Source organism: Kitasatospora sp. NPDC023385, from assembly GCF_055664045.1.
Genome location: NZ_JBVOOL010000005.1, coordinates 1 through 57,671, shown reverse-complemented (window position 1 = coordinate 57,671; position 57,671 = coordinate 1). Strand labels below are relative to the sequence as shown.

Genomic DNA, 57,671 nt, shown 5'->3' with positions numbered 1-57,671 from the left:
CTGTCGGTGGCGGTGTCCCGGAAGGCCCGGACGGTGTTGGCGACCGGGTCGACGACGGTGGCGGCGGCGCGCTCGACCGGGCCGAGGACGCCTGCGGCCGCGTGCCGGGCGGGGCCGAGCGGGGAGTCCTCACCGCCCTTGATGTCCACGGTGATGAGCGCGAAGGCGACGGCCACCAGCAGGATGAGCAGCAGCCGGCTCTCTCGTGTGTCCCTCACGGTGCTGGTGCTGCCCCTTCGTACCTGGCGGCCGCCCCGGGGCTGTGGGGCCCGGGCGGCCGCCCGTTCGGTGTCGGATGTCGTTCGTGGTGCTAACGGCGCGGCTGCGCGTCGAGTACCTGCTGGAGCGCCTCGAACTCCTCGACGCACTTGCCGGAGCCGAGCGCCACGGAGTCGAGCGGGTTCTCGGCGATGTGGATCGGCATGCCGGTCTCGCGGCGCAGCCGCTCGTCCAGGCCGCGCAGCAGGGCGCCGCCGCCGGTGAGCACGATGCCCCGGTCCATGACGTCGCCGGCCAGCTCGGGCGGGCACTGGTCGAGGGTGGTCTTGACCGCGTCGATGATCGCGTTGACCGGCTCGTCGATGGCCTCGCGGACCTCGGCGGCGGAGATCACCACGGTCTTGGGCAGGCCGCTGACCAGGTCACGGCCGCGGATCTCGGCGTGCTCGTCCTTCTCGCCCTCCAGGCCGAAGGCACTGCCGATGCTCATCTTGATCTGTTCGGCGCTGCGCTCGCCGAGGAGCAGCGAGTACTCCTTCTTGATGTGCTGGACGATCGCGTTGTCCAGTTCGTCGCCGGCCACCCGGATGGACTGGGCTGTGACGATGCCGCCGAGGGAGATCACCGCGACCTCGGTGGTGCCGCCGCCGATGTCGACCACCATGTTGCCGGTGGCCTCGTGGACGGGCAGGCCGGCGCCGATGGCGGCGGCCATCGGCTCCTCGATGATGTGCACCTGGCGGGCGCCGGCCTGCGAGGAGGCTTCGATGACGGCGCGGCGCTCGACGCCGGTGATGCCGGAGGGCACGCAGACGACGACGCGCGGGCGGGCGAGGTAGCGGCGGCGGTGGATCTTGAGGATGAAGTACCGCAGCATCCGCTCGGTGATCTCGAAGTCGGCGATCACGCCGTCCTTGAGCGGGCGGATGGCGACGATGTTGCCCGGGGTGCGGCCGATCATCTTCTTGGCCTCGGCGCCGACGGCGAGGATGCCGCCGGTGTTGGTGTTCACCGCGACCACGGACGGCTCGTTCAGGACGATGCCCTTGCCCCTGACGTACACCAGCGTGTTGGCAGTTCCGAGGTCGATCGCCAAGTCGCGGCCGATGAACGACAGGTTGCTCGCCATGGAGTGTGGGTGCCTTCCCGGGCTCGGAGTTCATGAGGGGTGGACGACTGCGTGCGCCCACGCTTGGGCGGAGACCAGCTGAGCTGCCTTACCGGGCCCTTGAGTCGCGTCCATCGTAGTCACGCGGCGCGGTACGGACGTCGACGTGGGGCATACCGTCCATTGTCCGGAGCGTGATCGCTTCTCCGAGGATTGGGACGCCGTGTCGGCGACCCCAGTTCCCTATTTCCCGATAAGAATGCCCCGGCCGGGCCAATGGTCCCGGCCGGGGCAGGCCCTCGGTCCTGCGGGTGTGCCACCCGGCTCGGTTCAGGCGTGCGCCGGGAAGAAGATCTTGATCTCGCGCTCGGCGGACTCCGGGGAGTCGGAGGCGTGGACCAGGTTCTCGCGGGTGATCGTCGCGTAGTCGCCGCGGATCGTGCCGGCCCCGGCCTCCAGCGGGTTGGTGGCGCCGGCCAGCATCCGGATGCCGCGCACGACCTCCTCGCCCTCGACGATCAGCGCGATCGACGGGCCGGAGGTCATGAACTCCAGCAGCGGCTCGTAGAACGGGCGGCCGACGTGCTCCGCGTAGTGCTGCTCCAGCGTCGCCCGGTCGAAGGTGCGCAGCTCGATGGCGGCCAAGCGCCAGCCGGCCTTGCGCTCGAAGCGGCTGATGATCTCGCCGGCCAGGCCGCGGCGGACGGCGTCGGGCTTGAGCAGGACGAGAGTGCGCTGGGACACGGTGCGTCTCCTGGAGATTCGGTTCGGCAGACAGTCGGGTCGACGAGTGGGCCGACACGCCAGAGGCTACCTTGCGTACACGGCGTGTCGGTCCGGGCCCTAGACCTGCACCGCTGCGGCCGCTTCGGCGGCGCGGGCGGCCTTGAAGGCGTCCACCTTGCGGCCGTAGTGCACCGAGCACCACCACAGGCCGGCGAAGACCACGCCGAGGCCGAACATGGTGGGCAGGACGAAGCCGGCGGCGATCAGGCCGAGCTGCAGCGCCCAGCCGACGGGCACCGCGCCGGGCCGGTCGATCATGCCGCAGAGCGCGATGCACAAAACCATCGCGATGCCGCTGACCGTCCAGATCTCCGTGGTGGAGACGTCCGAGAGCCGCATCGCGACCAGCGCCGCGAACATGACCAGCAATGCCTCGCCGATCAGCGTCGAGGAGCAGAGCGTCCTCATGTCACTTCCTCCTGAGCAGCAGGCGGGCCTCGCCCACCGTGATGACCGAACCGGTGACCAGCACCCCGACGCCGCCGAGGTCGCCCTCCTGCTCGGCGAGGGTGACGGCGGCGGTGATGGCGTCGTCGAGCCGGGGCTCGACCTGGACGCGGTCCTCGCCGAAGATCTCGACGGCCAGGGCGGCGAGCTCGTCGGCGTCCATCGCGCGGTGGGTGGAGTTCTGGGTGATGACGACCTCGGCCAGGATCGGCTCGAAGGCCTCCAGCACGCCGGCCACGTCCTTGTCCCCGGAGGTCCCGATCACGCCGACGAGCCGGGTGAAGCCGAAGGACTCGGTGAGGGCGGCGACGGTGGCGCGGGCGCCGTCCGGGTTGTGCGCGGCGTCCAGGACGATCGTGGGGCTGCGGCGGACGATCTCCAGGCGCCCCGGCGAGGAGACGCCGGAGAAGGCCTGGCGGACCTTGTCCGTGTCGAGCTGCCCGCCACGGGCGCCGCCGACGCCGAAGAAGGCCTCGACGGCGGCCAGGGCGAGCGCCGCGTTGTGGGCCTGGTGCTCGCCGTGCAGCGGGATGAAGACGTCGTCGTACTCCTCGCCGCCGAGCCCGCGCATCGTCACCAGCTGGCCACCGACGGCGAGTTCGCGGCGGATCACACCGAACTCCATGCCCTCGCGGGCGACCGTGGCGTCCACCTCGACGGCGCGGCGCAGGATGGTCTGGGCGGCGTCCAGCTGCTGCTGGGCGACGACGGCGACGGCGCCCGACTTGATGATCCCGGACTTCTCGACGGCGATCTCGCCAGTCGTCCCGCCGAGCTTGTCGGTGTGGTCCAGGCCGATCGGGGTGATCACGGCGACGGGGGCGTCGATGACGTTGGTGGCGTCCCAGGAGCCGCCCATGCCGACCTCGATCACGGCGACGTCCACCGGGGCGTCGGCGAAGGCGGCGTAGGCCATGCCGGTCAGCACCTCGAAGAAGGACATCGGCACGGGCTGCGCCGCGTCGACCATCTGCACGTAGGGCTCGATGTCGCGGTAGACCTCGACGAAGCGCTCGGGGGCGATCGGGGCGCCGTCCAGGCTGATCCGCTCGGTGACGGACTCCACGTGCGGGCTGGTGTAGCGGCCGGTGCGCAGCTCGAAGGTGTTGAGCAGCTGCTCGATCATCCGGGCGGTGGAGGTCTTGCCGTTGGTGCCGGTGATGTGGATGGAGGGGAAGGACCGCTGGGGCTGGCCCAGGATGTCCATCAGTGCCTCGATCCGGTCGAGCGAGGGCTCCAGCTTGTTCTCCGGCCAGCGCTTGGAGAGTTCCAGCTCGACGTCGCACAGGGCGTCGCCGGTGCCGTCGTCGGCGGGGCGGATGGTGTACGGGTTCGGGTCGGCCTTGTCGCTCACGACCCCAGTCTACGGAGCGGGGGCGGCACGTCCTCACAGGGTGAGGCCGGGCGTGGGGCCGGGGGCAGGAACGGACGCTTTGCCCGTGATTCTCCGTCTATACACCAGATTGAGGTTTTTGGCATCAATCTAGCGATCTCGCGCCGCGAAGGAGCGTTGATTTGCAACCACAAAGAGCAATCAACCTTGGATTGCAAGGCGATCGGCTACCCACGGCAGCCGGGGCTCAGGCCCCGGCCCGGGCCTCCGGCACGTGCGCGGCGCCGCCGTGCCGACGGCGCAACTCTGCGGTGATCTCGGCCAGTTCGCCTTCGGGCAGCAGCGGCAGCATCATCGCGACGCCCTGCAGCAGACCGCCCAGCAGGAAGGTGGTGTCGGCCGTCGAGGCGACCAGGCCCCGGACCTCGGCCACCTCGCCGGCCGCCACCGCCTCGATCAGCCGGGCGGCGTCGGCGGACTCCTCGTCCACCGCGACCGCGCCGCTGTCGGCCGGGGCGCGCCGGGCCATCGACCGCAGCACCCGGTCGCCGACCGCCGGGGCGTACGCCTTGCGGACGGCCTCGGCGGCGATCCAGGCGAGCAGGGTGGTCACCTCGCGTTCGGCGTGCTCGGCGCACAGCAGGTCCAGCTCGTGGTCGAACGCGAGCTGGTTGCCGTGCCGGAAGGCGAGCAGCAGCGTCGCCGCCCTGGCCTTCGCGTCCTCGACCGCCTCGGCAGGCAGTTCGTCGGCCAACTCCTCGGTCACCACCACGCGATGCCCTCCCGTCCGTCGTCCAGCCGGAGCGCTCAGCAGAAACGCTCAGCGGAAACGCCCATTCGGAAACTCCGTGCACACCGTACACAGCGGATCTGGAAACTTCTGCGAACGCGCGCGGGCAAGACCGGAATCAATTCGCTCGGAATAAGACCTCACCCGGTCCAGGATGAATATTCGCCGGAAGGGAGCAATGTTGCTGGGCTATTCGGTGCAACACCGGACCGGCCGGGAAAAAGCCCAGGGGCCGCACTCCACGGAAACGGAGTGCGGCCCCTGGCCGGTGCTGCCGGGCTCAGCCCTGCGGCAGCCCCGCGAGCTGCGCGGTGATCCGGGCGATGTCGGCCTCGGCGGCCTCCTGGCGGCCCTTGATCTTGGCGACCACCTCGTCCGGCGCCTTGGCCAGGAAGGCCTCGTTGCCGAGCTTGGCGGTGGTCTGGACCTTCTCCTTCTCGGCGGCCGCGAGGTCCTTGGCGAGGCGCTTGCGCTCCGCCGCGACGTCGATGGTGCCGGAGAGGTCCAGCGAGACGGTGGCGCCGGCGACCGGCAGCGAGGCCGTGGCCGCGAATCCCTCCTCGGGGACGGTCAGCCGCAGCAGCGAGCGGATCGCGTCCTCGTGGACGGACAGCACGGTGCCGGCCAGCTCCAGCCGGGCCGGGACGCGCTGGCCCGACTTGAGGCCCTGGGCGGTGGCGAACCGGCGGACCTCGGTGACCACCTGCTGGAGCGTGGCGATCTCCGCCTCCGCCTCGGCGTCGCGGTACCCGCTGTCCTGCGGCCACTCGGCGATGACCAGCGACTCGGCACCGGTCAGCGTGGTCCACAGGGTCTCGGTGACGAACGGCACGATCGGGTGCAGCAGGCGCAGCGTGACGTCCAGGACCTCGCCGAGCACCCGGCGCGCGGCGTCGGCCTGCGGGCCGCCCTTGGCCAGGGTGGTCTTGGAGAGCTCGACGTACCAGTCGAAGACCTCGTCCCACGCGAAGTGGAAGAGGGCCTCGGACAGCTTCGAGAACTGGTAGTCCTCGTACAGGCCGTCGACCTCGGCCACCGTGGTGTTGAGCCGCGACAGGATCCAGCGGTCGGCCGCGGTCAGCTCCTCCGGCGCGGGCAGCGGGCCCTCGACGGTGGCGCCGTTCATCAGGGCGAAGCGGGTGGCGTTCCAGATCTTGTTGGCGAAGTTGCGGGCCGCCTGGACCCAGTCCTCGCCGATCGGCACGTCGACGCCGGGGTTGGCGCCGCGCGCCAGCGTGAAGCGCAGCGCGTCGGAGCCGTACTTGTCCATCCAGTCCAGCGGGTTGACCACGTTGCCGAAGGACTTCGACATCTTCTTGCCGTTCTGGTCACGGACCATCCCGTGCAGCGCGATGGTGTGGAACGGCGGGGTGCCGTCCATCGCGTAGAGGCCGAACATCATCATCCGGGCGACCCAGAAGAACAGGATGTCGTAGCCGGTGACCAGGACGGAGTTCGGGTAGAACTTCGCGAGGCTCTCGGTCTGCTCCGGCCAGCCGAGCGTGGAGAACGGCCACAGGCCGGAGGAGAACCAGGTGTCCAGGACGTCGGTGTCCTGGTGCCAGCCCTCGCCGGCGGGCGGCTGCTCGTCGGGGCCGACGCAGACGATCTCGCCGTTCGGGCCGTACCAGACCGGGATGCGGTGGCCCCACCACAGCTGGCGCGAGATGCACCAGTCGTGCAGGTTGTCGACCCAGTCGAAGTACCGCTTCTCCATCTCCTGCGGGTGGATCTTGACCTTGCCGTCGCGGACCGCGTCACCGGCGGCCTTGGCGAGCGGGCCGACCTTGACCCACCACTGCATGGACAGCCGCGGCTCGATGGTGGTCTTGCAGCGCGAGCAGTGGCCCACCGAGTGGACGTACGGGCGCTTCTCGGCGACGATCCGGCCCTCGGCGCGCAGCGCGGCGACGATCGCCGAGCGGGCCTCCAGGCGGTCCAGGCCGAGGAAGGGGCCGTGCACGGTGATGACGGCGTGCTCGTCCATGACGGCGATGTTCGGCAGGCCGTGCCGCTGGCCGATCTCGAAGTCGTTCGGGTCGTGCGCGGGCGTCACCTTGACGGCGCCGGTGCCGAACTCCGGGTCGACGTGGGCGTCGGCGACGACGGGGATCCGACGGTCGGTCAGCGGCAGCTCGATCTCGGTGCCGACCAGGTGCTTGTAGCGCTCGTCCTCGGGGTGGACGGCGACCGCGGTGTCACCCAGCATCGTCTCGGCGCGCGTGGTGGCGACGACGATGGAGTCCTCGCCCTCGCCGTAGCGGATCGAGACCAGCTCTCCGTCGTCGTCCTGGTACTCCACCTCGATGTCCGAGATGGCGGTCAGGCAGCGCGGGCACCAGTTGATGATGCGCTCGGCGCGGTAGATCAGCTCGTCGTCGTAGAGCTTCTTGAAGATGGTCTGGACGGCCTGGGACAGGCCCTCGTCCATGGTGAAGCGCTCGCGGGACCAGTCGACGCCGTCGCCCAGGCGCCGCATCTGGCCGGAGATCTGGCCGCCGGACTCCGCCTTCCACTTCCAGACGCGCTCGACGAAGGCCTCGCGGCCCAGGTCGTGGCGGGACTTGCCCTCCTTGGCGAGCTCGCGCTCGACCACGTTCTGGGTGGCGATGCCGGCGTGGTCCATGCCGGGCTGCCACAGCGCCTCGTAGCCCTGCATGCGCTTGCGGCGGACCAGGGCGTCGATCAGCGTGTGCTCGAAGGCGTGGCCCAGGTGCAGGCTACCGGTGACGTTCGGCGGGGGGATGACGACGGTGAACGGCGGCTTGTCGCTCTTCGCGTCCGCCGTGAAGTACCCCCGCTCCACCCAGCGCTCGTACAGCTCGCCCTCTACGTCCGCGGGGGTGTAGGTCGTCGGGAGGGTTGCTGCTTCGTCCCCGGTGGTGCTCACGGGGCGCTGGTTCGTCGAGTCGGTCACGACGCACAGTTTACGTAACGGGGGGCGTGGGTTACGAACCGCTTTCGGTCCGCGGACGCGCCACGCCCGGACGGGCCCCGAGCGGGCACCGTGCGATAGCGTGCCCGGGCACTCGCCCGCTCGACCGGGCGAGCACGGAACGACTCCACACCATGACAGGCCGCGGGTGCGGCGGGGGAGCACAGACGCAGATGTACGGCCAGGGACAGCAGTATCCGCAGGGACAGCCGCAGCCTTACGGGGGCCAGCCGCAGTACGGCCAGCCGCCGCAGCAGCCCTACGGCGCCCCGCAGCCCCAGTACGGCTACCCGCCCCAGCAGCCCTACGGCGCGCCCCAGCAGCCGTACGGCGTGCCGCCGCAGGCTCCGTACGGGCAGCCGGGCTACCCGGTCGCGCCGCCGCCGAAGGGCCGGGGCGGCCTGGTCGTCGGCCTGGTGGTCGGTGCGCTGGTGCTGGGCGGCGGCGGTTTCGCCGCGTGGAAATTCCTCGGCGGCAGCGACGCGGGCGGCCAGTACAAGCTGAGCGCCCCGCAGACGCTGGCGGACGGCTACGTGCAGAAGTCGGCGAAGGAGGAGGCCGCCGACATGAGCAAGCCCGACGTCGCGAAGGTCGGCAAGGACCTGCACGCGGTGGTGGCCAGCTACAGCAAGGGCACCGACGTCAAGAACGTCGACTCGCTCTCGGTGATCGGGATCTACGGCGACATCAACGACCCGGACCAGATCATCACGGACTCGAAGAAGGACGGCAACGGGCTGACCTGGACCACGCCGATGACCGACTACCCCGCGAAGGACAGCCACGCCTCCTCGGGCAAGCTCAGCTGCGGCGTGGCCACCATCGTCGTGGGCAAGGCCGGTCCGACGGTCTGCGTGTGGTCGGACAAGTCCACCTACGGCCGGGTCACCTTCACCAAGCTCAGCCTGGGCGGCACCGACAGCGGCCAGGGCCTCACCCCGGACCAGGCCGCGGAGAAGACCCGGGCGATCCGCGACGCCATGAAGGTCGCCAAGTAGCACCGCGCCGAGCGGCGCCGCGCCGGTACGCGAAGGGGCCCCGCACCGGATCCGGTGCGGGGCCCCTTCATGTGCCGGGCGTCGGGTCAGGCGCTCTTGTCCCGCCGCTCGCGCTTGATCATGTCGCGCGGGACGAGGGTGGGGATGGCGTGCTTGGAGACCACGTCCCCGGTGACCACCACGCGGGCGACGTCCTGGCGCGAGGGTACCTCGTACATCACGGACATCAGCACCTCCTCCATGATGGCCCGCAGCCCGCGCGCGCCGGTGCCGCGCAGGATCGCCTGGTCGGCGATCGCCTCCAGTGCGTCGCGGGAGAACTCCAGCTCCACACCGTCGAGTTCGAACAGCTTGCGGTACTGCTTGACCAGCGCGTTCCGCGGCTCGGTGAGAATCTGCAGCAGCGCCTCGCGGTCCAGGTTGTGCACGCTGGTGATCACCGGCAGACGGCCGATGAACTCGGGGATCATGCCGAACTTCACCAGGTCCTCGGGCATCACCTGGCGGAAGTGGTCGCTGGCGTCCGACTCCCGCTTGGAGCGGATGTTGGCGCCGAAGCCGATGCCCTTGGCACCCGCGCGGCCCTCGATGATCCGCTCCAGGCCGGCGAACGCGCCGCCGACGATGAACAGCACGTTGGTGGTGTCGATCTGGATGAACTCCTGGTGCGGGTGCTTGCGCCCGCCCTGCGGCGGCACCGAGGCCGTGGTGCCCTCCAGGATCTTCAGCAGGGCCTGCTGCACGCCCTCGCCGGAGACGTCCCGGGTGATCGACGGGTTCTCGCTCTTGCGCGCGACCTTGTCGATCTCGTCGATGTAGATGATCCCGGTCTCGGCCTTCTTGACGTCGTAGTCGGCCGCCTGGATCAGCTTGAGCAGGATGTTCTCGACGTCCTCGCCGACGTAGCCGGCCTCGGTCAGCGCGGTGGCGTCCGCGATCGCGAACGGCACGTTGAGCATCCGGGCGAGGGTCTGCGCCAGCAGCGTCTTTCCGGAGCCGGTGGGGCCCAGCAGCAGGATGTTGGACTTGGCCAGCTCGATGGCGTCCTCGCGGCCGTTGCCGCCGCTGCGGCCCGCCTCGCCGGCCTGGACCCGCTTGTAGTGGTTGTAGACCGCCACCGACAGCGACTTCTTGGCGAGGTCCTGGCCGACCACGTACTGGTCCAGGAACTCGTAGATCTCACGCGGCTTCGGGAGCTCCTCGAATCGCACCTCGGAGGTCTCGGCGAGCTCCTCCTCGATGATCTCGTTGCACAGGTCGATGCACTCGTCGCAGATGTACACGCCTGGGCCGGCGATCAGCTTCTTCACCTGCTTCTGCGACTTGCCGCAGAACGAGCACTTGAGCAGGTCGCCACCGTCTCCGATGCGTGCCACGAGGTGCTTCCCCTTCGCCAGGGGCCCCGCAGGGGTTCCGGGGCCTGGTGCTGTGGACCGTCAACGCCGACGGCGCTCGGTCTCGCTATCCGACGGTACTCTGCCGGGCCCGTGATTCCGTCCTCTTCGCCGGGTCTGCCCTACGCCCTGGGCGAATTGATACCGAACAGATGCCGTGCACGGGCCCGCCGATGGGCCGGGGCGGGACGCGCACCAGGGGTGCGCGCCCCGCCCCGACGGGCCTCCCGGACCGGACCGCGGCCGGCCGGGAGGGGAGCCGGCCTCAGGAGGTCAGCGAGGTCTTGCGGGTGGAGATGATCTGGTCGATCAGGCCGTACTCGGCGGCCTCCTCGGCGGTGAGGATCTTGTCGCGCTCGATGTCCTCGCGCACCTGCTCCGCCGACTTGTTGGAGTGCTTGGAGAGCATCTCCTCCAGCTGCTCGCGCATCCGGAAGATCTCCTTGGCCTGGATCTCCAGGTCGGACACCTGGCCGCGGCCGGTCTCGGTGTACGGCTGGTGGATCAGGATCCGGGCGTTCGGCAGCGCCATCCGCTTGCCGGGGGTGCCGGCGGCGAGCAGCACGGCCGCGGCGGAGGCCGCCTGGCCCATGCAGACGGTGGTGATGTCCGGCTTGACGTACTGCATCGTGTCGTAGATGGCCGTCAGGGCCGTGAACGAGCCGCCGGGCGAGTTGATGTACATCTGGATCTCACGGTCCGGGTCCATCGACTCCAGGCACAGCAGCTGCGCCATGATGTCGTTCGCCGAGACGTCGTCGACCTGCGAGCCGAGGAAGATGATGCGCTCCTCGAACAGCTTGGCGTACGGGTCGTACTCGCGGATGCCCTGCGTGGTGCGCTCGACGAAGCGCGGGACGATGTAGCGGCCCTCGGCGCGCATGTCCTCGACGCGGGCCTGGGCGGCCGACAGGCTGGGGATGTTCATGGGGGTTCTTGTCCTCCGGGGCGTTGGGGCTGTGGTCTCGCGGGCCGGGCCGAGGCTCAGGCAGCGCCAGTGCCGCCGCCGCCGGGGACGTCCGCGGCGCTGTGCATGATCGCGTCGATGAGGCCGTACTCCAGGGCCTCCTCCGGGGTGAACCAGCGGTCGCGGTCGGAGTCCGCGGTGATCTGCTCGAAGGACTGGCCGCTGTGGTGGGCGATCAGCTCGGACATCCGCTTCTTGGTACGGAGCAGCTGCTCCGCCTGGATGCGGATGTCGGTGGCGGAACCGCCGAGGCCCGCGGAGGGCTGGTGCATCAGGATGGTCGAGTTCGGCAGCGAGAAGCGCTTGCCGGGGGCGCCCGCGGTCAGCAGGAACTGACCCATCGAGGCGGCCATGCCCATCGCGATCGTGACGACGTCGTTCTTGATGTACTGCATGGTGTCGTAGATCGCCATGCCGGCCGAGATCGAGCCGCCCGGGGAGTTGATGTAGAGGAAGATGTCCTTGTCGGGGTCCGCGGCCAGCAGCAGCAGCTGAGCGGTGATCTTGTTCGCGATGTCGTCGTCGACCTGCTGGCCGAGGAAGATGATCCGCTCGTTGAGCAGCCGGTTGTAGACCTGGTCGCCAAGGCCGCCGAGCACGTCACCAGCGGCGGCGTGCGGCGCCATCGGGCCAGGCATCTGCATCTGCGGGAACGTCACTTAGCCACCTGCTCAGTCGATTTGGATGGTCGCTCCGCGACCGTCACGGTGTCGCACAGCTTCCGGGTATCACGGTGTGATTGTCGCTGTCCATGGACCCTAACGCGCAGGCCGGGCCGCAGAATCCCTCACGGAGAACTGTTCGCTGTGAGCGCAGGGTCGCGGCGGTCCTCGGACGGGAAGACAGCGGGCCCGGACACCATGACGGCGTCCGGGCCCGCTGCGTGCCTCAAGGGGCTGCCGTGGCTCAGGCCTCGGTCTTCTCCTCGGCGGCGGCCTCGACGGTCTCGGCCGACTCGTCGGCCTCGTCGTCGTCGAAGTTGATCTCGTTGCCCTCGGAGTCGACGACCTTGGCGGCCTCGACCACCGTGGCCAGCGCCTTGCCGCGGGCGACCTCGCCGACCAGCAGCGGCACCTGGCCACCCTGGACGACCTGCTGCGCGAACTGGTCCGGGGTGAGACCCGAGCCGGCGGCGCGGCGGATGAGGTGCTCGGTCAGCTCCTCCTGGTTAACACCCAGCTCCTCGTCGGCGACGATCTGGTCCAGGACGAACTGGGTCTTGATGCCCTTCTTCGCCTGCTCCTCGATCTCCGCCTCCCACTCCTCGCGGGACTTGTCCTGGGTGCCCAGGTAGGTGTCGAGGTCCATGCCCATCGGCTGGAGCTGGTGGTGCTCCACGTTGTGCTTGCGGGTCTCGATCTCGTCCTTGAGGAGCTTCTCGGGGTACTCGATCTCGACCAGCGCGAGCAGCGCGTCCAGCACCTTCTCCTGGGCCTGGGTGGCCTGGTCGTACTCCTTCATGCGCTCCAGGCGCTTGCGGGAGTCGGCGCGCAGGTCCTCCAGGGTGTCGAACTCGCTGGCCAGCTGGGCGAACTCGTCGTCCAGCTCGGGCAGCTCCTTCTCCTGGACGGCCGTCACGGTGACGGTGACCTCGGAGGTCTTGCCCGCCTGGGTGCCGCCCTTCAGCTCGGTCTCGAAGGTCTTCACCTCGCCGGCGGACAGGCCGACGACGGCCTCGTCGATGCCGTCGATCAGACGGCCCGAGCCGATCTCGTAGCTCACGCCGGTGGCGGTGCCGTCGTCCGGCACCTCACCGTCGACCTTGGCGACGAGGTCGACGACCACGATGTCGCCGGTGGCCGCGGCACGCTCGACGTCCTTGACGGACGAGAAGCGCTCGCGCAGCTGCTCCAGCGACTTCTCGATGTCCTCCTCGGAGACGACGATCGGGTCGACCGTCACCTCGATGGAGGAGAACTCCGGCAGGGTGATCTCCGGACGGATGTCCACCTCGGCGGTGAACTTCAGGTCACCGCCATCGGCGATCGTCTCGACACCCTCGATGTTGGTGATGTCGGGCTGGCCGAGGACCTCGATCTTGCCCTCGTCGACGGCCTGCGTGTAGAAGCGCGGCAGGGCGTCGTTGACGGCCTCCTCCAGCACGGCGCCACGGCCGAAACGCTGGTCGATGACGCGAGCCGGGATCTTGCCCTTGCGGAAGCCCGGAACCGTGACCTGCTGGTTGATCTTCTTGTACGCCGCGTCGAGGCTGGGCTTGAGCTCCTCGAAGGGCACCTCGACGGTGAGTCGAACCCGGGTGGGGTTCAGAGTCTCGACGGCGCTCTTCACGGTTAGGTCTCCTAGGGGCTTGCGGTCAGGTTGTCTCCGCCCGTCCCCGCCGTCCGGCCGGAGCCGTACGGGTGGGTCGGACGAGACGGGCGATGGGCGGTCGGAGCTGCATCTCCCGTGGGGTGGACGGTGAGCTTGACTCCTCGCCCTCGTGCGGTTGACCTGGGTTGACGCCGCAGGGACTACCGCCAGCGCCCCATCCTACCGGTACCACGAAAGGCGGACGCCAGGCGCCACCGTACCGCCCGAACAGAACAGGGCCCCGCCACGGTTGGCGAGACCCTGCCGCACTGTCGGGGTGGCCGGATTCGAACCGACGGCCTTCCGCTCCCAAAGCGGACGCGCTACCAAACTGCGCCACACCCCGTGGTGCCGAGAGGAAGCGTACACGGCGGGCCTGTTCGGCTCGCCGACTTGTCACCGTGCGGGCGCGGAAGGGGGGTGCGGAAAATGCGGTGTGCGCGGGGGCCCTCGGACCAGGTACGCTGTTCCCCGAACTTCCGGCCGGTGACGGTCGGTGGGTCGCGCGGGCGTAGCTCAATGGTAGAGCCCTAGTCTTCCAAACTAGTCACGCGAGTTCGATTCTCGTCGCCCGCTCTTCGTCCGGCCCCGGTGCGCTCTCCGCACCGGGGCCGGTTGCGTTTCCGGGCGCCCCGGCGCCTCGTCCCGCGCTCCCGGCCGCCCGTGCCCCGGCCGGCTCAGAGGCCGAGGCGGGCGGCCCGGGCGGCGGCGCGGTCGAGCAGCAGGTGGATGTCACCCTCGCGGGTGGCCGGGCGGTCGTTGAACTCGTCCGGGGAGCGCACCGGGCGGCCGGTGGCGTGCAGCACCTCCATCAGCTGCACCCGGGCCGTGCGGACGGTGGGCGGGGTGCCGTAGCCGTACGCGAGCACGGCGGCCTGGGCGCCGAGCAGGCAGACCCGGCCGGCCTCGTCCCACATCGCGCCCTGGAGCCAGCCGTGGGTGCCGATGTAGCGGGAGGCGAGCCTGAGGTGGTCGGCGGCGGTGACCGGGACGGCGCGGGCGGGGCGGCGCAGCGTCCGGTCGAGCAGGGTGGCCCGGGGCGCCGGGTGGCCGGCGTGCCAGGGCTGCGGGGTGCTGCCGTACGGGCAGGTGTACGGGGCGGGGGTGCGGGCGGGGGCGGGCAGCGTGGCGAGGTAGGCCTCGATCTCGGCGACCAGGCCGGAGCCGTCCGGGTGGATCAGGAGCGGACGGGCGAGGCGTGGACGGTTGGGGGTCGGTCCGGGCGGGGGCGGCGGGGCGGCGGTGCGGGGCATGCGGGTTCTCCGGGCGGGCGGTCGGCGACTTCCGCTGCCCAAAGTGGGGCATTTAGGACATTTCCGCGACCGGAGGGCCGGGGCGCCCGGACGGTTTCCCGGTTGGGTGCCGGGCCGATAGCCTCGGCGGCGTTCGAGCGCAGTTCGAGCGCGACCTCACCCGCCGCGCTTCCGAGGTGGAGGAGTCCCGGTGCATCCGCAGGAGCGACTGGCGGTCATACAGCGCTGCGTGGTCCGGGAGATGGCGCGACTGGGCCAGGTGTTCCGCCCGGACGGCGAGATCGTGCGCGGCCCCGGCACCACGGCGGTGGCGGTCCGCGAGCACCCCGGGGGCGAGGGCGCCGGCCACGTGGACCTCGGCTTCGTGCTCCGACTCGGCCGGGCGGACGCGCCGGTGGTGTGGGACTGCGCGGCCGGCCTCGGCAAGACCGAGGAGGAGAAGCTCGCCAACGCGGTCAAGATGTGGGCGACCACCACGGCCTCGGTGCTGGTCGAGCTGGCGGAGGGCTACGGGGTGCACGCCGACCACGCGGACCTGCCCGAACTCCCGGGCTGGCACGCGGTCCAGGGGCCGGCCGCGGTGTTCGGCTTCGGCAACGAGCACCTGGCCGGGTGGCTCGCCGAGAACCGGCTGCTGCGGGCGCTGGCGCCGGCCCTGCGGCCGGAGTTGACCGGGCCGGGGCCCGTCGGGGTGAAGCTCTTCCTGGGCGGGAAGGCGGGGGACGACGTCGCCGAGGTCCGGGTGGGCGGCGAGGTGTCGGCGGCGGCGTCCGCGGCGCTGCGCGCGCTGGACTGGCCGCGGGGCGAACGGCTGTGCTGGGCGCGGCTGTTCGTCCTGCTCACGACGGACGCGGCGGCGCCGGAGCAGGCCGCACCGACGGGCGCCGCGGCACCCGCACCGATGCGGTTCCAGGCCCCGGCGGCGGCGCGCCCCCGGGGTCTGTTCGCCCGCTGGCGGGAGGCCAGACGGGCCGGCCGGTGACCTGCCGCCCGCCCGCCCCGAGCCGAAGGGCGGGCGATGCGCCCGGATCAGCCGCCGGTGATGCTGGAGATGCTGTGCGCGAGGTTCGACAGCAGGGAGTTGATCGAGGTCGCGACCGTGGTCTCGTGCAGCATGAAGCCGAAGAGGGCGGCGACGATCGCGTGGGGGATCTTCAACTGCTTGTTGCGGATGAAGATGATGCACAGGATCGCGAACAGGACCAGCGCGGAGACGGAGAGTGCCACCCGGACTCACTTCCTCGTTTTCATAGCGGGGTGCCGCCGCCCGGCGACACCAGCGAAAGCCGGACCCCGGCCTGTCCGACGGTCCCGAGGCGGAACCGCGGACCGTCCGACACACCGCCGGCGAGGGAGCCCACGGTCGACCGCTGCCTGTCGTGCCGCACGCGACGCCCCCCTATCCCCCGAATCCTGAACAGTCCCGCCCGGACTCAGTGTGGTCGACCGTGCCGATTGCGTAAAGGTCTGACCGTCGGCCCAGCCCCGATATCCCGCGATGCGAGACGAGTTTCCGCCGACCGGGACGATAGCCGAGCCGTCCTGACGAATCGTCGGCGGGGCCGGGCTGAGCGGCCCGGAAGCGGCCGGGGGCGGCGAACGGAACCCACTGGTCCGGTCAGCCGACGGGCCGTCCGATTTGGCCGAAGATCAGCTGCCCGGCTTGACAGCGACTGCCCGCGGCATGTGCCGGACGGGCGCCGCCGGGCGACGCGCCGTCAGCGGGGCCCGGGCGGCCCGGCACCGGCACTCGCGCCCGGTCCCGCTCGGTACCGGTCAGTCGCGCCAGAGCAGCAGGAGCGCGCGGTCGTCGTTGATGTCCCGGGCCACCGTCTCGATCAGCGCGGCCGCGGCGCCCGCTCCCGCACCCGCTCCGCCACCGGGTACCAGCCGGTCCGCCTCCCCCATCAGCCGGTCCATGCCCTCGCCGAGGTCCCGGCCCGGCGCCTCGACCATGCCGTCGGTGCACAGCATCAGGACGTCTCCCCGGTTCAGCCGGCCGCGCACGCCCTCGAACTTGGCGCCGTCGTAGATCCCCAGCAGCGGGCCCTCGGCCTCCTTGACCTCCCAGCGGCCGGCGCCGCCCAGGCGCTGCATGCCCGGCAGGTGCCCGGCCGACAGCAGCTCGTAGTCGCCGGTGTCGAGGTCCAGCACCAGGTGGACGGCGGTGGCGAAGCCCTCCTCCCAGCACTGGCGCAGCAGGTAGCCGTTGGCGGCGGGCAGGAAGTCGTGCGCGGGCAGCGAGCCGACCAGGCCGCCGAAGGCGCCCGAGAGCAGCAGCGCGCGGGAGCCGGCGTCCATGCCCTTGCCGGAGACGTCCGCGAGGACCACTTCCAGCAGCCGCCGGCCGGGGCCGGTGCGGGCGGCGACCACGAAGTCCCCGGAGAAGGACTGCCCGCCGGCCGGGCGCAGGGCCATGTCCGCGTGCCAGCCGGCCGGCAGCTCGGGCACCCGGCTCTGCACCCGCAGCCGCTCGCGCAGGTCGAACAGCATGGTGGAGCCGCCCCACCAGGGCACCCCGACCCGGGCCCGGAACTGGGCCAGCAGCAGGCCGCCCACCCCGGCGGCGCCGACCACCAGGGCCGCGCCCGGGGTCACTCCGTAGAGGTAGGCCGCGGGGTTGTCGCTGGCGACCCGCTGGCCGGTGTGGATCACGGACTCGGCGGAGAGGCCGAGCGCGGCGAGCGCGTAGAGCACCACCAGGCTGCCGGGGCGCAGCAGCAGCGCGCCGGCCAGGATCGGCAGGACCAGGGAGGTCGGCGGGGCCCAGTCGGGGAGCCAGATGTTGAACAGGATCAGCAGCGGGACGAGCAGGGCGAGCGCGCAGAGCACCGGCCAGTCGGCGGCGCCGCCGCGGAAGTAGTCGACACCGGCCGTGCGCAGCCTTCGGCGGACCCGGCGGAGCCTCCTGCGCAACCGGGCCGTCACGGGCTCGGACGCCGGGGCGGCGCCGGGCCTCGTCGCAGTCGTCTGGGGCGGTGCGCCCGGCGGTCTGCCAGCCATGGAGCCCGACCCTATCCACGGGTACGGCCCGGCGTCGACGGCCCCGGCGCGGGCGGCGGCGCCGGGGCGCGGGGCGCTCGGCGGGTTTCGGCCGATCGGGGCGGTCGTGGGCGGGGCGTCAGGAGGCTTACGCCGGTTGGGTGTACGAAACACGGGGGTCGTGTGTGCGCCCCCCGCGCGCGGCCGTCCGCGCGCCGGGCGCCTGTGTCCGATCCCACAGGCCGGCCCGGCCCGGCGGCTACCCCGCGGCTACCCGGCGGGGGCCCGGGACGGCGGCGGCCGGCCGCACGCGAGCGTGCGACCGGCCGTGAGGAGGGTGGGGGGCGGGATCAGCCCTGGGGGTGGTGGGCCGGGATCGGCGGGAGCTCGCCGGTGGTCTCGTACTCGCTCAGCATCTCGATCCGGCGGGTGTGCCGCGGCTCGCCGCTGTACGGGGTGCGGAGGAAGGCCTCGACGAACGAGGTGGCCTCCTCCGTCGTGTGCATCCGGCCGCCGATGGAGATCACGTTGGCGTCGTTGTGCTGGCGGCCGAGCTCGGCGGTCTGCACGCTCCAGGCCAGCGCGGCCCGGACGCCCTTGACCTTGTTGGCGGCGATCGCCTCGCCGTTGCCCGAGCCGCCGATCACGATGCCCAGCGCCTCCGGGTCGGCGGCGGTGCGCTCGGCGGCGCGCAGGCAGAACGGCGGGTAGTCGTCCTCGGCGTCGTAGATGTGCGGCCCGCAGTCGACCGGCTCGTGGCCGGCCCCTTCGAGCCACTCCACGAGGTGGTTCTTCAGTTCGTATCCGGCATGGTCGGAGCCCAGGTACACGCGCATGCCATGAGTGTGGCACGCGGGTGCACCCGGGCCCGACAACGGGGGCGTCAGCGCCGGCCGACGAGCTTCCAGGCCAGCGGCAGCGCGCCGGCGGCGAAGGCGGCCTTGAGGGCGTCGCCGACCAGGTAGGGGTAGAGGCCGAGCTCGGCGGCGCGGGCGAGCGGCACGTGCAGCGAGAGGGCCAGGTACGGCACGCCGACGGCGTAGATGGCGAGGCTGCCGAGGACCATCGTGACGGCGGTGTTCACCGGGGTGCGGTCGGCGCCGCGCCGGGCCAGCGCGCCGGTCAGGGCGGCGGCGAAGACGAAGCCGAGCACGTAGCCGAAGGAGGGTATCGCCCAGCCGGAGGTGCCCTCGGCGAACCAGGGCAGGCCCGCCGCGCCGGCCAGCAGGTAGAGGGCGAGCGAGGCGACGCCGCGGCGGGCGCCGAGCGCGGTGCCGACCAGCAGGGCGGCGAAGGTCTGGCCGGTGACCGGCACCGGCGAGCCGGGGACGTTCACCGACAGCTGGGCGGCCACCCCGGTCAGCGCGGCGCCGCCGGCCATCAGGGCCAGGTCGCGGGCCTGGGCGCCGAGGCGGGTGGACGCGGCGGGCAGCAGGTCGGCGAGGACGGCGCGACGCGGTATCGGGGTGGTGGCGGTGGCCATCGGGGGCTCCTCCGTGCGGGTCCGGGTGAGTGAACACCTGTGAACCTACGCGGTGATCCACTGCGCCACCTGCGCGGTTTCGGACAAAGCGCCACCCTCGGCCGTTGTCGGAACCGACCGGGAACGACAGTGCGTCATGCAGTTGTCACTCATGGTCGCGCCCCGGTCCGGCATGTGGTCCCGGGCCGGACATTGTTGGCATGGCCGGAGGCCGCCCCGGATATTGGACAACTCATGCCGCATACCGCACAGTCTGGAACCACCCCTATGGCCCCCACCTCCGCGTCCACCGCGCCCGGGACCACCGACGCCGGCACCCGGCCGGCCGACGGCCCGGCCCCGGGCGGCCAGCAACTCGCCCACGGGCTGAAGCAGCGCCACCTGTCGATGATCGCCCTCGGCGGCGTGATCGGCGCCGGCCTCTTCGTCGGCTCGGGTGCGGGCATCGCGGCCGCCGGGCCGGCGATCATCCTGGCCTTCGCGTTCTCCGGCCTGCTGGTCATGCTGATCATGCGGATGCTCGGCGAGATGTCCGCGGCCCGCCCCGCCTCCGGCTCGTTCTCGGTGCACGCCGAGAAGGAGATCGGCCCGTGGGCCGGGATCACCGCCGGGTGGATGTACTGGGTGATGCTCTGCTGCGGCGTCGCCGCCGAGGCCACCGCGGCCGGGAAGATCGTCAACGGCTGGATACCGGGCGTCTCCTCGTGGGTCTGGGTCGCCCTGTTCATGGTCTTCTTCTGCGCCAGCAACCTGACCGCGGTGAAGAACTTCGGCGAGTTCGAGTTCTGGTTCGCCACCATCAAGGTCGCGGCGATCATCGCCTTCCTGGTCCTCGGCGGCCTGGGCATCGCCGGGGTGATCGGCCCCGGCTCCCCCGGCACCGGCAACCTCACCGGCCAGGGCGGCTTCCTGCCCACCGGCGTCAACGGACTGATCGTCGGCCTGCTCGCCTCGGTCTTCGCGTACGGCGGTCTGGAGACCGTGACCATCGCCGCCGCCGAGTCCGACGACCCCAAGAAGAACGTCGCCAACGCCGTGCGCACCGCGGTGTGGCGGATCGCCATCTTCTACATCGGCTCGATGGCCCTGGTCGTCACCCTGGTCTCCTGGAAGGACCCGGCGGTCGTCGCCGACGGCCCGTACGTCACCGTGCTGAGCCACCTCGGGGTGCCCGCCGCCGGGGCGATCATGCAGGTCGTGGTGCTGGTCGCACTGCTGTCCGCGATGAACGCCAACATCTACGGCGCCTCGCGGATGGCGTACTCGCTGGTCGGCCGCGGTCAGGGCCCCAAGGCGCTGGCCAAGGTCAGCGGCGGGGTGCCGCGCCGGGCCGTGCTGGCCTCCTGCCTGTTCGGCTTCGGCGCCGTGCTGGCCGCCAAGTTCTGGCCGGACACCGTGTTCACCTGGCTGATGAACACCACCGGCGTCGCGATCCTGGTGGTCTGGCTGTTCATCTGCGCCGTCCAGCTGCGGATGCGCCGCCGGCTGGAGCGCGAGGCGCCCGAGCTGCTCACCGTCAGGATGTGGGGCTACCCCTACCTGACCTGGCTCGCGATGGCCGCCGTGGCCGGCATCCTCGCGCTGATGACCACCACCGACGGCAACCGGCAGCAGCTGTACGCGGCCGGGGTGCTGGTCGCGCTGCTGGTGGCCGCCGGGCTGTTCAAGCAGCGCCGGGACGCCGCCGCCCGCTGAGCCCCCGAACGCGGCAGGGCCCCGGTACCGAGCGGTACCGGGGCCCTGCCGCGTGTCCGGGGCCGTGTGTCCGGGGCCGTGTGTCCGGGGGCCGCGGGGTCCGGGGCCGCGGGTCCAGGGCTGTGGGGCCCGGCTACTCGAAGGACGGGCCGGCCGTCCGGGTGCGCTTGATCTCGTAGAAGCCCGGGGTGGAGGCCACCAGCAGGGTGCCGTCCCAGAGCCGGGCCGCGGCCTCGCCCTTGGGGGCGGGGGTGACCACCGGGCCGAAGAAGGCCACCCGGTCGCCGTCCGCGCCCTCGACCGCGATCACCGGCGTGCCGACGTCCTCGCCGACCAGCGTGATGCCCTCCTTGTGCGAGGCGCGCAGGGCCTCGTCGTAGACGTCGGTGTCGGCCGCGTCGGCCAGCTCGGCGGGCAGGCCCGCGGCCACCAGGGCGGCCGTGACGGTCTCCCGGTTCTGCGGCAGGCCCTGGTTGTGGAAGCGCAGGCCCAGCTCGGTGTACAGCCGGCCGAGCACCTCCTCGCCGTGCTGCTCGGCGGCGGCTATGCACACCCGCACCGCGCCCCAGGCGTTGTCCAGCAGCGCGCGGTAGTTCTCCGGCAGGTCCCGGTGCTCGTTCAGCACCGACAGGCTCATCACGTGCCAGCGCACGTCGACCGGGCGCAGCTGCTGGACCTCGATCAGCCAGCGGGAGGTCATCCACGCCCACGGGCAGGCCGGGTCGAACCAGAAGTCGGCGGTCTTGCGCTCAGCGGCAGTCGTCACTGCTGTCGTCCTTCGTGAGGTGATCCGGGCAGGAGGGAATTCCGCCCCGCGAGCCCCAACACCCGCCCGGCGCCGCTGATTCCGCCCCGGACGCGACGGCCGGTGCAAGGTACCGACGGCGCGGAGCGTGAAAGGATGGCCGCGCGTGCGCGGCCACCACCGCACACCGAGACCCGCACCACCCAGACGCGCACCACCGTGCGAGCCGGACAAAGGAGTACCGCCGTGCCGGGCAAGAACCTCAGCCGCGACGAGGCCCAGCAGCGGGCCACCATCCTGGCCGTGGACGGCTACCGGGTCCGGCTGGACGTGACCTCGGCCCCGGACCCGGCCTCCGCCACCTTCCGCTCCACCACCACGATCGCCTTCCGCTGCTCCCAGCCCGGCGCGGGCACCTTCCTCGACCTGCTCGCCCCCGCCGTCCGCTCGGTCACCCTCAACGGCCGCGCCCTCGACCCGGCCACCGCCTACGACGGCGCCCGGGTGCACGTCGACGGCCTGGCCGCCGAGAACGTGCTCACCGTCGAGGCCGACTGCGCCTACAGCCGCACCGGCGAGGGCCTGCACCGCTTCGTCGACCCGGTGGACGGCGAGACCTACCTGTACACCCACTTCGAACCGGCCGACGCCCGCCGGGTGTTCGCGAACTTCGAACAGCCCGACCTGAAGGCCCCGTTCACCTTCACCGTGACCGCCCCGGCCGCCTGGGACGTGTGGTCCAACGCCCCGCACGAGACGGTGGCCGCCCAAGGCGGCGCCCGCACCTGGGAGTTCGCGCCGACCAAGCCGATCTCCACCTACCTCACCGCGGTCGTCGCCGGCCCGTACCACGTCGCCCGCGACCACTACAGCCGCGAACTCGCCGACGGCACCACCCTGGAGATCCCGCTCTCCGCGATGTGCCGCAAGTCCCTCGCCCCGTACTTCGACGCGGACGAGATCCTCGGCGTCACCAAGCTCGGACTCGACTTCTTCCACGAGGAGTTCGCCTACCCGTACCCCTTCGGCAAGTACGACCAGGCCTTCGTGCCCGAGTACAACATCGGTGCGATGGAGAACCCCGGCTGCGTCACCTTCCGCGAGGAGTTCGTCTTCCGGTCGAAGGTCACCGACGCCGCCTACGAGGGCCGGGCCAACGTCATCCTGCACGAGATGGCCCACATGTGGTTCGGCGACCTGGTCACCATGCGCTGGTGGGACGACCTGTGGCTGAAGGAGTCCTTCGCCGACTTCATGGGCTCCTACGGCCTGATCGGCGCCCGCACCCGCTACTCCTCCGCCTGGGTCACCTTCGCCAACCAGCGCAAGGCGTGGGCCTACCGGCAGGACCAGTTCCCGACCACGCACCCGATCACCGCGGACATCCGGGACCTGGAGGACGCCAAGCTCAACTTCGACGGCATCACCTACGCCAAGGGTGCCTCCGTCCTCAAGCAGCTGGTGGCGTACGCCGGTTCGGAGTCCTTCTTCGAGGGCGCCCGCCGCTACTTCCAGCGCCACGCCTTCGGCAACACCGAGCTCACCGACCTCCTGGACATCCTGGAGGAGACCAGCGGCCGCGACCTCAAGGCCTGGGCCGCCGCCTGGCTGCAGACCGCCGGGGTCAACGCGCTCACCCCGCAGGTCACCACCGACGCCGAGGGCCGGATCACCGAACTGGCCGTCCTCCAGGACGGCACCGCGAACGGCGGCACGGACGGTTCCGCGGCTCCGTCGCGCGTCCTGCGCCCGCACCGCATCGCCGTCGGCCTGTACGACCGGGACGGCGACGGCGCGCTGGTGCGCACCGGGCGGATCGAGCTCGACGTCACCGGCGCCCGCACCGTGGTCCCCGAGGCGGTCGGCCGCCCCCGCCCGGCGCTGGTGCTGCTCAACGACGACGACCTGACCTACTGCAAGATCCGGTTCGACGAGGAGTCGCTGGAGACCCTGCGCACCGGCCTCGGCGACATCCACGGTGAGCTGTCCCGCGCCCTCGCCTGGTCCGCCGTCTGGAACCTCACCCGCGACGGCCTGATGCCGGCCCGCGACTACGTCGCCCTGGTGCTGCGCTTCGCCGGCCAGGAAGGCAACATCGGCGTGCTGCAGTCGCTGCACGCCCAGTCCAAGACCGCCGTCGACCTGTACGCCGATCCGGCCTGGCGCGCCGAGGGCGGCCGGCTGCTCGCCGACGGCGCCCTGCGCGAGCTGCGCGACGCCGTCCCCGGCAGCGACCACCAGCTGGCCTGGGCCCGCTTCCTCGCCCAGACGGCGGGCGGCGCCGAGCACCTCGGCCTGGTCCGCGGCCTGCTGGCCGGCAGCGCCCGGATCGACGGCCTGGACGTCGACCAGGAGCTGCGCTGGTCGCTGTGGCTGGCGCTGGCCGCCGCCGGCCAGGCCGGTGACGAGGAACTGGCCGCGGAGCTGGCCGCCGACAACACCGCGAGCGGCAAGCGCCAGTACACCCAGTGCCTGGCCGCCCGGCCCACCCCGGAGGCCAAGGCCGCCGCCTGGTCGGCCGTCGTCGACTCGGACGAGCTGCCGAACGCCCTCGTCGAGGCCAACATCGCGGGCTTCGCACTGCCCCCGCACCGCGACCTGACCGCCCTCTACGCGGCGCCGTACTTCAAGCTGCTGGAGAAGATCTGGGCCGAGCGGACCATCGAGATCGCGATGCGCTTCGTCGGCGGCTTCTTCCCGAGCGCGCAGACCGACGAGCAGACCGTGGCCGAGGCCGACGCCTGGCTGGACGGCCACCCGCAGGCGGCGCCGGCGCTGCGCCGCCTGGTGCTGGAGCGCCGCGACGAGCTGGCCCGCGCGCTGCGGGCACAGGCCTGCGACCGGGCCTGACGCGCGTCGCAGGCCCGACGGAGGGCGGACGACGGAAGGGGGCCCACCGGTGTGGTGGGCCCCCTTCCGCGCGTCGGTCGCGGTACGGCGAAGGGGCCGGACCGCGCGTGCGGTCCGACCCCTTCAGGCGCTGGGCGCGGCTCAGCCGATGAGCGAGCGCAGCACGTACTGCAGGATGCCGCCGTTGCGGTAGTAGTCCGCCTCACCGGGGGTGTCGATGCGGACGACCGCGTCGAACTCCTTGCTGGTGCCGTCCGCGCCGACCGCCTTGACCTTGACGGTCTTCGGGGTGCGGCCCTCGTTGAGCTCGGTCACGCCGGTGAAGGAGAAGGTCTCCTCGCCGGTCAGGCCGAGGGAGTCGGCGTTCTCGCCCTCCGGGAACTGCAGCGGCAGGACGCCCATGCCGATCAGGTTCGAGCGGTGGATGCGCTCGTAGGACTCGGCGATGACGGCCTTGACGCCCAGCAGCGCGGTGCCCTTGGCGGCCCAGTCGCGGGACGAGCCGGAGCCGTACTCCTTGCCGGCCAGGACGACCAGCGGGACGCCGGCGGCCTGGTAGTTCTGCGAGGCGTCGTAGATGAACGACACCGGCGCGTCGGCCTGGGTGAAGTCGCGGGTGTAGCCGCCCTCGGTGCCCGGCGCGATCTGGTTGCGCAGGCGGATGTTGGCGAAGGTGCCGCGGATCATCACCTCGTGGTTGCCACGACGGGAACCGTAGGAGTTGAAGTCGCGCTTCTCGACGCCGTTGGCGGTCAGGTACTGCGCCGCCGGGGTGCCGGGCTTGATGTTGCCGGCCGGGGAGATGTGGTCGGTGGTGACCGAGTCGCCCAGCTTGGCCAGGACGCGGGCGCCGGCGATGTCGGTCACCGGGCTCGGGGTCTTGGCCATGCCCTCGAAGTACGGGGGCTTGCGGACGTAGGTGGACTCGGCGTCCCACTCGAAGGTGTTGCCGGTCGGCACGGGCAGCGACTGCCAGCGGTGGTCGCCGGCGAAGACGTCCTGGTAGCCCTTGTCGAACATCGCCTCGTCGATGGAGCCGGCGACGGTGTCGGCGACCTCCTGCTCGGTCGGCCAGATGTCGGCGAGGAAGACGTCGTTGCCGTCGGCGTCCTGGCCCAGGGCGTCCCTGGTGATGTCGATGTTCATGTTGCCGGCGAGGGCGTAGGCGACCACCAGCGGCGGGGAGGCCAGGTAGTTCATCTTGACGTCGGGGTTGATCCGGCCCTCGAAGTTGCGGTTGCCGGAGAGCACCGAGACGACCGCGAGGTCGGACTCGTTGACGGCGGCCGAGACCTCCTCGGGCAGCGGGCCCGAGTTGCCGATGCAGGTGACACAGCCGTAGCCGACCAGGTTGAAGCCCAGCTTCTCCATGTACGGGAGCAGGCCGGCCTTCTCGTAGTAGTCCATGACGACCTTGGAGCCGGGCGCCAGGGTGGTCTTGACCCAGGGCTTGACGCGCAGGCCCTTCTCCACGGCCTTCTTCGCCAGCAGGGCGGCGCCCAGCATGACGGAGGGGTTGGAGGTGTTGGTGCAGGAGGTGATCGAGGCGATCACGACCGCGCCGTTGTCGATCTCGTAGGTCGAGCCGTCGGGGGCGGTGACGGCGGTCGGCTTCGAGGCCTCGGCGGAGTAGGTCGGCAGCGCCTCGGCGAACTTCTCGGCGGCCTCGGCCAGGATCACGCGGTCCTGCGGGCGCTTCGGGCCGGAGATCGACGGGACGACGGTGGAGACGTCCAGCTCGAGGTACTCGGAGTAGACCGGCTCGACCGACGGGTCGTGCCAGAGGCCCTGCTCCTTGGCGTACGCCTCGACCAGGGCGAGCTGCTGCTCGTCGCGGCCGGTGAGCTTGAGGTAGTTGATGGTCTCGGCGTCGATCGGGAAGATCGCACAGGTCGAGCCGAACTCCGGCGACATGTTGCCGATGGTGGCGCGGTTCGCCAGCGGGATGGCGGTGACGCCCTCGCCGTAGAACTCGACGAACTTGCCGACCACACCGTGCTTGCGCAGCATCTCGGTGATGGTGAGCACCAGGTCGGTCGCGGTGGTGCCGGCCGGGAGCTGGCCGTTGAGCTTGAAGCCGACCACGCGCGGGATCAGCATGGAGACCGGCTGGCCGAGCATCGCGGCCTCGGCCTCGATGCCGCCGACGCCCCAGCCCAGCACGCCCAGGCCGTTGACCATGGTGGTGTGCGAGTCGGTGCCGACGCAGGTGTCCGGGTAGGCCTGGCCGCCGCGGACCATGACCGTGCGGGCCAGGTGCTCGATGTTCACCTGGTGGACGATGCCGGTGCCCGGCGGGACGACCTTGAACTCGTCGAAGGCGGTCTGGCCCCAGCGCAGGAACTGGTAGCGCTCCTTGTTGCGGCCGTACTCGATCTCGACGTTCTGGGTGAACGCGTCCTTGGTGCCGAACTTGTCGGCGATGACGGAGTGGTCGATGACCAGCTCGGCCGGGGCCAGCGGGTTGATCTTGTCCGGGTCGCCGCCCAGCTCCTTGACGGCCTCGCGCATGGTGGCGAGGTCGACCACGCACGGCACACCGGTGAAGTCCTGCATGATCACGCGGGCCGGGGTGAACTGGATCTCCTGGCTCGGCTGGGCGTCGGCGTCCCAGTTGCCGAGGGCGCGGATGTGGTCGGCGGTGATGTTCGCGCCGTCCTCCGTGCGGAGCAGGTTCTCCAGCAGCACCTTGAGGCTGTACGGCAGCCGCTCGGAACCCTCGACGGCGGAGAGCTTGAAGATCTCGTACGACTCGTCGCCCACCTGCAGCGAGCTGCGGGCGTCGAAGCTGTTCGCGGACACGACTGACTCCTTCTGGGTGCTTCGTGCGATATCCGGCCGCCATGCGGTGATAAGGTCAGCCTTACTTAGGCTTGCCTTGCCCGCATCGCCGGTGAGCGCCTCTCGGCAAGTATCTTGATGTCGAGATATATCGTAGGGCGCAGTTATCTCGATGTCGAGATAAACCATAGTGCATGCCATGACTCACTGGTCGTCCGGGCCGCGCCGCTTGCGCTCCAGCCTGATCAGCCAGACCGCTCCCGCCACCACCGCGGCTGCCATCAGCAGCACCACCACCAGCTCACCACCGGAACCGCCGGTCGGCGAGGGGGCGATGTCCGCCAGCAGGATCGTCCTCATGTCTTCACCTCCGCTCCACGTGCGCTCTCCCGAGGTCCACCCGCCGGCCCCTCGGCCCGGGCCCGGTCCACGCCCAGACCGAGCACCAGCACCAGCAGCACCGGGAACTCCAGATAGGCGTGGTAACTCGCCAACGCCGCGTACAACGACCGGCCCTGCGCGTAGTCCACCGCGAACAGCAGCGCCAGCAGCACACCCGCCCCCGCACCCAGCGCCCATGCCCGTACGCCGCGCAACGCGGGCACCCGGGCGTCGAAACGCTCCGCCGCCTCCGGCGCGTACCGGGGCAGGAACCAGACCCACACCACGTAGTGCATCGTCTGCAGGAAGGCGAACACCGCCAGGAAGCGCAGACCCGCCACCGGCGTCAGCCAGGCCGGCGGGGTGTAGGCGGCGGCCAGCCGGTCCGTCCACCCGCCGGGGCGCTGCGACAGCAGGCCGTCCAGCAGACCGCTCAACAGCAGCGCCGGAACCAGCACCACCCAGGCGCCCTGCAGCGCCAGGAACGCCGCGCGCCCCCGCCGCAGCCGGCGCGACCACTCGACCAGGAACAGCAGCGGCACCACGTTGTGCAGGTGCGCCAGCACGACGAAGTGGTACGCCGGGAACGCCAGCGACAGCGCGCCCGCCCCCAGCAGCAGCGCCCCGCTCCCGGCCAACGGCCACGGCCGCCCGCGCAGCCCGTACCGGCAGGCGGCCGCCAGCAGGCCGTACGCGAGCAGGATCTCCGCCGACTGGGACACCCGCGAAGGCGGCAGCAGACGGCACAGCACGATGCCCGTCACCAGCACCAGCAGCAGCCGCAGCAGCGGGCCCGCCAGGACGGCGGCGAAACGGCCCGCCACGTAGCGCAGCTCCAGCACGTTGTGCAGCAGGCCGAAGCCGGCCAGACCCAGCACCGCCAAGCCCGTCGGCGCCCGTAGGGCCAAGGCCAGCGCCAGGGCGGCCGACAGTGTGAAACCCGCGAACGGCGCGGCGCCCAGCCGGGCCGCCGGGCCGGGCGCGGGCCAGACCGGCGCGGCCGCCGACACCGGTGCGGGTGCGACCTCGGTGGCCATGGTCCCCTTCCCGTGGCACGATCCCCGCCGTGCCCTACGCCCTCGCCCTGACCCTGACGCTGCTGGTCGAGGTCCCCGTCTACACCGTCGCGCTCACCCGGGCCGGCGGCCTGCGGCCGTCCCGGGCCGCCGTCGCCGCCGTCCTCGTCAACCTGGCGACGCACCCACTGCTCTGGTCGTCCCTGCGGCCGTACTCCACCGGGCCCGCCGCAGCGTACTGGACCGCCTTCGGGCTCGGCGAGGCCGGCGTCTGCCTCGCCGAGGGCGCCCTGCTCGCCCCGCTCACCGGACTGTCGCCGCGCACCGCGCTCCCCTGGGCCGCCTCCGCCACCGCCAACGCCGCCTCGGTGCTCGCCGGGCTGCTGCTCGGACGCTGAACCGGCCGCCCTCGGGCGGGCCGCCTGCCGCCGCCGTTCGCGGGCACCGGTGTCCTTCGCGGGCCGGTGCCGTTAGCAGGGGGACCGTCGCCCCGCCCGTGGAAGGCCCGACCGATGACCCCTCCGCTCGCCGCCGCCCTACTGCCGCTGACCCTGCTCGCCCCCGCCGCCTCGCCGGTCTCCGTCATGGAGGCGGACTTCGACCCGGCCACCGCCTTCGTCCCGCCGGCCGCCGTCAGCTACGCGACCGACCTGGTGCCGTACGGCTCGCACGCCCGGGTGGTCACCGACCGCTCGGTGCCGGGGCGGACGGTGCTCACCCTGACGGTGTCCGGGCTCGCCCCCGACCACGAGTTCCCGACACACCTGCACACCGGCGTCTGCGGGGCCGACCCGGCCGCCTCCGGCCCGCACTACCAGGACGCGGTCGACCCGGTGCAGCCGTCCACCGACCCGGCGTACGCCAACGAGCGCAACGAACTACGGCTGGTGCTGCGCACCGACGGGCAGGGCGAGGGCTCCGCCACGGCCGCGGTGGACTGGCAGCCGCGGCCGGACGAGGGCCGCTCCCTGGTGCTGCACGCGGGCACCCCGGCCGGCCCGCACGCGGCGGGCGACCGGGTGGCCTGCGTCAAGCTCGGCAAGTAGCCCCGCAGTTGAATAGCCCGCGGGGAGTGGCCCGCGGTACAGCGGCGTGCCGCGCGTGGACCCGTCGCTCAGGAGCCGAGGGTGGCGACCAGGACGGCCTTGATGGTGTGCAGCCGGTTCTCGGCCTGGTCGAACACGATGGAGTGCGGCGACTCGAACAGCTCGTCGGTGCACTCCAGCTCGGTCATGCCGGTCGCCTCGTACATCTGCCGTCCGAGCACCGTGCCGAGGTCGTGGAAGGCGGGCAGGCAGTGCAGGAACTTCACGGCCGGGTTGCCGGTGGCCCGGACCGTGTCCATGGAGACCTGGTAGGGCTTGAGCAGCTCGATCCGCTCGGCCCAGACCTCCTTGGGCTCCCCCATCGAGACCCAGACGTCGGTGTAGAGGAAGTCGGCGCCGGCCACACCCTCGACCACGTCCTCGGTGAGGGTGATCCGGGCGCCTGTCGACTCGGCGACGGCCTGGGCCGCCTTCTGCACGTCATCGGTCGGCCAGAGGGCACGCGGGGCGACGATCCGGATGTCCATGCCGAGCAGGGCGCCGGTGACCAGCAGCGAGTTGCCCATGTTGGAGCGGGCGTCGCCGAGGTAGGCGAGGGTGACGTCGGCGAGCGGCTTGACGGTGTGCTCGGTGACGGTGAGCACGTCGGCCAGCATCTGGGTGGGATGCCACTCGTCGGTGAGGCCGTTCCAGACCGGGACGCCGGCGTGCTCGGCGAGTTCCTCGACGATTTCCTGGCCGTGGCCGCGGTACTCGATGCCGTCGAACATCCGGCCGAGCACCCGGGCGGTGTCCTTGATGGACTCCTTGTGGCCGATCTGCGAGGCCGACGGGTCCAGGTAGGTGGTGGTGGCGCCCTGGTCGTGGGCGGCGACCTCGAAGGCGCAGCGGGTGCGGGTGGAGGTCTTCTCGAAGATCAGCGCGATGTTCCTGCCGCACAGCCGGGGCTGCTCGGTTCCCGCGTACTTCGCCGCCTTGAGCCCGGCGGCGAGGTCCACCAGGAAGCGGAACTCCTGGGGCGTGAAGTCGAGCTCCTTGAGGAAGTGCCTGTTCCGGAGGTTGAAGGCCATACCGGGCTCCTGGTGCGACGGGACGAGGTGGAAGGCTGGCAAGTGTATACGACGGTTGGAATTTCTATACAGACGGGGATCGTTGGAGAGGGGGAGCCCCCCGGTGGGCTCCCCGCCGTACGTCGGCTTCGCCCGGCTGTCCTCCTCCCCCCGGTGTCCGTCTCCCCGGTGTCCGTCTCCCTGGTGTCCGGCTCCCCCGGTGTCCGTCTCCCCCGGTGTCCGCCTCGCCCCGGTGTCCGCCGCTACAGCCGCGGGTCGACCGGCTCCGACTCCAGCGCGAGCACCGCGAACACCGGCTCGTGCACCCGCCACAGCGGCTCCCCGGCCGCCAGCCGGTCCAACGCCTCCACGCCCAGCGCGTACTCGCGCAGCGCCAGCGAGCGCTTGTGGCCCAGCGCGCGCTGCCGCAGCCGGTCGAGGTGCTCGGTGTAGTCCGGGCCGTAGACGATCCGCAGGTACTCCCGCCCGCGCACCTTCACCCCGGGCTGCACCAGCCCGCCCGGGCGGCCCTCGCCGCGCGAGGTCCGCACCAGCGAGGCCAGCGGCTTGACCACCATGCCCTCGCCGCCCGCCCCGGTCAGCTCTTCCCACCAGGCGGTGGCGGCGGCCGTCGAGGCCGCGTCCCCGGTGTCGACCAGGACCCGGCCGGTGCGGTGCAGCACGGGCTCCGTCCCGTCGCCCTTCCCGTCGTCGGCGTCCACCAGGCGGTCGATCCGGGCCAGGTGCTCGTCGTGCGGGCGCACCGCGAGGTTCGCCCCCTCGGCGGCCAGCAGCTGGAACGGCGCCAGCCGGATGCCCGCCAAGCCCTCCGTCGGCCAGCAGTAGCGCCGGTACGCCTCGGTGAACGCCCGCGCGTCGGCGGACCGCTGCCGATGGCGGGCGGTCAGCCCGGCCAGGTCCAGGCCCCGCCCGGCCGCCCGCTCCAGCGCCGACAACACCTCCGGCAGGGCGGCGCCCGCCGCCGCGCCGACCGCCGCGTACTGACGGCGCAGCAACTCCACCGCCTTCAGCGACCACGGCATCAGCTCGGCGTCCAGCAGCAGCCAGCCGGTGTCCAGCTCCTCGAACAGCCCGGCGCGCTCGGCGGCCGCCCGTACCCGGTCGAGCACGGCGGCGGTCAGCCCGTCGTCATCGAGGAACGCGCGGCCCGTCCGGGTCCAGATCGCGCCCGGGCCGGCCACGCCGAAGCGGCGCTCCAGCGCGGCCCCGTCCCGGGCGACCAACAGCACCGCGCGCGAGCCCATGTGCTTCTCCTCGCACACCAGGTGCCGCACGCCGTCCGCGCGGTAGGCGAGGAAGGCCTCCTCCGGGTGCTCCAGGTAGCCGTCCCGACGGGAGGCCGCGCTCGGCGCCATCGTCGGCGGGAGGTAGGCGAGCAGCCGCGGGTCCAGCGCGAAACGGCTCATCACCTCCAGGGCGGCCGCTGCGTTCTCCTCCCGGACGGCGACCCGCCCGTGCAGACCGGTCTCGACCACCCGGCGTCCGGCCACGTCGGAGAGGTCCAGCGGACGGCCCTCCCGGGCACCCGGCGCGTCCGTGATCAGCGGACGCGCCGGGGCGTACCACTCGCGCTCGGCTCCTACGCCCACCAGCTCCCGCTCCGGGTAGCGCAGCGCCGTCAGACTGCCGCCGAAGACGCAGCCGGTGTCCAGGCAGACGGTGTTGTTGACGAAGCTCGCGGCCGGCACCGGCGTGTGGCCGTAAACCACCAGCGCCCGGCCGCGGTACTCCTCGGCCCACGGGTAGCGCACCGGCAGGCCGTACTCGTCGGTCTCGCCGGTGGTCTCCCCGTACAGCGCGTGCGAGCGGACCCGGCCGGAGTCGCGGCCGTGGTACCTCTCCGGCAGACCGGCGTGGCACACCACCAGGGCGCCGCCGTCCAGCAGGTAGTGGCTGACCAGGCCGCGCATGAAAGCGCGCACCTCGGCCCGGAACTCCTCGGACTCGCCCGCCAACTGGTCCAGCGACTCCCGCAGGCCGTGGGAGACGGTCACCTTCTGGCCGTCCATCGCCCGGCCCAGCTTGCTCTCGTGGTTGCCCGACACGCAGATCGCGTGGCCGGCCGCCACCATGCCCATCACCAGGCGCAGCACACCCGGGGTGTCGGGGCCGCGATCCACCAGGTCGCCGACGAAGGCGGCGGTCCGGCCGGCCGGGTGCGCGGCGTCCACCGGACGGCCCTCGGCATCCCGGGCGAGGGTGTAGCCGAGACGGGTCAGCAGGGTCTCCAGCTCGGAGCGGCAGCCGTGGATGTCACCCACGACGTCGAACGGGCCGGTGAGGTGGCGCAGGTCGTTGTCGCGCCTCTCCAGCTCGATCCCGGCCGACGCCACCCCGGCCTCGCCGCGCAGGACGTGCACCTTGCGGAAACCCTCGCGCTCCAAGCCGTGCAGGGAACGGCGCAGCTCGCGGTGCTGGCGCGGGACGACGTGCGCGGGCAGCTGCCGGTCCGGGCGGGAGCGGTTGCGCTCGGCGCACACCCCCGGCGGGACGTCCAGGACGATCGCGATCGGCGGCACGTCGTGCTCGCGGGCGATCCCGACCAGCCGGCGCCGCTCCTCGGGCTGCACGTTGGTGGCGTCCACGACGGTCAGCCGGCCGGCCGCCAGGCGCTTGCCCACGATGTAGTACAGGAGGTCGAAGGCCTCCGCGGAGGCGGACTGGTCGTTCTCGTCGTCGGCGACCAGGCCCCGGCAGAAGTCCGAGGAGACCACCTTGGTGGGCAGGAAGTGACGGCGGGCGAACGTGGACTTGCCCGCGCCGCTGGTGCCGATCAGGACGACGAGGGAGACATCGGTGACGGGGAGGCGGCGGGGGACGGTGGCCCCGGTCGCTTCGGCTGCAGAGTCCGCTGCTGCGGCTGCGGGATCGGTGGCGTCGGCTGCGGCGTCGGTCATCGGGATTCGCCTCCTTCGGGCGTCGTCAGCTCTGCGGTCGTCGGATCGGCGGTCGTCGGATCGGCGGTCGTCGGATCGGCGGTCGTCGGATCGGCGGTGGTCCGGAACAGGGCGAGCTGGGTGGGTGCGCCGACCTCCTCGTCCTCCGGACCGACCGGGCGCAGCACCACGGTGTAGCCGTAGGCGGCCGCGACCTTCTCGGCCCAGGCACGGAACTCGGCGCGGGACCACTCGAAGCGGTGGTCGGCGTGCCGGGCGCCGCCCGCCGGCAGGCTCTCCCAGCGGACGTTGTACTCGGCGTTCGGCGTGGTGACCACGACCGCCCCCGGGTGGGCGGCACCGAACACGGCGTACTCCAGGGCGGGCAGCCGAGGCAGGTCCAGGTGCTCGACCACCTCGCACAGCACCGCCGCGTCGAAGCCCTTCAACCGGGCGTCGGTGTACGTCAGCGCGCCCTGGGCCAGCGTCACCCGGGCCGCCTGCCGCTCCGGCAGCCGCTCCAGGCGCAGCCTGCGGATCGCCGCCTGCAGCGCCCGCACGGACACGTCCACGCCGAGGATCTCGGTGAACCGGGCGTCCTTGAGCAGTTCGCCGATCAGCTCGCCCTGACCGCAGCCGAGGTCGGCCACCCGGGCGGCGCCCGTCTCGTGCAGCGCGGCGAGGATCGCCGTGCGGCGCTGCTCGGCGAGGGACGGCGGACGGGGCCGCTCCGGCTCCTGGGCCTGCCTGCCCGGTTCCTGAGCTTCTCCCGGTTCCTGCGCTTTCCCCGGCTCCTGGGCTTCCCCTGGCTCCTGGGCCTCCTCGGGCCGGTCGTCGACCGCGTTGTCGATCTCCTCGGCCTCTCGGTCGTCCGCCTCCGCCAGCCGGGCCAGCTCCAGGCGCTCCATCGCGGCCCGGGTCAGCGACCAGCGCCGGGCGAGGTAGCGGCGGGTGATCCAGGCTCGTTCCGGGTGGGCCGCCAGCCAGCCCTCGCCGGCGGCGAGCAGTTTGTCCACCTCGTCCGGGGCGACCCAGTAGTGCTTGGCGCCGTCCAGCGCCGGCAGCAGCACGTAGAGCTGCTGGAGCGCGTCGGCGAGCCGTACGGTCTCGGAGGCGAGCGCGATCCGCACGTACCGGGAGTCGCCCCACTCCGGGAACGCCTCGTCCAACGGGATCGCCGTCGCCTCGACCCGCCAGCCCAACGGCTCGAACAGCCGGGCCGCCAGTGCCGGGCCGCCGCCCTCGCCCGGGCCGTTCGCGGGCACGGCGGGCAGCTCGATCCGCAGCGGGCGGGCCTGTCCCGGCAGTTCGGGGCGGGCCGGGCAGTCGCCCTTCATCGCGGACCGGAACACCGTCCGCAGCGCCACCGCGAGCAGCGAGGACGCGGCGTACGGGCGGTCGTTGACGTACTGGGCGAGCGCGAAGTCGGGCGAGCCGCCGCGCCCCCGGCCGTCGCCCCGGCCCTTGCGGACGAGCGCGACGGGGTCGACCTCCAGCAGCAGCGCCGCCGTGCAGACCTCGGCCCCCGCCTCGGGGTAGAAGACGTGGGCCTCGCCGTGCGACGTCGTGAACCGCTGGACCTTGCCGGGGTGCTTGTGCAGCAGGAACCCGAGATCGGTGGCCGGGCTCGCGGCGCTGCCGGTGGTGGAGATCGACATGAACACCCGTCGAAGTATCGTCCAGCCGCAACGCCCTGAGCACCGATTTTTCCACCCCGCGCCCCGCCGGCCAGGGCCTCCGTCCGTCCCGTCCGCACGGTGGGCGTGTTCGGCACGGGAGCCCCGCATTGGCTAACGTGCACGATGTGACTGCTGAATCCACCTCCCTCGAATCGACCTCCCCGGCGAACGGCGCCGTGGCCGCCGGCCTGGCCACCATCGCCGCCGACGGCACCGTCCTCGACACCTGGTACCCCGCCCCGGCGCTGGCCGCCGAGCCCGGCCCGGCCGGCACCGTCCGCCTGACCGCCGAGCAGGCCGATGCCGAGCTCGGCGCCGGCGCGGCCGAGGCGCTGCGCGCCGACGCGCGCCGAGGCGTCGAGGTGGTCGCCGTGCGCACCACCATCGCCTCCCTGGACGAGAAACCGCTCGACACGCACGACATGTACCTGCGTCTGCACCTGCTCAGCCACCGCCTGGTCAAGCCGCACGGGCAGAACCTGGACGGCATGTTCGGCCTGCTGGCCAACGTGGCGTGGACCAGCATCGGCCCCGTCCCGGTGGACAAGGTCGAGCAGGCCCGCCTCGCCGTGCGTGCCCAGGGCGGGCAGCTGGCCGTCTACGGGATCGACAAGTTCCCCCGGATGACCGACTACGTCGCCCCGACCGGTGTGCGCATCGCCCACGCCGACCGCGTCCGGCTCGGCGCGTACCTGGCCGCCGGCACCACCGTGATGCACGAGGGCTTCGTCAACTTCAACGCCGGCACGCTGGGCACCTCCATGGTCGAGGGCCGGATCAGCGCGGGCGTCGTCGTAGGCGACCACAGCGACATCGGCGGCGGCGCCTCGATCATGGGCACCCTGTCCGGTGGCGGCAAGCAGGTCGTCTCGGTCGGCGAGCGCTGCCTGCTCGGCGCCAACGCGGGCATCGGCATCTCACTCGGCAGCGACTGCGTGGTCGAGGCCGGCCTCTACGTCACCGCCGGCACCCGGGTCACCACCCCGGACGGCACGGTGGCCAAGGCCGTCGAGCTGTCCGGTCAGGACAACCTGCTGTTCCGCCGCAACTCGCAGACCGGCGCGGTCGAGGTCATCGCCCGCTCCGGCTCCTGGGGCGGCCTGAACGCCGACCTGCACGCCCACAACTGACCTGCGGGCACAGCTTCTTGGGGTCCGGTGCCGCTCGGCTCCGGGCCCCGCTCGCGTTGCGGGCCCGCGGCGGCGGCTCCTCTCGCTCTCCCTCCGATCTCCGTTCTCCGTGTCTTTTCCTCCTCCCTCCTGCCTCACGCACTCCTGAGGATCACCAGCCGCTGGGTCGCCCGGGTCATCGCGACATAGCGGTCGACGGCTCCCTCGATGCCGCCTCCGAACGCCTCCGGGTCGACCAGGACGACCAGGTCGAACTCCAGCCCCTTCGACAGCTCCGGGGTCAGCGACCGGACCCGCGGCCTGGCCCGGAAGTCGGATGCGCCGATCACACAGGCGACTCCCTCGGTGTGCTCGGCCAGCCAGCCGTCCAGGATCGCGTCCAGCTCGGACACGGCCCCGTGGCCGACGGGGATGCCGCTGCTGCGCACCGAGGTCGGGACGTTGGCGTCCGGCAGCGCGGCCCGGATGGCGGGCTCGGCCTCGGCCATCACCTCCTCCGGCGTCCGGTAGTTGATGCTCAGCGAGGCCACCGTGGTCCGGTCGAGTCCGATCCGCGCCAGCCGTTCCTGCCAGGACTCGGCGAAGCCGTGCCTGGCCTGCGCGCGGTCCCCGACGATGGTGAAGCTCCGGGACGGGCAGCGCAGCAGCAGCATCTGCCACTCCGCGTCGGTCAGCTCCTGCGCCTCGTCCACGACGATGTGCGCGAACGGGCCGGCCAGCGGCTCCGGATCGGCGACCGGCAGGGCGGTCTGGTCGACCAGGCTGTCCTGGAGGTCCTGCCCGCGCAGCATCGTCACCGCGCCCTCACCGTCGTCGTCGGCCTGCAGCAGGTCGCCGATGACGTCGGCCATGCGGGCGCGTTCGGCGGCGGCCGCGGCCTCGTGCCGGCGCTGCCGCTGAGCCGCCTCCGGATCACCGAGCCGCTGCCGCGCCGCGTCCAGGAGCGGCAGATCGGGCACCGTCCAGGCCTGGGGCGCGTGCTTGCGCTGCAGCTTGCGGACCTCCTCGGCGTCGAGCCAGGGCGCGCACATCCGCAGGTAGGCGGGCACCGACCAGAGGTCTCCGACCAGGTCGGCCGCTTCGAGCAGCGGCCAGGCCCGGTTGAGGGTCTCCACCAGCTCCCGGTCCTGCCGCAGTGACCGGCGGAACAGCTCGGGTGACACCTCCTCGTCGTCCCCGTCGAGCTTGTCCATCAGGATCGCGGCGAGTTCCGCCCAGATCTGCTCGCGCGCCTCGTTGTGCGGGGTGCCCGGGTCGGGCGCGTCGAACGCGTCGGACCAGTCCTCGGCGCTCAGCCATACGTCGCCCCAGTGGGTCGTGACCGCCATGCCCTCGGTGGGCGGCTCCTCGTAGAACCGGACGGCCTTCTCGATCGCCTTCACCATGTCGACCGAGGACTTCAGCCGGGCCACCTCCGGGTCGGCCTCGGCCTCCGCCACCGCACCCTCGGCGACGAGGTCCCGCAGGGTGCAGGTCCGCACGCCTTCCTCGCCGAGGCTGGGCAGGACGTCGGCGACGTAGGCCAGGTACGGCTGGTGCGGGCCGACGAACAGCACGCCGCCCCGCCGGTGGCCGAGCCGGGGATCGGAGTAGAGCAGGTACGCGGAGCGGTGCAGGGCGACGACGGTCTTCCCGGTGCCGGGCCCGCCGTCGACCACGAGGGCGCCCCGGGATCCGGCCCGGATGATGGCGTCCTGGTCGGCCTGGATGGTGGCCAGCACGTCCCGCATCCGGGCCGACCGGTTGGCGCCCAGGCCGGCGATGAACGCGGACTGGTCGTCCAGCGCGGCGTGCCCCTCCAGAGCCTCGGCGGCGAACACCTCGTCCCAGTAGTCGCCGATCAGGCCGCCGCTCCAGCGGTACCTGCGGCGGCTGACCAACCCCATCGGGTCGCCGTGGGTCGCCGCGAAGAACGGCTCGGCCGCGGGCGAGCGCCAGTCGACCAGCAACCGGCGGCCCTCGCTGTCGGTGAGGCCGAGCCGCCCGATGTACACCGGCTCGGGGTCGTCCGCGCCGACGACGTGCCCGAGGCACAGGTCCAGGCCGAAGCGACGCAGGGCGCGCAGGCGCCCGGTCAGCCTGTGGACCTCGATGTCCCGGTCCATCGCCTGCCGGCCGAGACCGCCCGGCGCCCGGAGCAGGTCGTCGAGGCGGTCGGACAACTCGGCGATCGTCTGCTCCAGGCTCTCCGCGATGGCAGCGAAGTGCCGCTCGTCACGGCCGATGAGTGCCGGGTCGGCCTTGGCGGCGAGGCGGTCGGGGAGGTCGAACGCACTGGTGGTCAGGGGGTTCATGGCATCAGCTCCGATCTGAGGCCTGTGATTGTGCGCCACCACGGGGGCCTTGCCGCAAGACCCCCCGTGCGCTATACGTTGAGAGTGGCAAGGGGTGGGTACTCCCCCTTCCCGCGCCTCCTCTTTCTGTGTCTCGGCCTCTCGGCCTCGTTCCGCCCTCGTTCCGCCTCCGCTCCCGGCTCACCCCGGAGACTTACGGCGTCCTCGGGCGCTCGGGGCGCCGGCGCCGCCTCCTATCCGACGGGCACGGCCACCTCCGAGGCCTCGGCCGTGCCGGGCGCCCGGTAGCCCGGCACCGATTCACGAACCGGCGGCCCACCCGCACCGGGCGGGCCGCCGTCGTCCGGCGACGAGCCGACCGCGGCCGCCGCCGTTCCGCCGGCCGACGGATCGCCGTCCACCAGCCCGCCGTCCATCAGCCCGCCGGCGTCCGGCCCACCGCCCACCGGTCCACCATCGACCGGCAGCTCAGCGTCCGGCGGTCCGAGCCGGACGACGAGTAACGGCGAGCCGCAACCCGCCCGTTCGGGCTCCGCCCCGCCGAGCGCCGTACGCTCCTCTCCCCCGGGCAGGCCCGCCGCCGCCCGCAGCCGCCCGGTCAGGTCCTTGCACTCCGACATCGCGTCGACGCCGTCGATGCACGTCCAGTAGAGGCTCTCGGTGTCGGCGCCGCAGGCCAGCACCACCAGCGTCTCGCCGACCTCCTGCAGCAGCCCGTCCAACGCCCCCAACGCCGGGCCCACCTCGCCGAGTTCGGTGAGCCGCGCGGCCCGGCCGCCGCCCACCAGGGCGGCCCGGACGACAGAGCGGTCCAGGCAGACCGCCGCGTGCGCCCCGGCCTCGGAGAGCTGCTGGCCCAGGCCGGTGAGCTCCTCGTCCTCCGACTCCGCCAGCCGGGCGCCCACCGCCTCGGTGAGCAGCGCGGCCTGCCGCGCCTCGGCCAGCACATCCGGTACGTGTCTGGCCTCGGCCAGGGCGTGCCGGGCCGTCTTGATCAGTCGCAGCGCCTCCATGGCCACCGCTCCTCTCGCTCGCCGTCGCCGTCGACCCGGGCCGCCGAGGAGGCGGCCCTGTGGTCACGGCGCAAGCGTGCGAGGAAGCGCCCGGCTGTGCATCCGCCTTGTCAGAAGCTGTGGACAACTCCAGGGCTGTGGATAACTTTTGTCCCTCACAAGGGTTGGTCGCCCACGTCCGAGTTGACGCCGGCGGGCCCGTCCGGCACCGGGAAGCGGTGCTCGTTCCGCTCGATCTTGGCCGCGAGGGCCTCCAGCGGGTCCACCCCGACCGCGGTGCAGAACTGCAGCAGGTACGCCAGCACGTCCGCGACCTCGTCACGTACCCGGTGCGCACGCTCCGGCTCGCCCATCACCGCGGCCGCCTGCTCGGGCGTCAGCCACTGGAAGATCTCCAGCAGTTCCCCCGCCTCCACGCTCAACGCCGCCGCCAGGTTCTTCGGCGTGTGGAAGGGCTCCCACCGCCGGGCCGCCGCGAAATCCGCCAGCCGCTGCCGCAGGGTCTCCAGGGCCGGATCCCCGGCCCCCGTCACTCGTTCGCTCACCCCTCCAGGTCTACCGCATCGCCGCCCACGGCCGGGCCGTCCCCCTCCCCGGTGGCACCCTCCCCGGTGACGCCTTCCCCGGTGACGCCTTCCCCGGCGGTACCCTCCCCGCCCGCCGGACGCCCCCCGTGCCCGCCCTGGGCCGGCACCCTGGCCGGCCCCCGGGCCGTCTCCGGCCGCAGCACCGTGAACCCCGAACCGGGATCACGCCGGCACTCGACGACCACCGCCGCGCCCGACCGCACATCGCCCGCGCCCAGCGCCTCCCACGCGGCCGCCGGCTCCTGCAGCGCCGCCACCACCCGGAGCTGGCTGCGCTCCGCCATGTCCCGCGCCAGCCGCAGCAGCGAAGCGGCCTGCTCGACGGAGAGCCCGGCTCCCAGGTCCTCGGCCAGCACGGTGAGCTGCCGGTGCGCCCACGGCACCTCGGCGGCCACGTCAAGGTCGAGCACCCCGGCCCCGGTCAGCAGCACCGCCGCGAAGGCGAGGTGGCGCAGCATGCCGTCGGAGGCCTGGTCGGCGCCGGTGCGTCCGAGGACGCCCTCGTCGAAGACGGCCAGGACGCGCCGTACACCTTCGCTCTCGCGCTCGGCGAGGGTGAGTCCGAGCAGCGGGTGCGGCGCGGCGGACTGGACGACGCGCAGCAGTTGCCCGTACCGGCGCGGGCACTCGTTGCTCAGTCGGGCGATGACGGCGGAGAGGTTGGCGGCGTTGCTGTGCAGGCGGGCCCCCGGGTCGGCCGGGGCCCAGCCCCGCATCAGGGCGGGGACGGGGTGCAGCAGGAAGACCTCGCGCAACGCGGTGAGCAGGTCCTCGGTGGCGGCGAGGACCAGGCACTCGCCGGCCGACGAGCCCGCGACCCGCAGCGGCAGCTGCGCGGTGATCATGGTGCCGCTGGGGAAGGGCGCCCGGATGTCGCCCTGGCGGCTGTCGTTGTGCCAGCAGACGTTGACGCGCCGGTTGCGGACGTCCTGTTCACCGGTGTCGACGAGGGTCCGGCCGTCGAGGGTGAGCGACTCCCGGGCGATCCGGACCGGTCCGTCGGTGCGGATCACGAGGTCGAGCCGGATCCGGCCGTGCGGGGAGCGGACGGTGCAGCCGAGGATGATCGCGTCCCGTCCGTGCGGGACGCACCCGTCCAGCCCGCCCCGGACGGGCACGGCGAGCGGGCCGGCGCGGTCGGGCAGCCCGTCCAGCGAGTCGGCGATCTCCTCGCCGAGGGCGAGCCTGGAGAGCACCGCCAGCGCGTCGAGGGCGTTGGACTTGCCCACCCCGGCGGGCCCGTGCAGCACGGTGAGGGGCGCGAGGGGCAGGACCGCGCGCCGGTAGGACTTGAACGAGGTGAGTCGGAGCTCCTCGACGGTGGGGCGCGGGACGGGCGCGACGGGCGGCCGGTCTGGCCCCGGCGCGTCCGGTCGGAGGTGGGCCGGCCCAGCAGGCCTGGTGGCGTCGCGGTTCACCCGTCGGACGTTAGCCGCAGGCCGACGGGCGGAAACGTGCCTGCACGACAGATTCATCCCAACGTGGCGCCCCACCCCGATCGCGCTGACCGGCCGCCCTCAACGGCACCGGTACGGCACCCGGGCAGCACCGGATCAGCACCCGAGCGACACCTGAGCGGGACCGGAGCAGTACCCGAGCAGTACCCGAGCAGCATTCGAGCCGCTCAGCGCCGGTACGCGGCCACCGTCACCGAGGCGGTCACCTCGACCGGCTCCGGCAGTGCCGCGAGCGCGGCAGCGAGCCGTTCCGCGTCGGTGTGCCAGGCGCTGGGGCCCATGCCGACGACGGTGCGCACGTCCTGCGGGCCGAGCCGCAGGGTGAACTCGACCTCCCGCCGCCCCGCCGGCGTCAGGTACGGCCCGAGCTTCTCGTCGATCCGCCGCTGCTTCTCCTCGTCCACCGACAACAGCCCCAGGGCGTCCACGAGTTCGCGCAGGTGGCAGGCGGTGGGCGAGACCAGCAGCAGGGTGCCGCCGGGGCGCAGCACCCGGCGGATCTCGGGCCCGTTGCGCGGGGCGAAGACGTTGAGCACCAGTTCGGCGGAGGCGTCGCGCAGCGGCAACGGGCGCCAGGCGTCGCAGACGACGGCGCCGATCCGCGGATGCGCCTTGGCGGCGCGGCGCAGCGCGTACTTGGAGATGTCGAGGGCCGCGCCGACGCTGCCGGGCAGGGCGTCGAGGACGTGGGCCAGGTAGTGGCCGGTGCCGGCACCGAGGTCGGCGACCCGCCGGTCGGGCTCACCTGAGGGTTCGCCGGCAGCCTCGACGGCCGCCTCGGCGAGGGCGTCCGCAATGGGCCGGTAGTGTCCGGCGGCGAGGAAGTCCGCCCGGGCGGCGACCATGTCGGCGGTGTCCCCGGTGCCGGTGTGGGCGTCGCCGGCGAGGAGGCTGACGTAGCCCTGCTTGGCGAGGTCGAAGCCGTGCCCGGCGGGGCAGCGCAGGCTGCGGTCGTGCCGGGTGAGGGCCTGCGCGCAGAGGGGGCAGGCCAGGTAGCGCTCGATGTCCTGCAGCAACGTTCCGTCTTCTCTCGCCGTACGCCCCGTCCGGTCGGGGGCGCGAGCCAGCCTAACGACCCGGCCTGCTTGACCGCGCGAACCGGCCCAGCGCCCCGCCCGCCCGGCGCCCCTCCCACCCAACGCCCGCCCGACCAGGGCACACCCCGCCCAGCGCCCCCTACCGCCCCCGACCGGCGGCCGCCCGCCCCCGCTGCGCCGCGACCCGCTCCGCGAGCGCGGCGAGCGCCTCGGGCGCGCCGGGCCGGCCCCGGACCCCGGGGAAGGCGTTGACGTCCACGATGACGGACTCGGCCGGCCCGTCGAGCAGGTCGACCCCGTACACGTCGAGTCCGAACACCTCGCCGACGCGCAGCGCGAGCGCGGCCCGCTCGACGGGCGGCTCCCAGTCCTCCGCCCTCCCCGACGCCCCCGGCTCGGCGGCGAGTTCGGACCGCCGCCGGGCGGCGAACACCTGCCCGTCGATCACCCACAGCTTCTGGTCCCAGCCGGTCCCCGGGACGAACGGCTGGGTGACGACGGGCTCCTCGGGCCAGCGCTCGGCGAGTTCGCGCAGCCGGGCCGGGCCGTCGACCCTGGCGACCAGGTCGTGGCGTCTGCTGTGCCGGCTCTTGACCACGAACGGGTAGGCGGCATCGGCGAGTTCGCCCAACCGGCCGACGGCGGCCGTCGCCGCGAACGGCAGTCCGGCGGCGCGGGCGAGGTCGGCCATCCGCACCCGGTCCTGGCAGAGTTCGGTCGCCGCAGCCGAGTTGACCACGGGCACGCCCCGCCGTTCCAGTGCCCCGGCCAGCGCCAGCGCCCGGGGCGTACGGGCCTTGAGCAGGTAGACGTCCGCGAGCGCGGCCGCCGGGCCGGTGGCCGCCGTCCCGCTGGGCGACACGGCCTCGACCGCGTGCCCTCGCCGCTCCAGCAGGGCGGCGGCCGCCGCCAGCACCGGGTGCCCCGGATCGCTGCTGATCAGCCCGACCTTCACAGCAACTCCCGATCTGCGAGGCCAAGTTGGCCGTACGCCATGCGACCCGCCGGCACCAGGGCGGCGGCGGGCTCGGTGGGCGCCGACACGGCCGTCCCGCTGCGCGCGAGCCGCAGCACCGCCTGGGAGACCCGGGCTACGGCGTCCGGCACCTGCCGGAAGCTCGGGAAGTCGTTGATGTCGACCACCACCGGCCCGTCCGGTCCGAGCAGCACGTCGACGCCGTACAGGTCCAGGCCGAACACCTCGCCGACCTGCGCCACGATCCGCGCGACGCTCCCCGGCAGCGGCACCTGCCGCTCCCGCACGCCCTGCCCGGGGTGCAGCGGGGAGGAACGTTCCGTCGCGAAGAGCTCGCCGTCGACGCAGTACACCTTGAGGTCGGTACCGGAGTTCGGCACGTACGGCTGCGCGATCAGCAGCCCCTCCCCGGCCAGCTCCGGCCCGACCTCCAGCAGGTCGTCCGGGCTGCGCACCAGCCGGACGGCCCGCCCGGAGCTGCCGTCGGCGGGCTTGACAACCAGCGGGTACTCGACGGCCGGGATCTCCGCGAGCCGCTCCCAGCGCGCGGCGGCGTACGTCACCGGGACGGGCAGGCCCCGGGTGCGGCCGATCACCGCGGCGAGCGCCTTGTCCCGGACGCCCCGAATCGAGCGCACGTCGTTGACCGTGGTCAGCCCGACCGCGGCGGCGGCCTCCAGCAGGGTCAGCCCGGGCCCGCCGGAGACGGTCTTGAGCACCCAGGCATCGTGGCTGCCGGCCCGGACCGCCTCGGAGATCGCCAGCAGCGAGTCCCCGGGGCGCAGCACGTCCACCCGGTGCCCCCACGTGGTGAGTTGGCGCGCCACGTCGAGCGGCATGCCGTCGTACCGGTAGTGTTCCTCCACCAGAAAGCAGAGCCTCATGGGCCTGTCTTCCCCCTTGCCTCGCCGAGTGCAGACGTCCGCCGTCCCCCTCGGCAGAGCTGTAAAGGCATCAGCATGCACGCCGTACCCGCACAAGATCGACGCGGGCCGGTAAGCGTTCGGCAACAATCGCCGCCCGGACGGCACCAACAAACCGGTGGCGACCCTCCCGCGCCCCTGCTTGGATGCACGCCGTGACTTCTGCCGATCATGCCCCCGACCGCCCCGACCGCCCCCTGCTCGACGAGATCGAGCGCTACTACGACGCCGTACCGCGCAACGCCGCCCGCGCCGAGGACTTCGGCCCGCTGACCCTGTTCGTCCGCGAGGGCGCCGGCTGGCCGTACTACGCCCGCCCGACGCTCGGCCACGACGGCCCGGCCGCCACCGCCGACGACGTCCGCCGGGTGCTGGAGCGGCAGCGGGAACTGGGCGCGCCGGAGGCCTTCGAGTGGGTCGGCGAGCAGAACCCCGAGCTGCGCGCGGCGGTCGAGGCTGCGGGCCTGGCGGTGCACGAGCACCCGCTGCTGGTGCTGGGCCCGCAGGACGAGTCGGCCCCCGCCCCCGCGCTGCCGCAGCGGGTGGAGGTGCGGGTGCTGGCTCCGGACGCGCCCGAGCTGGCCGAGGCGGTGGCCGTTCCGCATGTGGCCTTCGGCGCGCCGGGCACCGCCATCGGCGAGGGCGGCGCGGCCGAACTGGCGCGGAGCATCGCACAGTTGACGGCTGATGGCGCGGTGGCGCGGATCGCTGAGCGGATCGCCGGCGGCACCACCGTGCAGGCCGCCGCGCTGGACGGCGGCGCCGTGCTGTGCGCGGGGCAGTACCTCCCGGTGGGCGCGGTCGGCGAGGTGGTCGGCGTGGGCACCCTGCCCTCGGCCCGCCGTCGCGGCCTGGGCCTCGCGGTCACGGCGGCCCTGGTCGCGCACGCCCGGGCCGCCGGCGTACGGACGGTCTTCCTGTCCGCCTCCGACGAGGACGTCGCCCGGATCTACCGCCGGGCCGGCTTCCGTCCGTTCGCGACGGCGCTGATCGCGGAGCCCGCCTCACCGCCGTCCTGACCGTCCTGACCGCCCTGACCGCCCTGACCGCCCTGACCGCACACCCCACCACCGCGGTCCTGGCCGGGCCCGGCACCCCGCGACCCGACGGGGGCGGCGGTCACTCGTCGTCCTCGTCCTCGTCGTCCGCCCCGCTGACGCCCTCCCCCTCGGCCTCGTCCACCACCCACGCCGACAGCCGTTCGGCGACGCCGGACACCCCGAGCCGCCCTTCGCGGATGGCCCGGGAGAGGCTGCGCACCTCGCGGGCGGTGGTGGCGACGGTGCAGCCGCTGGCGACGAGGTAGGCGTAGGCGACAGCGGTCGCGAAGAGTTCGTTGGTCTTCTCCAGGGCCGGCACCCTGATCAGCTGGTGCATCAGCGCGGCGGCGCGGTCCTGTGGTTCGGGGTAGACGGCGATGTCGAATATCTCGGCCTGGTGGCGGGTGACGGCCGCGAGCAGCGAGCCGTAGTCGGTGACCTGCGGATCACCGGGCGTGTACTGCTCGGCGGTCATGAGCAGCCACGAGAGGTCGACCTCCAGTTTCAACGGCGCACGTCCTGGAGGTCGCCGGGCTCCCCGAACTCGGCGAGGAACGCCGACTCGTACTCCTTCATGAACTGCGCGGCCGCGTCGACGAAGGCCCGGCCGGACTCGCCCATGTCCTGTTGGACCAGGCGCTCGATGTACTGGTTCATGCTGATCCCCTGCTGCTCCGCCCGTTCCCGGGCCATCTCCGCGGTCGTGGCGTCCACGCGGACGTTCAGCTGCTTCTTGGCCATGGCTTCAAGCTAGCGCCGAAGTGCTAGCACAACAAGGGCGCACGCACACCGCCCGCACACCCTCCGCACGCCCCCACGCAACCTCCCCGCCATCTCAAGAGCCATCTCAAGAGCCACCACAAGAGCCGCCTGAGGCCGCCCCGAGCCACCGCCCCGAGCCACCTCGGCCACCCTCAGCCGCCCCGGAACCCTCACCCACACCGCCCGCCCGCCACCGCTCCGAGCCGCCCATCTCCCATACCCGCCCACCACCGCCCCACCCCCGGCAGAACGAGCGAGACTAGAAGAGTCCTTCACCATCCGGGATGGTGAACTCCCCTGAGCGTTCCACTGACCGGCACCGACCGGTGTGGAGGCCGGCTATGACAGCCATGTTCGACCAGGAGCTGCGCGAGCAGCTCGCCCAGGCCCGACGGGACCTCGCGGCGGCGCGGGCCGACAGGGATGCCGACGGCATCCAGGCGTACGAGGGCCGGGTCGCCTCACTCCTGCGGCTCGCCTCCCAGCACGGCATCGTCCTCCCGCACAGCGCCGACGAGGAGGAGCACAACGAGCCCTGACCCGCCCGGCCCGCAACGCCCAGGAGGCGGTACCCGCCGCAGCGGGTACCGCCTCCTGGTTCGAGCCGACCGGACCGGCCGAGGGGGTCACTCCCCGGTGGGCTCCAGGATCGCCACGCACTCGAAGTGGTGGGTCATCGGGAACAGGTCGAAGGCCCGCAGCGACACCGGCCGGTAGCCGCCCTCGCGGAAGAACTTCAGGTCCCGGGCGAGCGCCGCCGGGTCGCAGGCGACGTACGCGATGCGGCGCGCCTCCAGCCCGACCAGGTGCGCGACGGTCTCGCGCCCGGCGCCCGAGCGCGGCGGGTCCAGGACGATCAGGTCGGTGGCGGTGATGCCGGTGCGCGGCAGCAGCGCCTCGACCCGGTCGCACTCGATCCGCACGTTGTCGAGCGCCGCCAGGTTGTGCCGGGCGTCGACCACGGCCTGCTTGGCGGACTCGATGCCGAGCACCGCGCCGTCCTCGCCGACCCGGTCGGCCAGCGCGCCCGCGAACAGGCCGACGCCGCAGTACAGGTCGAGCGCGTTCTCGCCCCACTGCGGGTCCAGGCCGTCCAGCACGGCGTCGACCAGGGTGTCCGGCGCCTCCGGGTGGATCTGCCAGAACCCGCCGTTGCTGACCCGCCAGGTCCGCCCGGACGCCCGCTCGCGCACGAAGCCGCGGCCGTGCACCCGGTGCACGTCGCCCTGCTCGTCGATCCGGGCGATCGACACCGGCTTGTCCAGCTCGACCAGCGGCAGCTGGGCGCCGGGCCGCGGCGTCAGCACCACCTGGCGGTCCGAGGAGCCGGCCGCGGCGTACACCTCGACCGAGGCGACGCCCGGCCAGTCCCGGGACTCGATGCCCAGTTCGCTGACGCCTTCGGAGGCGATCAGGCAGCGGTCCACCGGCTGCACGTCGTGCGACCGGTGCTTGCGCAGGCCGACCTTCCCGGTCTCCGGATCCACCGCGTACTGGATCCGGGTGCGCCAGGCCGGCACCTGTCCGGCCGGGAGCTTGCCGCCGACCGGCTCGACGCTGCCGTCCCAGCCGGCCTCCTCCGGGGTGAGCCCGGCCAGCTTGGCCAGCTGCTCGGTCAGCACCGACGCCTTGAGCTTGCGCTGCCCGCCGGGGGTGACGTGCTGCCAGTCGCAGCCGCCGCACTTGCCCGGGCCGGAGAACGGGCACGGCGCCTCGATCCGCTCCTTGGCAGGCTCCAGCACCTCCACCGCGTCGGCCCGCAGGAAGCGCGAGGTGGAGGTGCCCTCGGTCACCAGCGCGACGACCTTCTCGCCGGGCAGCGCGTGCCGCACGAAGAGCACCCGCCCCTCGTACCGGGCCACGCAGTGCCCGCCGCCGTGCGCGACCGGGCCGACCTCGACCTCGTACCGCTGTCCGGCCAGCGGCTCGCCGGACGGCGTCTCGGACCGCGGCACCCGCGCGGCGGGGGTTCGCAGCGCCTTGGGCGGCCGCACCGCCTGCTTGCGCGGCGCCTTCCGAGCCCCACCGGAGGCCCCCGAAGCACCGGCGGCACCAGCGGCACCGGCAGCGCCGGAGGAGCCCTTCCCGGCACCCTTGCCCGCGCCCGCGCCGACGCCCTTGCCCGCGCCCTTCCCGGCGGCGCCCCGGCTCGGCTTCGGGCTCTCCGACGGCTCCTGCTCCCCCGGGACGATCGGCGCGGTGCGCGCGGTGAGGCCGTCGCGGTCGGTGGCCTCCGGACGGGACGGCCGGCCCCAGCGCGGCCGGGACACCTGCCCGGGCTGGGAGCCGCTCCGGCGGGAGCCCTTGCCGGAGGAGGAGCCCGAGGAGCGGGGCGGAGTGTTGCGGGTCACGAAGAGGCGTCCTTGCTGCGGTCGGAGGTGGCACCGGCACTCGCGCCGGTGGAGTCGGGATCCTTCGACTGTACGGCCTTCGGCGCCCGCGGCTCGCCACGCCGGACGGCACCCGGCGCCGACCAGGCCTTCTGCGGCTTGCGCCGCTCCGAGGACTCCAGCTGCCAGGGCACCGAGGTGACCATCACCCCGGGCTTGAACAGCAGTCGGCCCTTGAGCCGCAGCGCGCTCTGGTTGTGCAGCAGGTGCTCGTACCAGTGGCCGACCACGTACTCGGGGATGTAGACCGAGACCACGTCGCGCGGGCTGTTGCGGCGCAGGTTCTTCACGTGGTCCAGGACCGGCCCGGTGACCTCGCGGAACGGCGAGTCCAGCACCTTGAGCGGCACCTCGATGCCACGCTCGTCCCACTCCTGCCGCAGCGCCGCCGTGTCGGCCGGGTCGACGTTGACCGTGACCGCCTCCAGGGTGTGGGCGCGGGCCAGCCTGGCGTACGCGAGGGCGCGCAGCGCCGGCTTGTGCAGCTTGGAGACCAGCACGATGGCGTGCACCCGGGTGGGCAGCACCACGTCGTCCGGCTCCTCGGCGGCGGTGAGCTCGTCGGAGATCCGGTCGTAGTGGCGGCGGATGCCCTTCATCATCACGAACAGCACGACCATCGCCGCGATCGCGATCCAGGCGTGGCTGATCTTGGTGACCAGGACGACGATCAGTACGGCCATGGTCATCACCAGGCCGAAGGTGTTGATCGCCCGGCTGCGCTGCATGTGGCGGCGCTTGGCCGGGTCGGTCTCGGTGCGCAGCAGCCGGGTCCAGTGCCGGATCATGCCGGACTGGCTCATGTTGAAGGAGACGAAGACGCCGACGATGTAGAGCTGGATCAGCCGGTTGGGGTCGGCGTCGAAGGCGACGACGAACAGGATCGCGGCGATCGCCAGCAGGATGATGCCGTTGGAGAAGGCCAGCCGGTCGCCGCGGGTGTGCAGCTGCCGGGGCAGGTAGCGGTCCTGCGCGAGGATCGAGCCGAGCACCGGGAAGCCGTTGAAGGCGGTGTTGGCGGCGAGCACCAGGATCAGGCCGGTGACGGCGGCGACGAAGTAGAAGCCGGGCGTGAAGTTGTTGAAGACGGCTTCGCTGATCTGGGCCAGCGCGGTCTTCTGGTGGTAGCCGGAGGAGGCGCCGCCGAGCTGCTCCGCCGGGTTCTCGGCCATCTGGACGCCGGTGAGGCGGGCCAGCCAGATGATGCCCATGAACATCACGACGGCGATGCTCGCCATCATCAGCAGCGTGGTGGCGGCGTTCTTGCTCTTGGGCTTGCGGAAGGCCGGCACGCCGTTGGAGATCGCCTCCACGCCGGTGAGTGCGGCGCAGCCGGAGGAGAAGGACTTCAGCAGCAGGAAGACCATCGCGAAGCCCGCCAGCGAGCCGTTGCCGGGCGTGGGCATGAGGTGGAAGCCGGAGCTCTCGGCGGGCATGTCCTGGCCGAGCACGAAGTGCCGGAAGACGCCGTAGCCGACCATCCCGATCACGCCGACCATGAAGGCGTAGGTGGGGACGGAGAAGGCGGTACCGGATTCGCGGACACCGCGCAGGTTCATGCCCATCAGCAGGACGACCACGATCACCGACAGGGTCAGCTCGTGGCCGCGCAGCGAGGGGACGGCGGAGACGACGTTGGCGACGCCCGAGGTGGTCGACACGGCCACGGTGAGCACGTAGTCGACCATCAGGGCGCTCGCCACCACCAGGCCCGATTTGGGCCCGTGGTTGACGGTCGCGACCTCGTAGTCACCGCCACCGCTCGGATAGGCGTGCACGTTCTGCCGGTAGGAGGCGACGACGGCGAGCATGACGATCGCGACGACGAGGCCGATCTGCCAGGAGAAGTGGATCGCCGAGGTGCCCGCGATCGAGAGCGTGAGCAGGATTTCCTCGGGGGCGTACGCGACCGAGGAGAGCGCGTCCGAGGCGAACACAGGCAGCGCGATCCGCTTCGGGAGAAGCGTTTCGCCCAGCTTGTCGCTGCGCAGCGCGCGCCCGATCAGGATGCGTTTCGGAAGGTCTTTCGGCATAGGCACGGTAAGGAATCGTAGGGGTTCCCCGGACAAGCCTCCGCCGTTTGTCCCCCCCTTCGTCGCGACTGCGTTCTATGGACCGGCTAGCGTGTCGCATACGAGTCGGCGGGCAACACTCGGATTGTGGGGTGTTGCCGGGGCCGGCGCCCCACGAGAACGCTCGTCCCGGACAGCCGGGCCGGAAAGGGAGATGAACGGTGTTTGCGCAGGTCAGTGCCCCAACGGGACGGGTGAGGTAGCGCCGGTGCACATCGTCATCATGGGCTGCGGCCGCGTGGGCTCCGCCCTCGCGAGAGCCCTGGAGAAACAGGGCCACTCGGTCGCCGTCGTCGACCAGGACCCGACGGCGTTCCGTCGGCTGGGCGCAGGATTCAACGGGCGCCGGGTCACCGGCGTCGGCTTCGACCAGGACACCCTGCGCGAGGCGGGCATCGAGGAGGCCGGCGCGTTCGCCGCGGTCTCCAGCGGTGACAACTCCAACATCATCGCCGCGCGGGTGGCCCGGGAGAACTTCGGCGTCGAGAACGTCGCGGCCCGGATCTACGACCCCCGCCGCGCCGAGGTCTACCAGCGCCTGGGCATCCCCACCGTCGCGACGGTCCGCTGGACCGCCGACCAGATGCTGCGCCGGCTGCTGCCGAGCGGCGCCGAGCCGCTGTGGCAGGACCCGAGCGGCGGCGTGCAGCTGGCCGAGGTCGCGTACGACCCCAGCTGGGTCGGCCACCGGATCGGTGCGCTGGAGGATGCCTCCGGCACCCGGGTGGCGTTCGTCACCCGGCTCGGCGAGGGCGTCCTGCCCACGTCGCAGATGGTGGTGCAGGAAGGCGACCTGGTGCACGTGATGCTGCGCCGGGCCGACCTGACGGCCGTCGAGGCCGCGTTCGCGCAGGGGCCGAAGGAGGAGGGTCACTGATGCGGGTCGCCATTGCCGGTGCCGGTGCCGTGGGCCGCTCGATCGCGGGCGAGCTGCTGGAGAACGGTCACGAGGTCCTGCTGATCGACAAGAACCCCAACTCCATCTCGGTGGAGCGGGTGCCCATGGCGGAGTGGCTGCTGGCCGACGCCTGCGAGATCACCTCCCTGGACGAGGCCGCGCTGCAGCGCTGCCACGTGGTGATCGCCGCGACCGGTGACGACAAGGTCAACCTGGTCGTCTCGCTGCTCGCCAAGACCGAGTACGCGGTGCCGCGGGTGGTCGCCCGGGTGAACAACCCCAAGAACGAGTGGCTCTTCAACGAGTCCTGGGGCGTGGACGTGGCCGTGTCCACCCCGCGCCTGATGTCCGCCCTGGTGGAGGAGGCGGTCAGCGTCGGCGACCTGGTCCGGCTGATGCGCTTCAGCCAGGGCAACGCCAACCTGGTCGAGCTGACCCTGGCCTCCGACACCGAGCTGGTCGGCACCCGGGTCGGCGACGTGGTCTGGCCGCAGGACACCGCGCTGGTGACCATCATCCGCGAGGGCCGGGTCCTGGTGCCGGGCAAGGACGACACCCTGGAGGGCGGCGACGAGCTGCTCTTCGTCGCCGCCCAGGAGCGCGAGGAGGAGCTGGAGCAGCTGCTGTCGGCCACCTCCGGCGCCCAGTAGGACCGGCCCCGCAGGACCGGAGGAACGGCGCAGGGCCCGCACCCGGGTGGGTGCGGGCCCTGCGCCGTCGCGTGCGGGGAAAGCCGTGGGAGGCGCGGCTACTTGGCCGGCTGCTCCTCCTCGTCGTCCAGCGGCGCCTTGATCGGCGGCGGCGCCTTCAGCAGGATCTGCCAGGTGACGTACATCGCCAGCAGCATCGGCGGGATGCCGAGGGCGACCTTCAGCCAGCCCAGCAGGTTGACGTTGTGGGTGAAGTACAGCGGGAAGAGGACCACCGGCTTGAGGCCCATGATCACTACCCAGGCCCAGGTCGCCTTGGTGTAGGCGGCCAGGCGGCCCGGGTTCTCCTTGCGCCAGGTGAACATCTCGCCGGTGATCGGGCCGAGCATCACGCCGATCATCGGCCAGCGCGCCAGCGCGGACGCCGCGAGGGCGATGCAGTAGCCGACGTTCCAGAGCAGGCCGGGCAGGTAGAAGTCCTCGGCCTTGCCGCTCTTCATCGAGATCCAGGCGCCGAGGGCGACGCCGAACACCCCGCTGAAGGCGTGCTGGATGGTCTCCCGCTTCGCCAGCCGGGCCACCACGAACAGTCCGCTCAGCGCGAGCGCGGCCCACGCGGACGTGCTGACCTGGTGGGTCAGGTTGTACGTGACGATGAAGACCAGGCCGGGCAGCGTCATGTCGATCATGCCGCGCACGCCGCCGAAGGCCTTCATCACGGTGTCGGCGGCCTCCTTGGAGGCGGCCTTCCGGGCGGCCTCCTCGGCCGCCGGGTCCTGGGCCAGGTCGAGCTGGGCGGCGTCGCCGCCGGGCTGGTTGCTCACGCTGATTCGCTCCCGTGTCCGACCGGACGCAGCTCGTAGCGGGGGTTGAACAGCACGCGGCGCCCGCGTGCGTGGCTGATCCGGCCACTGGCGACCAGCCGACGGCCGGGCTCGATCCCCGCGATCGAGCGACGGCCGAGCCAGACCACGTCCAACGGCTCGGTGCCGTCGAAGAGTTCGGCCTCCAGGGCCGGCACGCCGGCCCTCGGCCGGAGCGTCACCGTACGCAGCGTGCCCGCCACGGTGACCAGCTCGCGGTCACCGCAGCCCGCGATCGGCGTGCATCCCGACTCGGCGGCGCTCTCCTGGCGCAGGTCCTCGGCGTCCAGTTCCTCGGCCGAGGAGGTCAGCCGGCTGAGCATGCGGCGGAACCGACCCTGCGGCTGGCCGCTGCTGTTGTCACCACTCATGCCGGAAGGGTACCGGTTTCCGGGCGCCCGGCGGCAGGTCGTTCAGCCGCCGGGGGCAACGGCGGTCAGCTCTCGAACCGGTATCCCATTCCCGGTTCGGTGATGAAGTGCCGCGGGTGCGAGGGGTCGTGCTCCAGCTTGCGGCGCAGCTGGGCGAGGTAGACCCGCAGGTAGTTGGTCTCGGTGCGGTAGGCGGGGCCCCACACCTCCTGCAGCAGCTGGGTCTGGCTGACCAGCCGCCCGGCGTTGCGGACCAGCACTTCCAGCAGGTGCCACTCGGTCGGGGTGAGGCGGACGTCGGCGCCGTCCCGGTTGACCTTCTTGGCCGCGAGGTCGACCGTGAAGCTCTCGGTGACCACCAGCGAGTCGGCCTCCCCGGCCACCGGCTCGGCCCGCCGCACGGCGGCCCGCATCCGGGCGAGCAGCTCGTCCATGCCGAACGGCTTGGTGACGTAGTCGTCGGCGCCGGCGTCCAGCGCCTCCACCTTCTCGTCCGAGGCGTGCCGGGCGGACAGCACGATGATCGGCACCCGGGTCCAGCCGCGCAGGCCCCGGATCACCTCGACGCCGTCCATGTCGGGCAGGCCCAGGTCGAGGACGACGACGTCCGGATGCCGGGCGGCGGCCAGTTCCAGGGCGCTCGCGCCGTCATGGGCCGCGTCCACCTCGTACTTGCGGGCCTTGAGGTTGATCACCAGCGCGCGGACGATCTGCGGTTCGTCGTCCACGACGAGGACCCGGGTCATGTGCGGGCTCCGCCTTTCAGGGCTGTCTGACTTACGGACTGGGGGTGACTGACGGACTGTGGGGCTGACGTGCGGTACGACGCGGGGCACCGGGGAGCGCGGGCCCCACCGGCCCACCGGGCTCAGGTGATCAGCTCCGCGAGCGGGCCGCTTCCGTCGCCGCCCGGCTCGCCCGGCTCACCCGGACCGTCCGGTTCGGGCGGCCCGTCCGGTTCGGGTGGCCCGTCCGGTTCGGGCGGCCCGTCCGGTTCGGGCGGCCGTTCGACGGCCGGCAGGCTCACGACCATGGTGAGGCCGCCGCCGGGGGTGTCCTCGGCGGTGACGGTACCGTCCATCGCCTCGACGAAGCCGCGCGCCACCGCCAGGCCCAGGCCCACCCCGGCGCCCCGCGGCGCGTCGCCGTAGCGCTGGAACGGCGCGAAGATCTTCTCCTTGGCCTCCTCCGGCACGCCCGGCCCGCGGTCGACGATCCTCAACTCGACCCGGCCCGGCAACCCCGGCTGCTCCAGCGCGTCGGCCTTGACCAGGACCCTGACGCCGTCCGGGCTGTACTTGACGGCGTTCTCCACCAGGTTGGCCAGCGAGCGCTCCAGCAGCCCGCCGTCGGCCCGGATCATCGGCAGCGTCTCCGGGACGTCCAGCCGGACGGATGCCGCCGGCACCCCGCCGAGCGCGTAGGGCACCACCTCGTCCAGGTCGGTCTCCTGGATCAGCGGGGTGACCGTCCCGGTCTGCAGCCGGCTCATGTCGAGCAGGTTGTTGATCAGGTGGTCCAGCCGGTCGGCCCCGGCCTCGATCCCGGCCAGCAGCTCCGCCTCGTCCTCCGGATCCCACTGGACGTCGGCCGAACGCAGCGAGGTCACCGAGGCCTTGATGCCGGCCAGCGGGGTGCGCAGGTCGTGCGAGACGGCGGCCAGCAGAGCCGTCCGGATCCGGTTGCCCTCGGCCTCCCGGCGCGCCGCGGCGGCCTCGCGGGACAGCCGGCGGCGTTCCAGCACCACGGCGGCCTGCGCGGCGAAAGCCCCGAGCAGGCGCCGGTCCGCCCCGGGCAGCACCCGGCCGCGCAGCACCAGCGCCAGGCACTCGCCGACCGGGACGTCCACGTCGGCCTCCTCCGGCCGCTCCGGCGGCCGCGGCCCGGCGCCGGCCACCGCCGCCCACGGGCCGACCGGCTCCGGGCGCTCCAGCAGCGCGGCGCTCTCCTGCCCGAACGTCTCCCGCACCTGCTCCATCAGCGCGGGCAGCACCCCGTCCCCGTCGGGGGCGCCGCGCAGCACCGTGCCGGCGAGCGCGCTGAGCGTCTGCGCCTCGGTCTGGCTGCGGGCCGCCTGGTGGGTGCGCCGGGCCGCCAGGTCCACCACGGAGGCCACCGATATTCCGACGATGCTGAATATCGCCACCGCCATGATGTTCTGCGGCTCGCTGATGGTGAACGTGTGCAGCGGCGGCGTGAAGTAGTAGTTCAGCACCGAGGAGCCGACCAGCGCCGAGCCGATCGCCGGCAGCAGCCCGCCGACCAGCGCCGCGCACACCGTCAACGACAGGAACAGCAGCATGTCGGTGGAGAGCCCCAGGCCGCCGATCGTGGTCAGCACGACCGCCAGCAGCGGCGGGCCGGCCAGTCCGACCAGCCAGCCGGCGACCGTCCGGGTCCGGCCGAGGTCGGTGATCCGCCGGACGGGGATCCTTCCGCGGCCGTGCCCCGCGTGCTCGTGGGTGACCATGTGGACGTCGATGTCCCCGGCCTCCCGGGTCACCATGATGCCGACGCCCGGCCCGTACACGTACTGCCAGGCGGGCCGGCGGCTGGTGCCCAGCACGATCTGGGTCGCGTTCACGCCCCGGGCGAAGTCCAGCAGCCCGGCGGCCGGGTCGTCGCCCAGCACGGCGTGGAAGGACCCGCCGAGGCTCTCCACCAGCGCGCGCTGCTCGATCAGCGTCTGCGGCGAGCCGGAGCCGGTGAGCCCGTCCGACCGGGAGATGTGCACGGCCAGCAGCTCGCCCCCGGAGACGCGGGCCGCGATCCTGGCCGCCCGGCGGATCAGCGTCGCGCCCTCGGGCCCGCCGGTGAGGCCCACCACGATCCGCTCCCTGGCCTGCCAGGTGCCTTCGATGCCCTGCTCGGCACGGTACTTCTGCAGGTACTCGTCCACCCGGTCCGCCGTCCACAGCAGCGCCAACTCGCGCAGCGCGGTCAGGTTGCCCGGACGGAAGTAGTTCGCGAGAGCGGCGTCGACCTTCTCCGGCGCGTACACGTTCCCGTGCGCCAGCCGCCGCCGCAGCGCCTGTGGGGACATGTCCACCAGCTCGATCTGGTCGGCACGCCGCACCACCTCGTCCGGCACGGTCTCCCGCTGGCGCACCCCGGTGATGCCCGCGACGGCGTCGCCGAGCGATTCCAGGTGCTGCACGTTGACGGTGGAGACCACGTCGATCCCGGCCGCCAACAACTCCTCGACGTCCTGCCAGCGCTTGGCGTTGCGGCAGCCGGGCACATTGGTGTGGGCCAGCTCGTCCACCAGCGCCACCTGCGGGCGGCGGGCGAGGACGGCATCCAGGTCCATCTCGGAGAACCTGGCCCCCCGGTGCACCACCTGCTGCCGCAGCACGACTTCCAGCCCGGCCACCATGTCCGCGGTACGCCGGCGGCCGTGGTCCTCCACGAACGCCACCACGACGTCTGTGCCACGCTCCCGCCGCCGGTGCGCCTCGGCGAGCATGGCGTACGTCTTGCCGACCCCGGGCGCCGCCCCGAGGTAGATGCGCAGCCTGCCTCGTCCCATGAGCACCATTCTTGATCCGGCCGAGCCCGGGAGTCGCCCCCGGACGCTTGTTCCCCTTCCCTTCGAGACTACGGCGTGACCAGCGATTTTCCGCTGATCAGCCCACCGATCGGGCGGTTTTAGCGGCATATTGACGGTGGACCAGCCACTCGGCGGGGGTTACCCGGCAGGGCTCGGGCGAATTTCCCGGAAACGCGAAGAACCCCCATCCGGATCCCGGATGGGGGTTCTTCTGAAAGATTGTTCGGCGGCGTCCTACTCTCCCACAGGGTCCCCCCTGCAGTACCATCGGCGCTTTGAGGCTTAGCTTCCGGGTTCGGAATGTAACCGGGCGTTTCCCTCACGCTATGACCACCGAAACACTATGAAACTGTCAACCGCACCACGACAGGCCATGCCATGGGGTCGTTGTTTCAGAACAACACAGTGGACGCGAGCAACTGAGGACAAGCCCTCGGCCTATTAGTACCGGTCAACTCCACCCCTTACAGGGCTTCCATATCCGGCCTATCAACCCAGTCGTCTACTGGGAGCC

At 72.5% G+C, this 57,671-nt stretch carries 49 protein-coding genes, 2 tRNA genes and 2 rRNA genes (1 of these 53 running past the window's edge); 12 read left to right on the top strand and 41 right to left on the bottom strand.

The features are described 5' to 3' along the window. The 7 genes from mreC to AC0B61_RS10035 form a co-directional block, all read right to left on the bottom strand. Window positions 1-218, bottom strand: the 5' portion of a protein-coding gene (mreC, locus tag AC0B61_RS10065; protein WP_471740156.1) for a rod shape-determining protein MreC. Its footprint begins 745 nt before the window's first position; only the first 218 of its 963 coding nucleotides appear in the window; its start codon is at window positions 216-218; its stop codon lies off the left edge, out of view. Between the two features lie 92 nt (window positions 219-310). Continuing rightward, window positions 311-1,336 carry a rod shape-determining protein gene (locus tag AC0B61_RS10060; RefSeq protein ID WP_030233797.1) on the bottom strand — a complete coding sequence of 342 codons (1,026 nt, stop codon included), beginning with the start codon at window positions 1,334-1,336 and terminating at the stop codon, window positions 311-313. A gap of 321 nt (window positions 1,337-1,657) precedes the next feature. Then, window positions 1,658-2,071, bottom strand: a complete 414-nt coding sequence (gene ndk / locus AC0B61_RS10055; RefSeq protein WP_471740155.1) for a nucleoside-diphosphate kinase — start codon at window positions 2,069-2,071, stop codon at window positions 1,658-1,660. A 99-nt stretch (window positions 2,072-2,170) separates the two neighbouring features. Further along, entirely contained in the window at window positions 2,171-2,521 is a 351-nt protein-coding gene (locus AC0B61_RS10050; protein WP_471740154.1) for a DUF4233 domain-containing protein, read from the bottom strand. Between the two features lies 1 nt (window position 2,522). Then, window positions 2,523-3,881, bottom strand: a complete 1,359-nt coding sequence (folC, locus tag AC0B61_RS10045) for a bifunctional tetrahydrofolate synthase/dihydrofolate synthase (protein ID WP_471740417.1) — start codon at window positions 3,879-3,881, stop codon at window positions 2,523-2,525. A gap of 259 nt (window positions 3,882-4,140) precedes the next feature. Further along, window positions 4,141-4,665, bottom strand: coding sequence for a hypothetical protein (locus tag AC0B61_RS10040; protein ID WP_471740153.1), 525 nt, complete (start codon window positions 4,663-4,665; stop codon window positions 4,141-4,143). Between the two features lie 298 nt (window positions 4,666-4,963). Continuing rightward, window positions 4,964-7,573: a valine--tRNA ligase gene (locus tag AC0B61_RS10035; RefSeq protein ID WP_471740416.1), complete on the bottom strand. Its 2,610-nt coding sequence runs from the start codon at window positions 7,571-7,573 to the stop codon at window positions 4,964-4,966. Between the two features lie 218 nt (window positions 7,574-7,791). On the opposite strand from AC0B61_RS10035, the gene AC0B61_RS10030 reads away from it, so the two are divergent. Then, window positions 7,792-8,616, top strand: a complete 825-nt coding sequence (locus AC0B61_RS10030; RefSeq protein WP_471740152.1) for a hypothetical protein — start codon at window positions 7,792-7,794, stop codon at window positions 8,614-8,616. Window positions 8,617-8,702: 86 nt separating this feature from the next. Here AC0B61_RS10030 and clpX read toward each other — a convergent pair whose 3' ends face one another. The 5 genes from clpX to AC0B61_RS10005 all read right to left on the bottom strand — a co-directional run bounded on the left by clpX (window position 8,703) and on the right by AC0B61_RS10005 (window position 13,633). Beyond that, window positions 8,703-9,992 (bottom strand): ATP-dependent Clp protease ATP-binding subunit ClpX, encoded by a 1,290-nt coding sequence (gene clpX, locus AC0B61_RS10025; protein ID WP_030233819.1) that lies wholly within the window; start codon window positions 9,990-9,992, stop codon window positions 8,703-8,705. A gap of 283 nt (window positions 9,993-10,275) precedes the next feature. Continuing rightward, entirely contained in the window at window positions 10,276-10,938 is a 663-nt protein-coding gene (locus tag AC0B61_RS10020) for an ATP-dependent Clp protease proteolytic subunit (RefSeq protein WP_471740151.1), read from the bottom strand. 56 nt (window positions 10,939-10,994) lie between these two features. Continuing rightward, the gene (locus AC0B61_RS10015; protein WP_051709451.1) at window positions 10,995-11,615 is read right to left on the bottom strand and encodes an ATP-dependent Clp protease proteolytic subunit; all 621 of its coding nucleotides are present in this window, start codon (window positions 11,613-11,615) and stop codon (window positions 10,995-10,997) included. A 268-nt stretch (window positions 11,616-11,883) separates the two neighbouring features. Beyond that, on the bottom strand, window positions 11,884-13,266 hold the full coding sequence (gene tig, locus AC0B61_RS10010; protein WP_471740150.1) for a trigger factor: 1,383 nt from the start codon (window positions 13,264-13,266) through the stop codon (window positions 11,884-11,886). Between the two features lie 293 nt (window positions 13,267-13,559). Beyond that, window positions 13,560-13,633 (bottom strand) — tRNA-Pro (locus tag AC0B61_RS10005). A 159-nt stretch (window positions 13,634-13,792) separates the two neighbouring features. On the opposite strand from AC0B61_RS10005, the gene AC0B61_RS10000 reads away from it, so the two are divergent. Next, window positions 13,793-13,863: transfer RNA gene (locus AC0B61_RS10000), tRNA-Gly, on the top strand. Between the two features lie 101 nt (window positions 13,864-13,964). Here AC0B61_RS10000 and AC0B61_RS09995 read toward each other — a convergent pair. Beyond that, the gene (locus AC0B61_RS09995) at window positions 13,965-14,540 is read right to left on the bottom strand and encodes a DUF6197 family protein (RefSeq protein WP_471740149.1); all 576 of its coding nucleotides are present in this window, start codon (window positions 14,538-14,540) and stop codon (window positions 13,965-13,967) included. Window positions 14,541-14,730: 190 nt separating this feature from the next. On the opposite strand from AC0B61_RS09995, the gene AC0B61_RS09990 reads away from it, so the two are divergent. Beyond that, on the top strand, window positions 14,731-15,522 hold the full coding sequence (locus AC0B61_RS09990) for a DUF6348 family protein (RefSeq protein WP_471740148.1): 792 nt from the start codon (window positions 14,731-14,733) through the stop codon (window positions 15,520-15,522). Window positions 15,523-15,569: 47 nt separating this feature from the next. Here AC0B61_RS09990 and AC0B61_RS09985 read toward each other — a convergent pair whose 3' ends face one another. From AC0B61_RS09985 to AC0B61_RS09970, 4 genes are all read right to left on the bottom strand, one after another. Then, on the bottom strand, window positions 15,570-15,767 hold the full coding sequence (locus AC0B61_RS09985; protein ID WP_471740147.1) for a hypothetical protein: 198 nt from the start codon (window positions 15,765-15,767) through the stop codon (window positions 15,570-15,572). Between the two features lie 549 nt (window positions 15,768-16,316). Continuing rightward, window positions 16,317-17,456, bottom strand: coding sequence for a PP2C family protein-serine/threonine phosphatase (locus AC0B61_RS09980; RefSeq protein WP_471740146.1), 1,140 nt, complete (start codon window positions 17,454-17,456; stop codon window positions 16,317-16,319). A 416-nt stretch (window positions 17,457-17,872) separates the two neighbouring features. Further along, window positions 17,873-18,358, bottom strand: a complete 486-nt coding sequence (locus AC0B61_RS09975; protein ID WP_471740145.1) for a ribose-5-phosphate isomerase — start codon at window positions 18,356-18,358, stop codon at window positions 17,873-17,875. A gap of 47 nt (window positions 18,359-18,405) precedes the next feature. Next, a complete protein-coding gene (locus AC0B61_RS09970; RefSeq protein ID WP_471740144.1) occupies window positions 18,406-19,005 on the bottom strand; it encodes a biotin transporter BioY in 600 nt (199 codons plus the stop codon). A gap of 267 nt (window positions 19,006-19,272) precedes the next feature. Between AC0B61_RS09970 and AC0B61_RS09965 the strand changes: the two genes are divergently transcribed. Next, entirely contained in the window at window positions 19,273-20,700 is a 1,428-nt protein-coding gene (locus tag AC0B61_RS09965; protein ID WP_471740143.1) for an amino acid permease, read from the top strand. Between the two features lie 133 nt (window positions 20,701-20,833). Here the strand turns inward: AC0B61_RS09965 and AC0B61_RS09960 are convergent, their stop codons facing one another. Then, complete coding sequence (locus AC0B61_RS09960) at window positions 20,834-21,466, bottom strand: mycothiol-dependent nitroreductase Rv2466c family protein (RefSeq protein WP_471740142.1); 633 nt, start codon at window positions 21,464-21,466, stop codon at window positions 20,834-20,836. Between the two features lie 225 nt (window positions 21,467-21,691). Here AC0B61_RS09960 and pepN point away from each other — a divergent pair, with 225 nt between their 5' ends. Then, on the top strand, window positions 21,692-24,295 hold the full coding sequence (gene pepN / locus AC0B61_RS09955) for an aminopeptidase N (RefSeq protein WP_471740141.1): 2,604 nt from the start codon (window positions 21,692-21,694) through the stop codon (window positions 24,293-24,295). 141 nt (window positions 24,296-24,436) lie between these two features. On the opposite strand, the gene acnA is transcribed toward pepN, so the two are convergent. The 3 genes from acnA to AC0B61_RS09940 all read right to left on the bottom strand — a co-directional run bounded on the left by acnA (window position 24,437) and on the right by AC0B61_RS09940 (window position 28,494). Further along, a complete protein-coding gene (gene acnA / locus AC0B61_RS09950; RefSeq protein ID WP_471740140.1) occupies window positions 24,437-27,097 on the bottom strand; it encodes an aconitate hydratase AcnA in 2,661 nt (886 codons plus the stop codon). Window positions 27,098-27,280: 183 nt separating this feature from the next. Continuing rightward, the gene (locus AC0B61_RS09945; RefSeq protein WP_158834822.1) at window positions 27,281-27,436 is read right to left on the bottom strand and encodes a hypothetical protein; all 156 of its coding nucleotides are present in this window, start codon (window positions 27,434-27,436) and stop codon (window positions 27,281-27,283) included. Further along, a complete protein-coding gene (locus tag AC0B61_RS09940; protein ID WP_471740139.1) occupies window positions 27,433-28,494 on the bottom strand; it encodes a hypothetical protein in 1,062 nt (353 codons plus the stop codon). The genes AC0B61_RS09945 and AC0B61_RS09940 overlap by 4 nt, the downstream gene beginning before the upstream one ends. 29 nt (window positions 28,495-28,523) lie before the next feature. Here AC0B61_RS09940 and AC0B61_RS09935 point away from each other — a divergent pair, with 29 nt between their 5' ends. Next, window positions 28,524-28,871 (top strand): hypothetical protein, encoded by a 348-nt coding sequence (locus AC0B61_RS09935; RefSeq protein ID WP_471740138.1) that lies wholly within the window; start codon window positions 28,524-28,526, stop codon window positions 28,869-28,871. 114 nt (window positions 28,872-28,985) lie between these two features. After that, a complete protein-coding gene (locus AC0B61_RS09930) occupies window positions 28,986-29,519 on the top strand; it encodes a superoxide dismutase family protein (RefSeq protein WP_471740137.1) in 534 nt (177 codons plus the stop codon). 68 nt (window positions 29,520-29,587) lie between these two features. On the opposite strand, the gene argF is transcribed toward AC0B61_RS09930, so the two are convergent. From argF to AC0B61_RS09915, 3 genes are all read right to left on the bottom strand, one after another. Next, on the bottom strand, window positions 29,588-30,589 hold the full coding sequence (gene argF, locus AC0B61_RS09925; protein ID WP_471740136.1) for an ornithine carbamoyltransferase: 1,002 nt from the start codon (window positions 30,587-30,589) through the stop codon (window positions 29,588-29,590). Window positions 30,590-30,831: 242 nt separating this feature from the next. Beyond that, the gene (locus tag AC0B61_RS09920) at window positions 30,832-33,486 is read right to left on the bottom strand and encodes a polynucleotide kinase-phosphatase (RefSeq protein ID WP_471740135.1); all 2,655 of its coding nucleotides are present in this window, start codon (window positions 33,484-33,486) and stop codon (window positions 30,832-30,834) included. Next, a complete protein-coding gene (locus AC0B61_RS09915; protein WP_471740134.1) occupies window positions 33,483-35,129 on the bottom strand; it encodes a 3' terminal RNA ribose 2'-O-methyltransferase Hen1 in 1,647 nt (548 codons plus the stop codon). The genes AC0B61_RS09920 and AC0B61_RS09915 overlap by 4 nt, the downstream gene beginning before the upstream one ends. A 140-nt stretch (window positions 35,130-35,269) precedes the next feature. Here AC0B61_RS09915 and dapD point away from each other — a divergent pair, with 140 nt between their 5' ends. Then, the gene (dapD, locus tag AC0B61_RS09910; RefSeq protein ID WP_471740133.1) at window positions 35,270-36,274 is read left to right on the top strand and encodes a 2,3,4,5-tetrahydropyridine-2,6-dicarboxylate N-succinyltransferase; all 1,005 of its coding nucleotides are present in this window, start codon (window positions 35,270-35,272) and stop codon (window positions 36,272-36,274) included. Between the two features lie 134 nt (window positions 36,275-36,408). Here the strand turns inward: dapD and helR are convergent, their stop codons facing one another. The 7 genes from helR to AC0B61_RS09875 all read right to left on the bottom strand — a co-directional run bounded on the left by helR (window position 36,409) and on the right by AC0B61_RS09875 (window position 44,522). After that, window positions 36,409-38,568, bottom strand: coding sequence for an RNA polymerase recycling motor ATPase HelR (gene helR, locus AC0B61_RS09905; RefSeq protein WP_471740132.1), 2,160 nt, complete (start codon window positions 38,566-38,568; stop codon window positions 36,409-36,411). A 233-nt stretch (window positions 38,569-38,801) separates the two neighbouring features. Then, complete coding sequence (locus AC0B61_RS09900; RefSeq protein ID WP_471740131.1) at window positions 38,802-39,581, bottom strand: DUF6099 family protein; 780 nt, start codon at window positions 39,579-39,581, stop codon at window positions 38,802-38,804. Between the two features lie 155 nt (window positions 39,582-39,736). Continuing rightward, on the bottom strand, window positions 39,737-40,126 hold the full coding sequence (locus AC0B61_RS09895) for a nucleotide pyrophosphohydrolase (protein WP_471740130.1): 390 nt from the start codon (window positions 40,124-40,126) through the stop codon (window positions 39,737-39,739). Beyond that, on the bottom strand, window positions 40,123-41,586 hold the full coding sequence (locus AC0B61_RS09890; protein ID WP_471740129.1) for an AAA family ATPase: 1,464 nt from the start codon (window positions 41,584-41,586) through the stop codon (window positions 40,123-40,125). Before AC0B61_RS09890 ends, AC0B61_RS09895 begins: the two co-directional genes overlap by 4 nt. 206 nt (window positions 41,587-41,792) lie before the next feature. Next, window positions 41,793-42,641 (bottom strand): putative RNA methyltransferase, encoded by an 849-nt coding sequence (locus AC0B61_RS09885; RefSeq protein WP_471740128.1) that lies wholly within the window; start codon window positions 42,639-42,641, stop codon window positions 41,793-41,795. Window positions 42,642-42,801: 160 nt separating this feature from the next. Continuing rightward, the gene (locus tag AC0B61_RS09880; RefSeq protein WP_471740127.1) at window positions 42,802-43,617 is read right to left on the bottom strand and encodes an ATP-grasp domain-containing protein; all 816 of its coding nucleotides are present in this window, start codon (window positions 43,615-43,617) and stop codon (window positions 42,802-42,804) included. Then, window positions 43,614-44,522, bottom strand: coding sequence for an ATP-grasp domain-containing protein (locus AC0B61_RS09875; protein ID WP_471740126.1), 909 nt, complete (start codon window positions 44,520-44,522; stop codon window positions 43,614-43,616). The genes AC0B61_RS09880 and AC0B61_RS09875 overlap by 4 nt, the downstream gene beginning before the upstream one ends. 194 nt (window positions 44,523-44,716) lie before the next feature. Between AC0B61_RS09875 and AC0B61_RS09870 the strand changes: the two genes are divergently transcribed. After that, window positions 44,717-45,580: a GNAT family N-acetyltransferase gene (locus AC0B61_RS09870; protein WP_471740125.1), complete on the top strand. Its 864-nt coding sequence runs from the start codon at window positions 44,717-44,719 to the stop codon at window positions 45,578-45,580. A gap of 100 nt (window positions 45,581-45,680) precedes the next feature. Here AC0B61_RS09870 and AC0B61_RS09865 read toward each other — a convergent pair whose 3' ends face one another. Beyond that, window positions 45,681-46,109 (bottom strand): fic family toxin-antitoxin system, toxin component, encoded by a 429-nt coding sequence (locus AC0B61_RS09865; RefSeq protein ID WP_471740124.1) that lies wholly within the window; start codon window positions 46,107-46,109, stop codon window positions 45,681-45,683. Continuing rightward, window positions 46,106-46,342 (bottom strand): toxin-antitoxin system HicB family antitoxin, encoded by a 237-nt coding sequence (locus AC0B61_RS09860; protein ID WP_471740123.1) that lies wholly within the window; start codon window positions 46,340-46,342, stop codon window positions 46,106-46,108. Before AC0B61_RS09860 ends, AC0B61_RS09865 begins: the two co-directional genes overlap by 4 nt. 362 nt (window positions 46,343-46,704) lie before the next feature. Between AC0B61_RS09860 and AC0B61_RS09855 the strand changes: the two genes are divergently transcribed. Then, a complete protein-coding gene (locus tag AC0B61_RS09855) occupies window positions 46,705-46,902 on the top strand; it encodes a hypothetical protein (RefSeq protein WP_471740122.1) in 198 nt (65 codons plus the stop codon). Between the two features lie 87 nt (window positions 46,903-46,989). Here the strand turns inward: AC0B61_RS09855 and AC0B61_RS09850 are convergent, their stop codons facing one another. Both AC0B61_RS09850 and AC0B61_RS09845 read right to left on the bottom strand, forming a co-directional pair. Next, a complete protein-coding gene (locus AC0B61_RS09850; RefSeq protein WP_471740415.1) occupies window positions 46,990-48,318 on the bottom strand; it encodes a class I SAM-dependent RNA methyltransferase in 1,329 nt (442 codons plus the stop codon). Between the two features lie 392 nt (window positions 48,319-48,710). Beyond that, entirely contained in the window at window positions 48,711-50,786 is a 2,076-nt protein-coding gene (locus AC0B61_RS09845; RefSeq protein WP_471740414.1) for an APC family permease, read from the bottom strand. 247 nt (window positions 50,787-51,033) lie between these two features. Between AC0B61_RS09845 and AC0B61_RS09840 the strand changes: the two genes are divergently transcribed. Both AC0B61_RS09840 and AC0B61_RS09835 read left to right on the top strand, forming a co-directional pair. Next, complete coding sequence (locus tag AC0B61_RS09840) at window positions 51,034-51,702, top strand: potassium channel family protein (RefSeq protein WP_471740121.1); 669 nt, start codon at window positions 51,034-51,036, stop codon at window positions 51,700-51,702. Further along, complete coding sequence (locus AC0B61_RS09835) at window positions 51,702-52,373, top strand: potassium channel family protein (RefSeq protein WP_471740120.1); 672 nt, start codon at window positions 51,702-51,704, stop codon at window positions 52,371-52,373. Before AC0B61_RS09840 ends, AC0B61_RS09835 begins: the two co-directional genes overlap by 1 nt. Before the next feature lie 98 nt (window positions 52,374-52,471). Here the strand turns inward: AC0B61_RS09835 and AC0B61_RS09830 are convergent, their stop codons facing one another. The 6 genes from AC0B61_RS09830 to AC0B61_RS09805 form a co-directional block, all read right to left on the bottom strand. Next, on the bottom strand, window positions 52,472-53,197 hold the full coding sequence (locus tag AC0B61_RS09830) for a DUF3159 domain-containing protein (RefSeq protein ID WP_471740119.1): 726 nt from the start codon (window positions 53,195-53,197) through the stop codon (window positions 52,472-52,474). Further along, window positions 53,194-53,607: an OB-fold nucleic acid binding domain-containing protein gene (locus AC0B61_RS09825; protein WP_471740118.1), complete on the bottom strand. Its 414-nt coding sequence runs from the start codon at window positions 53,605-53,607 to the stop codon at window positions 53,194-53,196. Before AC0B61_RS09825 ends, AC0B61_RS09830 begins: the two co-directional genes overlap by 4 nt. A 65-nt stretch (window positions 53,608-53,672) precedes the next feature. Further along, window positions 53,673-54,353 (bottom strand): response regulator, encoded by a 681-nt coding sequence (locus AC0B61_RS09820; protein WP_471740117.1) that lies wholly within the window; start codon window positions 54,351-54,353, stop codon window positions 53,673-53,675. A 122-nt stretch (window positions 54,354-54,475) separates the two neighbouring features. Further along, a complete protein-coding gene (locus AC0B61_RS09815; protein ID WP_471740116.1) occupies window positions 54,476-57,136 on the bottom strand; it encodes an ATP-binding protein in 2,661 nt (886 codons plus the stop codon). Between the two features lie 242 nt (window positions 57,137-57,378). Next, window positions 57,379-57,495: ribosomal RNA gene (rrf, locus tag AC0B61_RS09810) — 5S ribosomal RNA — on the bottom strand. 83 nt (window positions 57,496-57,578) lie between these two features. Then, window positions 57,579-57,671 (bottom strand): 23S ribosomal RNA (locus AC0B61_RS09805); the annotation flags it as partial.

Coding starts and splice junctions, on each gene's coding strand:
- AC0B61_RS10050 (WP_471740154.1), bottom strand. CDS start 2,521: ATGAGGACGCTCTGCTCCTCGACGCTGATCGGCGAGGCATTGCTGGTC.
- AC0B61_RS10030 (WP_471740152.1), top strand. CDS start 7,792: ATGTACGGCCAGGGACAGCAGTATCCGCAGGGACAGCCGCAGCCTTAC.
- AC0B61_RS10020 (WP_471740151.1), bottom strand. CDS start 10,938: ATGAACATCCCCAGCCTGTCGGCCGCCCAGGCCCGCGTCGAGGACATG.
- AC0B61_RS10015 (WP_051709451.1), bottom strand. CDS start 11,615: ATGCCTGGCCCGATGGCGCCGCACGCCGCCGCTGGTGACGTGCTCGGC.
- AC0B61_RS09995 (WP_471740149.1), bottom strand. CDS start 14,540: ATGCCCCGCACCGCCGCCCCGCCGCCCCCGCCCGGACCGACCCCCAAC.
- AC0B61_RS09975 (WP_471740145.1), bottom strand. CDS start 18,358: ATGCGCGTGTACCTGGGCTCCGACCATGCCGGATACGAACTGAAGAAC.
- AC0B61_RS09970 (WP_471740144.1), bottom strand. CDS start 19,005: ATGGCCACCGCCACCACCCCGATACCGCGTCGCGCCGTCCTCGCCGAC.
- AC0B61_RS09965 (WP_471740143.1), top strand. CDS start 19,273: ATGGCCCCCACCTCCGCGTCCACCGCGCCCGGGACCACCGACGCCGGC.
- AC0B61_RS09945 (WP_158834822.1), bottom strand. CDS start 27,436: ATGAGGACGATCCTGCTGGCGGACATCGCCCCCTCGCCGACCGGCGGT.
- AC0B61_RS09940 (WP_471740139.1), bottom strand. CDS start 28,494: ATGGCCACCGAGGTCGCACCCGCACCGGTGTCGGCGGCCGCGCCGGTC.
- AC0B61_RS09930 (WP_471740137.1), top strand. CDS start 28,986: ATGACCCCTCCGCTCGCCGCCGCCCTACTGCCGCTGACCCTGCTCGCC.
- argF (WP_471740136.1), bottom strand. CDS start 30,589: ATGGCCTTCAACCTCCGGAACAGGCACTTCCTCAAGGAGCTCGACTTC.
- AC0B61_RS09920 (WP_471740135.1), bottom strand. CDS start 33,486: ATGACCGACGCCGCAGCCGACGCCACCGATCCCGCAGCCGCAGCAGCG.
- helR (WP_471740132.1), bottom strand. CDS start 38,568: ATGAACCCCCTGACCACCAGTGCGTTCGACCTCCCCGACCGCCTCGCC.
- AC0B61_RS09900 (WP_471740131.1), bottom strand. CDS start 39,581: ATGGAGGCGCTGCGACTGATCAAGACGGCCCGGCACGCCCTGGCCGAG.
- AC0B61_RS09875 (WP_471740126.1), bottom strand. CDS start 44,522: ATGAGGCTCTGCTTTCTGGTGGAGGAACACTACCGGTACGACGGCATG.
- AC0B61_RS09860 (WP_471740123.1), bottom strand. CDS start 46,342: ATGGCCAAGAAGCAGCTGAACGTCCGCGTGGACGCCACGACCGCGGAG.
- AC0B61_RS09855 (WP_471740122.1), top strand. CDS start 46,705: ATGACAGCCATGTTCGACCAGGAGCTGCGCGAGCAGCTCGCCCAGGCC.
- AC0B61_RS09845 (WP_471740414.1), bottom strand. CDS start 50,786: ATGCCGAAAGACCTTCCGAAACGCATCCTGATCGGGCGCGCGCTGCGC.
- AC0B61_RS09835 (WP_471740120.1), top strand. CDS start 51,702: ATGCGGGTCGCCATTGCCGGTGCCGGTGCCGTGGGCCGCTCGATCGCG.
- AC0B61_RS09825 (WP_471740118.1), bottom strand. CDS start 53,607: ATGAGTGGTGACAACAGCAGCGGCCAGCCGCAGGGTCGGTTCCGCCGC.
- AC0B61_RS09820 (WP_471740117.1), bottom strand. CDS start 54,353: ATGACCCGGGTCCTCGTCGTGGACGACGAACCGCAGATCGTCCGCGCG.
- AC0B61_RS09815 (WP_471740116.1), bottom strand. CDS start 57,136: ATGGGACGAGGCAGGCTGCGCATCTACCTCGGGGCGGCGCCCGGGGTC.